Origin of the sequence: Streptomyces sp. NPDC005808, assembly GCF_042871385.1 — a bacterium.
Taxonomy (GTDB): Bacteria; Actinomycetota; Actinomycetes; order Streptomycetales; family Streptomycetaceae; genus Streptomyces.
Genome location: NZ_JBIAIK010000014.1, coordinates 1 through 57069, shown reverse-complemented (window position 1 = coordinate 57069; position 57069 = coordinate 1). Strand labels below are relative to the sequence as shown.

48 protein-coding genes and 2 pseudogenes (1 of these 50 only partly in view) are annotated in these 57069 nt (G+C 69.7%); 26 read left to right on the top strand and 24 right to left on the bottom strand.

What is annotated here, in order from left to right; all coding sequences use genetic code 11:
• The 5 genes from ACFYPC_RS27570 to ACFYPC_RS27550 all read right to left on the bottom strand — a co-directional run.
• Positions 1–2531: the 5' portion of a glycoside hydrolase family 2 TIM barrel-domain containing protein gene (locus ACFYPC_RS27570; RefSeq protein ID WP_388681385.1), read on the bottom strand. 457 nt of this gene lie to the left of the window's left edge; only the first 2531 of its 2988 coding nucleotides appear in the window; it begins with the start codon at positions 2529–2531; its stop codon lies beyond the left edge, outside the window.
• 151 nt (positions 2532–2682) lie between these two features.
• Positions 2683–5520, bottom strand: coding sequence for a glycosyl hydrolase-related protein (locus ACFYPC_RS27565; RefSeq protein ID WP_388681384.1), 2838 nt, complete (start codon positions 5518–5520; stop codon positions 2683–2685).
• A 42-nt stretch (positions 5521–5562) separates the two neighbouring features.
• Positions 5563–6369, bottom strand: a complete 807-nt coding sequence (locus tag ACFYPC_RS27560) for a carbohydrate ABC transporter permease (RefSeq protein ID WP_388681762.1) — start codon at positions 6367–6369, stop codon at positions 5563–5565.
• Between the two features lie 47 nt (positions 6370–6416).
• Positions 6417–7373 (bottom strand): carbohydrate ABC transporter permease, encoded by a 957-nt coding sequence (locus ACFYPC_RS27555; RefSeq protein WP_388681381.1) that lies wholly within the window; start codon positions 7371–7373, stop codon positions 6417–6419.
• Positions 7374–7380: 7 nt separating this feature from the next.
• Positions 7381–8718 carry an ABC transporter substrate-binding protein gene (locus ACFYPC_RS27550; protein WP_388681378.1) on the bottom strand — a complete coding sequence of 446 codons (1338 nt, stop codon included), beginning with the start codon at positions 8716–8718 and terminating at the stop codon, positions 7381–7383.
• A 318-nt stretch (positions 8719–9036) separates the two neighbouring features.
• Here ACFYPC_RS27550 and ACFYPC_RS27545 point away from each other — a divergent pair, with 318 nt between their 5' ends.
• Entirely contained in the window at positions 9037–10038 is a 1002-nt protein-coding gene (locus ACFYPC_RS27545) for a LacI family DNA-binding transcriptional regulator (RefSeq protein WP_388681376.1), read from the top strand.
• A gap of 397 nt (positions 10039–10435) precedes the next feature.
• A complete protein-coding gene (locus ACFYPC_RS27540) occupies positions 10436–11803 on the top strand; it encodes a hypothetical protein (protein WP_388681373.1) in 1368 nt (455 codons plus the stop codon).
• Between the two features lie 395 nt (positions 11804–12198).
• Here ACFYPC_RS27540 and ACFYPC_RS27535 read toward each other — a convergent pair whose 3' ends face one another.
• Complete coding sequence (locus tag ACFYPC_RS27535) at positions 12199–13209, bottom strand: SDR family NAD(P)-dependent oxidoreductase (protein ID WP_388681370.1); 1011 nt, start codon at positions 13207–13209, stop codon at positions 12199–12201.
• A gap of 605 nt (positions 13210–13814) precedes the next feature.
• Here ACFYPC_RS27535 and ACFYPC_RS27530 point away from each other — a divergent pair.
• The 3 genes from ACFYPC_RS27530 (at position 13815) to ACFYPC_RS27520 (ending at position 20098) form a co-directional block, all read left to right on the top strand.
• Complete coding sequence (locus tag ACFYPC_RS27530; protein WP_388681367.1) at positions 13815–14660, top strand: SigB/SigF/SigG family RNA polymerase sigma factor; 846 nt, start codon at positions 13815–13817, stop codon at positions 14658–14660.
• Between the two features lie 287 nt (positions 14661–14947).
• Positions 14948–15547, top strand: coding sequence for a hypothetical protein (locus ACFYPC_RS27525; protein ID WP_388681365.1), 600 nt, complete (start codon positions 14948–14950; stop codon positions 15545–15547).
• A 9-nt stretch (positions 15548–15556) separates the two neighbouring features.
• Positions 15557–20098, top strand: a complete 4542-nt coding sequence (locus tag ACFYPC_RS27520; protein WP_388681363.1) for an HAD-IC family P-type ATPase — start codon at positions 15557–15559, stop codon at positions 20096–20098.
• A 149-nt stretch (positions 20099–20247) separates the two neighbouring features.
• Here the strand turns inward: ACFYPC_RS27520 and ACFYPC_RS27515 are convergent, their stop codons facing one another.
• The 5 genes from ACFYPC_RS27515 to ACFYPC_RS27495 form a co-directional block, all read right to left on the bottom strand.
• Positions 20248–20514 carry a DUF4235 domain-containing protein gene (locus ACFYPC_RS27515; RefSeq protein ID WP_388681360.1) on the bottom strand — a complete coding sequence of 89 codons (267 nt, stop codon included), beginning with the start codon at positions 20512–20514 and terminating at the stop codon, positions 20248–20250.
• A gap of 183 nt (positions 20515–20697) precedes the next feature.
• Positions 20698–21882 carry a zinc-dependent alcohol dehydrogenase gene (locus tag ACFYPC_RS27510; protein ID WP_388681358.1) on the bottom strand — a complete coding sequence of 395 codons (1185 nt, stop codon included), beginning with the start codon at positions 21880–21882 and terminating at the stop codon, positions 20698–20700.
• Between the two features lie 300 nt (positions 21883–22182).
• Entirely contained in the window at positions 22183–23205 is a 1023-nt protein-coding gene (ligD, locus tag ACFYPC_RS27505) for a non-homologous end-joining DNA ligase (RefSeq protein ID WP_388681355.1), read from the bottom strand.
• Positions 23202–23870, bottom strand: coding sequence for a DNA polymerase ligase N-terminal domain-containing protein (locus ACFYPC_RS27500; protein ID WP_388681353.1), 669 nt, complete (start codon positions 23868–23870; stop codon positions 23202–23204). The genes ligD and ACFYPC_RS27500 overlap by 4 nt, the downstream gene beginning before the upstream one ends.
• 307 nt (positions 23871–24177) lie before the next feature.
• Positions 24178–25149 carry an SDR family NAD(P)-dependent oxidoreductase gene (locus ACFYPC_RS27495; RefSeq protein WP_388681352.1) on the bottom strand — a complete coding sequence of 324 codons (972 nt, stop codon included), beginning with the start codon at positions 25147–25149 and terminating at the stop codon, positions 24178–24180.
• Between the two features lie 54 nt (positions 25150–25203).
• Between ACFYPC_RS27495 and ACFYPC_RS27490 the strand changes: the two genes are divergently transcribed.
• From ACFYPC_RS27490 to ACFYPC_RS27440, 11 genes are all read left to right on the top strand, one after another.
• The gene (locus ACFYPC_RS27490; RefSeq protein WP_388681350.1) at positions 25204–25680 is read left to right on the top strand and encodes a MerR family transcriptional regulator; all 477 of its coding nucleotides are present in this window, start codon (positions 25204–25206) and stop codon (positions 25678–25680) included.
• A gap of 227 nt (positions 25681–25907) precedes the next feature.
• Positions 25908–26273: a hypothetical protein gene (locus ACFYPC_RS27485; RefSeq protein WP_388681348.1), complete on the top strand. Its 366-nt coding sequence runs from the start codon at positions 25908–25910 to the stop codon at positions 26271–26273.
• A gap of 316 nt (positions 26274–26589) precedes the next feature.
• Positions 26590–28491 carry a molecular chaperone DnaK gene (gene dnaK, locus ACFYPC_RS27480; protein ID WP_388681346.1) on the top strand — a complete coding sequence of 634 codons (1902 nt, stop codon included), beginning with the start codon at positions 26590–26592 and terminating at the stop codon, positions 28489–28491.
• Between the two features lie 9 nt (positions 28492–28500).
• Positions 28501–29034: a nucleotide exchange factor GrpE gene (locus tag ACFYPC_RS27475; protein ID WP_388681343.1), complete on the top strand. Its 534-nt coding sequence runs from the start codon at positions 28501–28503 to the stop codon at positions 29032–29034.
• Positions 29035–29040: 6 nt separating this feature from the next.
• The gene (locus ACFYPC_RS27470; RefSeq protein WP_388681341.1) at positions 29041–29994 is read left to right on the top strand and encodes a DnaJ C-terminal domain-containing protein; all 954 of its coding nucleotides are present in this window, start codon (positions 29041–29043) and stop codon (positions 29992–29994) included.
• On the top strand, positions 29991–30407 hold the full coding sequence (locus ACFYPC_RS27465; protein ID WP_388681338.1) for a chaperone modulator CbpM: 417 nt from the start codon (positions 29991–29993) through the stop codon (positions 30405–30407). Before ACFYPC_RS27470 ends, ACFYPC_RS27465 begins: the two co-directional genes overlap by 4 nt.
• Positions 30398–33040 carry an ATP-dependent chaperone ClpB gene (clpB, locus tag ACFYPC_RS27460; protein WP_388681335.1) on the top strand — a complete coding sequence of 881 codons (2643 nt, stop codon included), beginning with the start codon at positions 30398–30400 and terminating at the stop codon, positions 33038–33040. Before ACFYPC_RS27465 ends, clpB begins: the two co-directional genes overlap by 10 nt.
• Positions 33041–33045: 5 nt before the next feature.
• Positions 33046–33489, top strand: coding sequence for a thioredoxin (gene trxA, locus ACFYPC_RS27455; RefSeq protein ID WP_388681333.1), 444 nt, complete (start codon positions 33046–33048; stop codon positions 33487–33489).
• 31 nt (positions 33490–33520) lie between these two features.
• A complete protein-coding gene (locus ACFYPC_RS27450; protein WP_388681330.1) occupies positions 33521–33781 on the top strand; it encodes a UBP-type zinc finger domain-containing protein in 261 nt (86 codons plus the stop codon).
• Positions 33781–35565: an FAD-dependent oxidoreductase gene (locus ACFYPC_RS27445; protein WP_388681327.1), complete on the top strand. Its 1785-nt coding sequence runs from the start codon at positions 33781–33783 to the stop codon at positions 35563–35565. Before ACFYPC_RS27450 ends, ACFYPC_RS27445 begins: the two co-directional genes overlap by 1 nt.
• Positions 35566–35674: 109 nt before the next feature.
• Entirely contained in the window at positions 35675–36226 is a 552-nt protein-coding gene (locus ACFYPC_RS27440; RefSeq protein ID WP_388681324.1) for a YciI family protein, read from the top strand.
• A gap of 171 nt (positions 36227–36397) precedes the next feature.
• Here ACFYPC_RS27440 and ACFYPC_RS27435 read toward each other — a convergent pair whose 3' ends face one another.
• From ACFYPC_RS27435 to ACFYPC_RS27425, 3 genes are all read right to left on the bottom strand, one after another.
• Entirely contained in the window at positions 36398–37246 is an 849-nt protein-coding gene (locus ACFYPC_RS27435; protein ID WP_388681322.1) for a helix-turn-helix transcriptional regulator, read from the bottom strand.
• 170 nt (positions 37247–37416) lie between these two features.
• On the bottom strand, positions 37417–38538 hold the full coding sequence (locus tag ACFYPC_RS27430; protein ID WP_388681320.1) for a hypothetical protein: 1122 nt from the start codon (positions 38536–38538) through the stop codon (positions 37417–37419).
• Between the two features lie 295 nt (positions 38539–38833).
• Entirely contained in the window at positions 38834–40054 is a 1221-nt protein-coding gene (locus ACFYPC_RS27425; protein ID WP_388681317.1) for a metallophosphoesterase, read from the bottom strand.
• A 191-nt stretch (positions 40055–40245) separates the two neighbouring features.
• Here ACFYPC_RS27425 and ACFYPC_RS27420 point away from each other — a divergent pair, with 191 nt between their 5' ends.
• The 3 genes from ACFYPC_RS27420 to ACFYPC_RS27410 all read left to right on the top strand — a co-directional run bounded on the left by ACFYPC_RS27420 (position 40246) and on the right by ACFYPC_RS27410 (position 43031).
• A complete protein-coding gene (locus ACFYPC_RS27420; RefSeq protein ID WP_388681314.1) occupies positions 40246–41319 on the top strand; it encodes a MerR family transcriptional regulator in 1074 nt (357 codons plus the stop codon).
• Between the two features lie 41 nt (positions 41320–41360).
• Positions 41361–42002, top strand: a complete 642-nt coding sequence (locus ACFYPC_RS27415; protein WP_388681312.1) for a hypothetical protein — start codon at positions 41361–41363, stop codon at positions 42000–42002.
• A gap of 132 nt (positions 42003–42134) precedes the next feature.
• The gene (locus ACFYPC_RS27410; protein ID WP_388681309.1) at positions 42135–43031 is read left to right on the top strand and encodes an aminoglycoside phosphotransferase family protein; all 897 of its coding nucleotides are present in this window, start codon (positions 42135–42137) and stop codon (positions 43029–43031) included.
• 117 nt (positions 43032–43148) lie between these two features.
• Here ACFYPC_RS27410 and ACFYPC_RS27405 read toward each other — a convergent pair whose 3' ends face one another.
• Positions 43149–43436 (bottom strand): hypothetical protein, encoded by a 288-nt coding sequence (locus tag ACFYPC_RS27405; protein WP_388681306.1) that lies wholly within the window; start codon positions 43434–43436, stop codon positions 43149–43151.
• A gap of 687 nt (positions 43437–44123) precedes the next feature.
• Between ACFYPC_RS27405 and ACFYPC_RS27400 the strand changes: the two genes are divergently transcribed.
• A complete protein-coding gene (locus ACFYPC_RS27400) occupies positions 44124–45137 on the top strand; it encodes a hypothetical protein (RefSeq protein ID WP_388681304.1) in 1014 nt (337 codons plus the stop codon).
• 479 nt (positions 45138–45616) lie between these two features.
• On the opposite strand, the pseudogene ACFYPC_RS27395 reads toward ACFYPC_RS27400, so the two are convergent.
• Positions 45617–46201 (bottom strand): annotated as a pseudogene (locus ACFYPC_RS27395) (leucine zipper domain-containing protein); the annotation flags it as partial.
• A gap of 218 nt (positions 46202–46419) precedes the next feature.
• Here ACFYPC_RS27395 and ACFYPC_RS27390 point away from each other — a divergent pair.
• Complete coding sequence (locus ACFYPC_RS27390; RefSeq protein WP_388681301.1) at positions 46420–46920, top strand: hypothetical protein; 501 nt, start codon at positions 46420–46422, stop codon at positions 46918–46920.
• A gap of 433 nt (positions 46921–47353) precedes the next feature.
• Here ACFYPC_RS27390 and ACFYPC_RS27385 read toward each other — a convergent pair whose 3' ends face one another.
• Positions 47354–47629 carry a hypothetical protein gene (locus tag ACFYPC_RS27385; protein ID WP_388681298.1) on the bottom strand — a complete coding sequence of 92 codons (276 nt, stop codon included), beginning with the start codon at positions 47627–47629 and terminating at the stop codon, positions 47354–47356.
• A 422-nt stretch (positions 47630–48051) separates the two neighbouring features.
• Between ACFYPC_RS27385 and ACFYPC_RS27380 the strand changes: the two genes are divergently transcribed.
• Complete coding sequence (locus tag ACFYPC_RS27380) at positions 48052–48246, top strand: DUF6243 family protein (RefSeq protein WP_388681295.1); 195 nt, start codon at positions 48052–48054, stop codon at positions 48244–48246.
• A 196-nt stretch (positions 48247–48442) separates the two neighbouring features.
• Here ACFYPC_RS27380 and ACFYPC_RS27375 read toward each other — a convergent pair whose 3' ends face one another.
• The 4 genes from ACFYPC_RS27375 to ACFYPC_RS27360 all read right to left on the bottom strand — a co-directional run bounded on the left by ACFYPC_RS27375 (position 48443) and on the right by ACFYPC_RS27360 (position 50798).
• Positions 48443–48700: a DUF6221 family protein gene (locus ACFYPC_RS27375; RefSeq protein ID WP_388681292.1), complete on the bottom strand. Its 258-nt coding sequence runs from the start codon at positions 48698–48700 to the stop codon at positions 48443–48445.
• A 58-nt stretch (positions 48701–48758) separates the two neighbouring features.
• A protein-coding gene (locus tag ACFYPC_RS27370; protein ID WP_388681289.1) for an IS5 family transposase occupies positions 48759–49642 on the bottom strand; the annotation gives its coding sequence in 2 pieces (ribosomal slippage) (positions 48759–49270 and positions 49270–49642; 885 coding nt in all).
• A 131-nt stretch (positions 49643–49773) separates the two neighbouring features.
• On the bottom strand, positions 49774–50574 hold the full coding sequence (locus ACFYPC_RS27365) for an aminoglycoside phosphotransferase (RefSeq protein WP_388681286.1): 801 nt from the start codon (positions 50572–50574) through the stop codon (positions 49774–49776).
• Between the two features lie 95 nt (positions 50575–50669).
• Complete coding sequence (locus ACFYPC_RS27360; protein WP_388681283.1) at positions 50670–50798, bottom strand: hypothetical protein; 129 nt, start codon at positions 50796–50798, stop codon at positions 50670–50672.
• A gap of 19 nt (positions 50799–50817) precedes the next feature.
• Between ACFYPC_RS27360 and ACFYPC_RS27355 the strand changes: the two genes are divergently transcribed.
• Positions 50818–51135: a hypothetical protein gene (locus ACFYPC_RS27355; RefSeq protein ID WP_388681281.1), complete on the top strand. Its 318-nt coding sequence runs from the start codon at positions 50818–50820 to the stop codon at positions 51133–51135.
• A 230-nt stretch (positions 51136–51365) separates the two neighbouring features.
• Here ACFYPC_RS27355 and ACFYPC_RS27350 read toward each other — a convergent pair whose 3' ends face one another.
• Positions 51366–51608: a hypothetical protein gene (locus ACFYPC_RS27350; RefSeq protein WP_388681279.1), complete on the bottom strand. Its 243-nt coding sequence runs from the start codon at positions 51606–51608 to the stop codon at positions 51366–51368.
• A gap of 314 nt (positions 51609–51922) precedes the next feature.
• Positions 51923–54610 carry a hypothetical protein gene (locus tag ACFYPC_RS27345; RefSeq protein WP_388681276.1) on the bottom strand — a complete coding sequence of 896 codons (2688 nt, stop codon included), beginning with the start codon at positions 54608–54610 and terminating at the stop codon, positions 51923–51925.
• Positions 54611–54893: 283 nt separating this feature from the next.
• Between ACFYPC_RS27345 and ACFYPC_RS27340 the strand changes: the two are divergent.
• Together ACFYPC_RS27340 and ACFYPC_RS27335 are read left to right on the top strand one after the other, a co-directional pair.
• A pseudogene (locus ACFYPC_RS27340) lies at positions 54894–55226 on the top strand (transposase); the annotation flags it as partial.
• Positions 55227–55472: 246 nt separating this feature from the next.
• Positions 55473–56051, top strand: a complete 579-nt coding sequence (locus ACFYPC_RS27335) for a hypothetical protein (RefSeq protein ID WP_388681273.1) — start codon at positions 55473–55475, stop codon at positions 56049–56051.
• A 251-nt stretch (positions 56052–56302) separates the two neighbouring features.
• Here the strand turns inward: ACFYPC_RS27335 and ACFYPC_RS27330 are convergent, their stop codons facing one another.
• Positions 56303–56425 carry a hypothetical protein gene (locus ACFYPC_RS27330; RefSeq protein WP_388681270.1) on the bottom strand — a complete coding sequence of 41 codons (123 nt, stop codon included), beginning with the start codon at positions 56423–56425 and terminating at the stop codon, positions 56303–56305.
• Positions 56426–56761: 336 nt separating this feature from the next.
• On the opposite strand from ACFYPC_RS27330, the gene ACFYPC_RS27325 reads away from it, so the two are divergent.
• Positions 56762–57058, top strand: coding sequence for a hypothetical protein (locus tag ACFYPC_RS27325; protein WP_388681267.1), 297 nt, complete (start codon positions 56762–56764; stop codon positions 57056–57058).
• Positions 57059–57069: the final 11 nt, after the last annotated feature.

The following is a 57069-nucleotide window of genomic DNA, read 5'->3' as shown; positions in this document are numbered from 1 at the left end:
TCGGGCAGGCCGAAGTGCACACCGATCCTCGGCCAGACCGTCCGCCAGCCGCGCGACGGTTCGATCTCGACGCGTAGTTCGAGTTCGTCCTCCTCTACCGACCAGATGGTCTCCACCGTCACGTACTGGGCGGAGTGCGCGGCGGAGACCTTGGTGACCGTGCGCAGGGCGTGCGCCGCGTGCTCGACGGTGACCTGGCGCGTGGTGAGCCGGTCCAGGCCGTCGCGGCGCCACAGGTCGGCATTGGACACCCCGGCGACACTGTCGTCGCTGCCTTCGAGGCGGTCTCCCGGGGCCTCGTCGTTGTCGGTCGGGGCGCGGAAGAGTTCCAGGCGCGGTCCGGTCACGGCGCGGCCGGCGAGACGGGTGAGTGACCCGCCGGTGAACTCGGCGATGCCGAGGGTGAGGGTGCCGTCGCCGGGCCGCCAGTCGGCGCGCGGACGGGCGCGGGGGACCGGGCGGCGGACGGAGTGGTCGTGCTGCGCGGTCGCGACGACATGCCCCTGAGCGGCCCATGCGGTGCCGGTCGCCAGCACCGCGTCGATCGTGAGCCAGGTCTCGGCGTCCGGGGACACCGTGACCCGAGGCAGCGTCACCCGGGCCGACTCGCCTGCCGCGACCACGGGGACGTCAAGCTCGCCCGAGTCCACGGACACGCCGTCGTGCTCGACCCGCCAGCAGAACCGCAGATCCGACGTGTCGGCCGAGTGCCGCAGGTTCGTGATCGCGGCCTTCTCGCCGTCGAAGACGAAGCGGAGCGGCTGCACGACCGCTTTGAACTCGTGGAGGCTGGGCGTGGGGACGTCGTTGCTCAACAGCATGCCGTCCATCACGAAGTTGCTGTCGTGCACGACTTCGCCGAAGTCGCCGCCATAGGCGTAGTACGGCGTGCCGTCCGGGGCCGTCGCCAGAATGCCGTGATCCCGCCACTCCCAGACGAAGCCGCCGTGCAGCCGCGGATACTCATGCACGAGCGCCTCGTACTGGTCGAACGCGCCCGGCCCGTTGCCCATCGCATGGGCGTACTCGCACAGCAGGAACGGTTTGCCGCGCTGGCGGGCGCTCTGGGCGGGGGTGCAGTCCAGGAGGGTGGACGAGGCGTCGTCGGTGCCGACCCGCTCGGTCTCCGGGATCGTCGGGTACATGAGCGAGTAGATGTCGGTGTAGTCGCCCGTGTGGTCGCCCTCGTAGTGCACCGGCCGTTCGGCGTCCCGGGTGTGGACCCATGCCGACATCGCGGCGAGGTTGGCGCCGGTGCCGGCCTCGTTACCGAGCGACCAGATGACGACGCTGGGATGGTTCTTGTCCCGTTCGACGGTCCGCTGGATGCGGTCGAGGTAGGCCGGGCGCCACGCCGGGTCGTCGCTCGGGTTGCCGACCCAGCCGATCTTGTCGAAGCCGTGGGTCTCCAGGTCGCACTCCAGGACGACCCAGAACCCGAGTTCGTCGGCGAGGTCGAGGAGGCGCGGGTGAGGTGGGTAGTGGCTGGTGCGGATGGCGTTCACGTTGAACCGCTTCATCCGGGCGAGGTCTTCGCGCGCATGCTGCTCGTCAAAGACCCGGCCGCGCCGGGGGTGCGCCTCGTGACGGTTGACTCCGTGGAAGACCACCCGGCGGCCGTTGACCAGGAACTGGTCGCCGCGGATCTCGACCGTGCGGAAACCCACCCGCATGGTGATGCTCTCCGCCGCCGAGGAGACCGTGGCCTCGTACAGGCGTGGCGCCTCCGCCGACCAGGGCTCCACCCCGGCCACGTCCAGCGGGGCAACCTCGGCCGCCGTCGCCCAGACCTGCTCGACGCCGAGCTCGGGGATCCGCAGGGTGACGGGAAAGGCCGACGCGTCGGCGGTGACCTCCGGGTCGATCCGGCCCTGCCCGGCGGCGTAACCGGTCCTGAGCCAGACGTCCTCGATGCCGCCGGCCGGGCGGGCGAGAAGGGTGACGTCGCGGAAGATTCCCGGCAGCCACCACTGGTCCTGGTCCTCGACATAGCTGGCCGCGGACCACTGGTGCACCCGCACCGCGACTACGTTGTCACCCGGACGCACCGCGTCCGTCACATCGAACTCGTGGGCGAGCCGGCTACCGCTGGCGCCGCCGGTCTCCACGCCGTTGACCCACACCGTGAAGAGTGACTCGACCCCGTCGAACCGCAGCACAATCCGTTCGGCGTCCGACCAGCCGTCGGGAAGGTCGAAGTGGCGGCGGTAGTCGCCCGTGGGGTTCTCGTCGGGGACATGGGGCGGATCGATCGGGAACGGGAACTGGATGTTCGTGTAGATGGGCCTGCCGTAGGCGCCGTCCCCCTCCAGCACCCAGTGCGCGGGCACCGCCAGGGTCCCCCAGCCGTCGTCGGAGAAGTCGTCCGCTACGAAGTCCGCTGCGACCGACGCCGTGGGGGACAGCCGGAAGCGCCAAGGCCCGTTGAGGGAGAGGGACGGGGCGTCGGTGTGCAGCCACGAGCGCGCCGGGCGCAGTGCGCCGCGCGCAGGTGCCGGGTCCGAAACATACGCGGAGAGCTCGGAGAGCAAGAGGTCACGTCTTTCTTCGTGGGGGCTCGGTGGACGTCGCCCCTGCGGTGGCGGGCGTGGAGGTCGGTGACGGCCCGTTCGTACGGCTGGTGGCGGGCGTGGGGGTCGGTGACGGCCGGTTCGTACGGCCGGTGGCGGGCGTGGGTGTCGGTCACGGTCGGTTCGTGGGGGCCGTGGGGTGCTGCCTCAGCACGACCGTGCGGATCTCCCAGGGCGAGAGGGCGAGTTCGAGGCTGTCCTGCGCCGGTGTGGTGGAGAGCGGCCGGCCGAGCAGGTCGACCGTGGTGGCCTCCGTGAAGTCACCCGTCAGACGGGCGGTCGATCCGGTGTCGCTCAGCGCGACAAGCCGGACCTCGATGCCGTCCCCGGCACCGTGCCCGTCCCCGGCACCGTGCCCGTCCCCGGCACCGTGCCCGTTCCCGGCTCCGTGCGCGTCCCCGTCGGCGGGGACCCGGCGGATGCTGGACACGGACACGTCCTTGCCGTCGACCCGGACGCCGCTCACGTCGGCCGGCAGGGTGCCCCCGGCGGGTGCGGTACCCCGCGTGACGAGTACGTCGCCCCGGAACTCCTCGGCGAGGGCGACCGCGTCCGCTCCCTGCCAGCCGGTGGCCGAGGGCAGGACGGCGAGCCGGTTCTCGATGCGCATGCCGAGGTCCTGTGCGCCCGGGGCGGGGATCTCGCTCGCCGCGGGCTCGTCGCGCAAGGGGTGGATGTTGACGCTGATCGAGCCGATCGCGCGCAGCAGCGTGAGGGCCAGCGCCGAGCCGTCGTCGACGAGTTCGTACTCGCTGGAGTGGTCGAGGAGGACGGTGGCCGGCCCTGCCGACACGAAGGTGCTCGCCGGGAAGGTGGGGAGCGGGTACTCGCCCCAGCCGCCCTCCGCCGTGAGTCCACGTTCGGTGACGGCGAACTGTCCGGCGGAGGCGGACAGGGTGACGGGCCGGGGCAGCGGCACGTGGAAGCGCAGCCGGTGGTCGGCGGACCGGTTGAGGAAGGCGGTGGAGATCCGTACGAACGGCTCACCCGTGCGCAGCTCCACCAGCATCTCCACCGGCGTCGGGACGGTGGTACGGCCGCGCGCGTCACGGTCGGCGGCGAGCGCGTCGGGCCACTCGTAGACGCGGGTGACGCGCAGCCGGGCACGCAGCGGCCCGCTCTCGACGAGTTCGACGGTGACCTGGGCCGGCTCCGACACCAGCGTGTCCCGGGCCGGGGGAGCGTAGTTGTAGCTGTCGCCGCGGTCACCGCCGTCGACCAGGCGGCCCACCCCCGACAGGACTGTGCCGTCCGCGCCGGTCACGACCAGCGTGCCGTCGTCGGCCACCACCACCTCGACCAAACCGTTCGACAGTGCGTCCGCCGACGGAGACACGGTGGCCGTGGCCGGTGTGAGCCGTGGCGCCGGGGTGGTGTTCCGGTCGGCCGTCGTGACCCGGAGAGCGGTCAGCCCGGAGGCGGGCACGTGCACCGGCACCAGCGCGGTCGCCCGCGCCTCGGCCAGCGTCCGCACCTGCCACTCGCCCGGATGCGCGGCAGCCGCGGCGGCGACCTCGCGACGCAGGATCAGCAGGTCGAACGGCCCGCCGGCCGGCACCTCGGCGAGATGGAACACCAGTGAGCCCGGCGTCAGTTCGTAGCGGTCGATGAGCAGTCCGAACAGCTCCCGACGGTGGATACGGCGTAGTACGCGTTCGAGCTGCGAGGCGTCCATGCGCTCGTCGCTGAGCACGGTCGGGTCCTCGGAGATCAGCTGCACGGGATGCGCCGACCCGTCGGCGCCGGTGGCGACGAGCGCGGTCCCGGCAGCCGGGGCCAGGACATCGACCTCGACCAGCGCCGTTCGCGGCGACGGCAGCGGGTTGGCCACCAGGTAGGCGTCGCTCGGCACCCGTGCGGCGGGCTCGGCGAGCGCCGCGTCCCGCACGGCACGGGCGGTCTGCGCCGCCTCGGCGAGCCGCGCCGCGACCTGGTCGCAGGTCTCGTCGGTGCCCGAACCGACCACCGAGTCGTGCGCGGTGGACTCGATGATCTTGTGCCAGGCGAGGGAGAGGAAGGCCGAGTCGTCGCGTCGCGACCACAGCGCGTTCACTCGCTCGGCGTGGTCGACGGTGCGCTCCGCGACGGCCATCCGCTGCTTGAGCCCGAGCCGCACGGACAGCACGCCCGGCAGGATGTTGCCCCGCACATGGCTGCGCAGCTCACCGGTGACGACGGAGGTCACCTCGTCGCGTACATGCCCCCGGATGTACTCGTCGAGCGTCGCGACGCTGATCGGCAGCTCCACACCGGACGCCTTGCGCAGCCAGGCCGCCAGCTGCGGGTCGGGCGCGTTGTGGTCAGTGCCCGCCATGGCCAGCACCGGATCGCCGCCCCACCGCTCGGCTGTCATCTCCGCGTACTCACCGAGCGCGCGGCCGATCTGGTCCGGCACCAGGAGGACGTCCAGGCCATTGTCGTAGCCGTCGAAGAGGAACTCGGTGCGCACCTCGGAGCCGTCCGGTGCGCGCCAGCGGAAGGCGTGCCCCTCGACCGAGCCGGGCACCCCGCGCCACAGCGCCGCGTGCTCGATCCCGGCGCGTGCCAGGATCTGCGGCATCTGCGCGACGTGGCCGAACATGTCCGGCAGATAGCCGATGGTCATGGAGCCGCCGAGCCGCTCCGCCGCCGCCCACCCCATCTGGAGATTGCGCACGATGGTCTCGCCGGAGCACAGGAACTCGTCGAGCAGGATCAGCCACGGTCCGATCGCGAGCCGGCCCTCGCGGACCAGGGCCACGACCCGCTCGCGGTTCTCCGGACGCATCTCCAGGTAGTCCTCGACCGCGGCCATCTGACCGTCGACGGTGAACCGGAAGTCCGGGTTCGCCTCAAGCGTCTCCAGCACGGTGTCGAGGGCGGTCACGAGCCGGTGCCGGAAGACCTGGAAGGGCTCGTACCACTCCCGGTCCCAGTGGAAGTGGGGGACGAATACAGCGGAGTTGGGCATGGCGGGGGCGGACCTTCTGTACGGAGTGGGGGGCGGGAGCGGTCACTTCAGGGAGCCGGCGGCGAGCCCGGTGCGCCAGAACCGCTGGAGAACGATGAACAGGATGATCACGGGCACGATCGACACCAGTGAGCCCATGATCACGGACTCCTGGAGGAGCGGGGTGCGGGCGGTCTGCCCGTTCCAGGTGAAGAGACCGAGCGTGATCGGGAAGAGCTCCTCCTTCTGGAGCATCACCATCGGGAGGAAGAAGTTGTTCCAGATGCCGACGAACTGGAACAGGAAGATGGTCACCAGCGCCGGGGACATCAGCCTGAACGAGACCGAGAAGAACGTGCGGAACTCGCCGGCACCGTCGAGGCGCGCGGACTCGATGAGTTCCTGTGGCACGGCGGCGTTCGCGAAGATCCTCGCGAGATAGACGCCGAACGGGCTGACGATACTGGGCAGGAAGACCGCCCAGTAGGTGTTGACGAGTCCGACTTCGGAGAACAGCAGGAACAGCGGCAGCGCCAGCGCGGTGCTGGGAACCAGCACACCGCCGAGAATCACCGAGAACAGGAACTCCCGGCCGCGGAAGCGGAACTTGGCGAGCGCGTAGCCGCACAGCGCCGAGATCAGGGTGCCCACGGCCGCGCCCAGCACCGCGTAGACGACCGTGTTGAGGATCCATCGGGCGAAGATGCCGTCGTTGAAGGTGAACAGGGTGTGCAGGTTCTCGAACAGCTGGAAGTTCGAGAACGTCAGCCCGCTGGTGGAGGCGAGATCGCCCTGTGGTTTGGTCGCCGCGACGATCAGGAAGTACAGCGGCAGCATGAAGTAGATCGCCAGCACGAGCATCAGAGCCATGACGGCCGTACGGCTCACGCGGCTTTCCTGGACACGGGGTTGCTTGTTCACAGTCCCGCCCTCTTGGAGGTCAGTCGCATGAACCCGAAGCTCAAGACGAACGTGATGACGGCGACGACCACCGAAATGGCGGCGGCCTGCTGGTAGTTGTTCCCGACGGCCACGGTGTACGCCAGCATGTTCGGGGTGAACGTGCTGGAGATGTTCGAGGAGATCTGGCGCAGCACGGCCGGCTCGGAGTACAGCTGGAGTGTGCCGATGATCGAGAACACCGTGGTCATGACGATGGACGGGGCGATGATCGGGACCTTGATGCGCCAGGCGATGGCCCAGTTGGTGGCCCCGTCGATCCTCGCGGCCTCGTAGAGTTCCTGCGGGATGGACTGCAGCGCCGAGAACATGATCAGCATGTTGTAGCCGGTCCACAGCCAGGTCGAGATGTTCGCCGCCGACCACAGCACGGCACCCGGGCCGAGGAAGTCCGGCTTCAGACCGATGTCGTTCAACAGGTCGACGATCGGGCTGAGTTGCGGCGAGTAGAGATACGACCACATGATCGCGGCGATGACGCCGGGCACCGCGTACGGCATGAACGCGGCGGTGCGGAAGAACCCCTTGAGCTTCAGCAGGTGGGTGTCGAGGAGCAGGGCCATGACCAGCGCGGTGAACAGCATGATGGGCACCTGCACGATGCCGAACAGGCCGATACGGCCGATGCTGGCCCAGAACTCGTGGTTCTGGAACACCTCGACGTACTGCTCGAAGCCGCCGAACGTCGTGTACGAGGTGCCGTACTGCCCGCCGGAGCGGCGCACCACCCGGAAGCTCTGCCACAGCGCGTAGCCGATGGGCACCAGGTAGAAGAGGACGAACGGCAGGAAGAAGGGCGTCAGGAACGCGACGATGGTGCCGGCCCGGGGGCCGCCGACGTCCAGACGCGGACGGCGGCGGCCCCGGGGCGGTGGTGACACCGCGTCGGTGGGGCGGGTGGCGATGTCGGTCATTCCTCGGTCACTTACCCGCCGTGGCGGGGATCGCCAGGTCGTCCATCGACTTCAGCGCGGAGGCCTGGGCGGCCGCGAGCGCGTCGGTCAACTTGCCGTCACCGGCCACCGCCTTGGACATCGCGTCCTGCAGTGCCAGGTTCACCGTCTTCTGGGTGGGACCCCAGCTGAAGTCGGTGTCGACCTTCTTGGACGACTCGGCGAAGACGTCGAAGATCTTCTCGTTGTTGTAGTACGGCACGCCCTTGGACAGCGCCGGCAGGTTCAGACCGTCGGTGGACGCCGGGTACAGGCCGCCCAGCTCGTTCGCCATCGCGAGCGCCTCGGGGTCGGTGTTCAGCCACGTGTTGAACTCGGCCGCCTCGTAGAGGTGCTTGCCGCCCTTCATGAACGCGACGGTCGAGCCGCCCCAGTCACCGGAGTTGCCGTCCGCACCCCAGGTCGGCATCGGGACGATCGACCACTTGCCGGCCTGGTCGGGCAGGTTGTCGCGCATCCCCGTGTAGCCCCAGGCCGCCCCGATCTGCGTGGCCATCTGGTCGTTCTGGTAGGCGGCGAACATCTGCGTCGACCCGTTGGCGAGGTCGGTGCGCACGAGCTTGTCGTCGATCAGCTTCTGCCAGTAGTCGGCGACCTGCTTGCTCTTGTCCGACTCCACGGTGACGTGCCACTTGTCGCCGGAGTAGCTGTACATGTTCGCGTTGTTCTGCCAGAGGAGCCCGTTGAACCATTCGGCGTTGTTCGGGTCGAAGAACGTCATGGTGAGCTTCGGGTCCGCCTTGTGCAGCTTCTCCGCGGCGGTGGTGTACTCGTCCCAGGTCGTCGGAATCGGGACGTTGTACTTCTTGAAGATGTCGGTGCGTACGTACATGGCCATCGGGCCCGTGTCCTGCGGAAGGGCGAACACCCCTTCGCCGCCGAAGCTGGCCTGCGACCAGGTCCACGGCACGAACTTCGACTCGGCGTCGGCGGCCGTCTTGCAGGCCGAGGCGTCCACGAAGGCGTCCTGGGAGCGCAGGGTGGGCAGCTGGTCGTAGCCGACCTGGGCGAGGTCCGGCGCCGTACCTGCCTTGAGGGCGTTGCCGATCGCGCCGTACTGGTCGTTGGAGATGTTCTTCGACTCGACCTGGATGTCGGGGTGTTCCTTGTTCCACAGGTCGACGACTTTGTCCATGCCGTTGACGGTGTTCCAGTACTGCAGGGTGACCTTGCCCTTGGAGGGCTCACAGGAGGTGGCGGACGCGTTGTCGGACGACGAGTCGGACGACGAGCACCCTGCGAGGACGACCACGCCGGCGGCCGCGGCTGCGATGACGAGGCGAGTGCGAGTGACTGTGCTGCTCATATCTTCCGTTCCAGAGAACGACTAGCGACGGTGCTAGGCGGGGTCGACGTTGACACCTGGAGGCGGATGCCTTCTGGTTGGAATGTGATTCCGTGAGCGGTACCGTGAGCGCTCACGGGAGCGATCACGGGAGCGGTAACGGAGGGCTTGTCGTGAAGTGATTGGGATTTTGCGCTTCGGTTGTGCCGAGTGTCAAGGCTCTGGAGTCACGGGAGCACCAGCAACCATTCGCACACGTGGTCGCACCACAATGTGGGCCGGGGGCATACTCAGTGTCCCTTGCGACGCGCGCGCGTCGACAACAGGCGGAGGTGAACGATGGCGTCGTCGGGGACCGGACCCCGCCGGGTGACGATCGACGATGTGGCGCGGAGCGCCGGGGTGTCCCGCCAGACGGTGTCCCGGGCGCTCAACGACAAGGACGAGATCGGCGTCGCCACCAAGCAGCGCGTCCTCGATGCCGCCCTCGCGCTGGGATACCGGCCGAGCCGGTTCGCCCGCGGGCTGGTCCGCCAGGACACGATCAGCGTCGGCCTCGTGATCCCCGATCTGCTCAACCCCTTCTTCACCGAGGTCGCCGCCTCCTCTCTGGACGCGGCGCGGGCCCGCGGCTGGCATGTCGTCGTGTGCGACACCGGTGATCGCGTCGAGGAGGAGCGGGGCACCCTGGAGGCGATCGCCTCGCAGGTGGATGCTGTCGTGGGGTACATGAGCCTGACCGAGGAGGAGATCGACCGGCTGACCCGGGGGATGCCGGTCGTGCTCATCGACCGGGAGCACAGCTCCGGGCGGTTCAGCACGATCCGGATCGACGGAGAGCAGGGCGTCGCCTCCGCGATCCGTCACCTGGCCGAGTCGGGACACCGTCGGATCGGCATGCTCGATCACGCGGGCAGGTCCGAGCCGAGCAACCGCCACGACTGGTTCGCCGCCGCGATGGACGCCTGCGGACTCGACTCCGCCGCGGTGTGCCGCGCCGACCAGAGTGTGGAGGGCGGGGAGGGCGCGCTGAAGGACCTGCTCGCCCAGCACCCCGACCTCACCGCCGTGTTCACGTTCAACGACATCATCGCCATCGGCGCACTGCGTGCCGCCCGTCGGCTCGGACGCCGGGTCCCCCACGACCTTGCCGTGATCGGCTTCGACGGCCTTCAGCTCGGGTCCCTGGTCGAACCGCCGCTGTCCACCGTCGCCCTCGACACCCGGGAGCTCGGCGCGCTCGCCGTCGAACAGGCGGCGCGGCTGCTGACCCGCAGTGGCGGGCTCAGCCGGGACGAGATGGTGGTCCACGGAAAGCTGCGGTTGCGGGAGTCGGCGTAGGGCCGGCCGGCCGCGACAGCGGCAGCTTCCGTCCGCCGCTGGACCCGGTCGCAGCGGTGGACGTGGGCGCCGCCGGCCACGGGCGCCGCGTCGGCGGAGCTGAGCTTGCCTTCTGCGGTCTGAGTCGGTTTCGTCCGGTGATGCTCGCGGGCCGTTTCACGGGGTTGGTCCTGCCGTGGCGAACTGGCAGCGATCTCTCGGCAAGGCGTTCTGGGCTGTGGATGGGGCCTTGGGTGGGCAGCGGCGTCCGACTCGGACACAGAAACGGGCGGCCGCCGGGTGCTTCCCGGCGAGGTCGAAAACTGGGGCGCGGTGGTCTCTCCTGCCGTGTGATGATCCTTTCGGCGCGCCGGGCATGCCGGCGCTTCAGTCGATCACCACACCCTGGGGGGTAGCAATGAGAGTGTTCTCTGCTGGACGTCCGGTACGTCTCAGATCCGGCGCCGCGGTGGCGGTGGCGGCCGGTTTACTGGCTGCCGGCCTTGCCGCGCCCGCGCTCGCCGACGAGGAGCCGCAGACTGACCAGTTGTGGATCAACGAGCCGTACGAGCAGACGCTGCCGCTCGGCTACGACGGCGGTGAACCGCAGTCACGCACGCTCGGCGTCGGCCTCTACCACGACAACCAGAATTTCACGGTGACCGACGGCAGGCTCACCGTCGACGTCTCCGATCTCGCCGACCTCGCCGAGGTGACCTGGCCCGACAACTGCACGCCGAGCGGGATGAGCGCGGTGTGCGACATCCCCGTGGTCACCGCGATCGGGGGTGACTATGAGGACCAGGTGTTCCTGACGGTGCGCGCGGCCGACGGTGCCGAAGTCGGCGCGCAGGGCAGGATCAGCTACGAGGCGACGGCCACCGGCGGCCCCGACGGCACCCTCACCGCACCGCACGAGAGCTTCGAGACCACGCTCACCGTCGGCTCCGGGCCCGACCTTGCCATCGCCCCCGTCGCCGGCATCGAGGACGGTCAGCCCGGCGATGTGCGGACGATCCCGTTCAAGATCACCAACACGGGCAACGAGAGCGCGAACGGGTTCACGGTCAAACTGTACGCGTCGTACGGTCTGACGGATCTGACCCGGTACGACGCCTGCACCTACACCACGACGGACGGCAGCGACTACGCACCGTCGAACACGGCGGTCTGCACGTTCGACCAGGTGCTGGCGCCGGGCGACTCCTTCGAGCTGCCCGAGCCGTTGACCGTGCGACTCGCCCCGCAGGCGCTGACCGAGCGTCTCGACATCGATGTCGAACCGGGCGACGGCGCCCAGGACCTCGATTCCGAGAACGACTACAGGATCCTCCAGATCGGTGCGGACAACACTGCGGACTTCTCCGTGACCGGTGACACGATCTCAGCCGCGGCGGGCGAGACGGCCACGGCCGAGCTCACCTTCAAGAACAACGGACCGGCCTGGTTGGGCAACCTCGGCTCCGGCGACCCGGTCGCCGAGGTCCGGTTGATCGTGCCCGCCGGTACCGAGGTCACCGGCGTGCCGTCCGGCTGCTCCCCGCGCACCCTCGCGGGCGGCTACTACGAGAACAAGACAGGCGCCCCGCGCTACGACTGCTCCCTGCGGTACTGGGTGCTGGAGGACACCCAGCGGACGTTCGTGTTCTCCGTGCGCGTCGACACCGTGGTGCCCGGCGCGACCGGCGCCGTGAGCATCCACCCCCCGTTCGGCGAGTTCGGACAGTACCCGTTCGAATTCGACCCGGACCTCACGAACAACACGGCGGTCCTGGCCGTCAACTGACCGGCCCGGGTTCGCAGGGGCCTTGCGCCGTGGACCACAGCGCAAGGCCCGGCGTCGGATGAAAAGGCGGACGGGCGGCCGGCGTCGGGCCCTGCGCGTCACGTGACAGGTGGCGGGACCTGCCGCTGCACCGCGCTCTGCCGGCCGTTGCGATCTCGTGGCCGACGTCGACGGCAAGCCCAGTGACCGGGGCACAACACGGTGCCGCCCCGAGCGGTGCCACGGGGCATCCCTGACTGCTCGGTGCGTGCCGATCAGCCCCCCCCGGAGCGACGCCGCCGGGCCCCGGGGCGGGCGAACGCTCAGCGGGAAGAGTTCGCCGAAGACCGGATTCACGGCTCCCGAACCCTTCCAGGGCATTCGGCTTGACGACCGCCTCGCCCGGCTCGGGTGGTTCAGGCGCTGGTGGGTGGCCCCGGTCGCTGTTGGTTGTAGCGCTGGGCGGCCCGGTCGTTGAGGGAACTGCCGGCCCGGCGCAGGGCCTGCCTCCAACGGGGTTGCGAGAGATCCCCGAGGAAATGCCCCTGTTTCATTGTGCCCGCGCCGGCCGGGTCCGCCTCCGGCGCGGTGGGCAGGGCCCGCGCCGCCAGTCCGCTGACCCGCGTGACCAGGGCCGGTGCCACACCGTGAGCGAGCGACGCCGCGTGCGCGGCGGGGGTGAGAACCACCCGGGTACGACGGCGCTCCACCGCCCGGACGATTTTCTCGGCGGCCCGTTCGGCGTCCATGGACACCAGGGGCGTCCCGGCCAGCGCGGAGAACCAGGCGAACTCCGCGTCGGCGCGGCCCCCGAACTCGGCCTGGAGATGGGACCCGGTGCGCATCAGGCCGGGATGCACGGTGGTCACGCTCACCGCGCTGCCCGCCGTCTCCTCCTGGAGACCCTCGCCCAGCGCCCTGACAGCGGCCTTGGCGCAGGAATAGGGGACAAGGTGAGGCACGGCCAGTAGCGCGCCGACGGAGCCGACCAGTCCCAGCCGGCCTCCCGCTGGACTGCGCCGCAACAGGGGAAGAGCGGCGAGCGAGGTGTGCAGGGTGCCCTCGAAGATGGTCGCCATCGCATCCCGGAACGCCGCCGTACCGCCGACCTCGGCCGGTGCCACCTGGATGATGCCGGCGTTGGCGATCACCACGTCCAGGCCGTCGGCGACCTCCGCCGTGTCGCGCACCGCGGAGGTGACAGCCGCCTCGTCCCGGACGTCGCAGACCACGGTACGCACGTTCCGCCCGGTCCTGTCGTGGATCCAGGCCGTGGCCCGGTCGAGTTCGTCGGCGTCGCGGGCCAGCAGAGTCACCCGGCATCCGCGGGCCGCCAGACGAGCACCGGTCAGCAGTCCCAGTCCCCGCGAGCCGCCGGTCACAAGGGCGCAGAGCCCGTCCGGGAAAGAACGGTCGGTCGAGAACATGTCGATACCTCTCGCCGGGAACACATGGCGCGGACGCGCCCGCTGGGCACCGGGTACCCACACCGCGACCGCTTCACGGCCCACCGCTGTGCCGACGGCCGGAAGCCTCCTGACCAGGCCGGATTCCGGTACATCGGTGGCGAACGACCGCAACGCCGCACGCCGCCTGCCGGGGCAGCAGGCCACCCCCCTCCGGGAAAATGCGGCGGTCCAGTCCGCGCACCGCCCACCGCGCACCGCCCACCGCGCACCGCCCACCGCGCGCCGGCGGGCGCGCGGTGTCGCCGGCCGGCGAAAGACCTTGCCGGGGCCGGCGAACGTATTGCTGCAGGACATGACCGCCGCGCCGTACGGAACGCGGCCGGTCGGCGACCCGAGGGCGGGGCGTTGGCGCAAGGTGAGCAGGGCGTTTACGGTGGGAAAGGAGGGGCACACGGAAGGTCGTGCTTCGGACCGGAGGCGCGAGCGCAGAGGGAACACGCCGGCTGCTGGGGCCCCTTCGGCAGCATTCGTGCAGTTCCTGTGTGGAGCCCTTGGACCGTTTCGTCCGGGCCGTTCCCCCGCCGGGTCCGCGCCCGCCCTGAATCCTTCAGGAGCGAATACACATGCCGACCGACATGTCGACACCCCGCCCCGAAGCAGTCGACGACACCTCCACTCCGGTCTGCGCAAGGCGAACCCACGACGATGCCCCGGACACCGCCGCCCTCTTCACGAGGCTGGCCGCCCTTGAAGAGGGGCCAGAACGGGACATGATCCGCGAGGAACTCGTGGTCGCCTGGCTGCCGATGGCCCACCGGATCGCCGGCCGTTTCCGTGACCGCGGCGAGTCCGTCGAGGACCTGCGCCAGGTGGCCGCTCTGGCCCTGGTCAAGGCGATCGACCGCTTCGATCCTGCTCGCGGCGCCTTCGAGAGCTATGCCGTACCCACCATCAGCGGCGAAGTCAAACGGCACTTCCGGGACCGGACGTGGGCCCTTCACGTTCCGCGCCGGGTGCAGGACCTGCGCAACCGGGTGCGCGTGGCCCGCCGGGAACTCACCCAGGTCCCGGGCAGCCCCGAGCCCTCCACAGCCGACCTCGCCGTTTGCACCGGTCTCAGCGAGAAAGAGGTGGCTACGGGCCTGGAGGCACTGGACAGCTACCACGCCCTGTCTCTGGACGGTGAACCGACTGTTTCCTCCGAGGGCTACACCCTGGCCGACACCTTGGGGGAGGCGGACCCGTCGTACGACCTCGTCGTCGACCGGGAGGCGGCCAAGCGGGCGCTGCGCCGACTGCCGGAGCGGGCCATCCTCTACCTGCGTTTCTTCGAGGACATGACCCAGAGCCGAATCGCTTGCCGCTTCGGCATCTCCCAGATGCAGGTCTCCCGTCTCCTCAGCAGCAGCTGTGCGCGGGTACGCGACGAAGCCCTTGCAGAGCGGCCCACCCGCCGCTGCACGGCATGATGCCGTCGCGCGCCCACCAGGCAGTACCGGGAAAATCGATGCCGACCCATCCGCAGGCACCACGCCCTGGGCGTGGGCGGGCCATTGCCCGGACGGTTCCTGCCGGAGCCGCGGTTCGCCATCCAGACCCAGTACTGCAACGGTGCTTGTGCTGATTCAAGTGCAGGAGCGGACGGGCAGCGGCCGTGGTGCGGGGCCGATGTAGACCCTCGGGATTCAGCTGGATGACTCTTCGAAGTGCGGGAACTCGGGTGCCGGAAAGGTCAGGTGTCGACCTGAGGAGAGTCATGGGCGAGCAGAAGTCGCAGGAGGGCCTCCCGCAGCCGCTGCGGGCAGCCGCCTCGGTGCTGAGCAAAGTGCCCGGCGCCGGGATGGTGGCCCGGGCGGGCGAGGACGTGTTGGACAAGGTCGGAGCCGTGTCGCCGCGTGGGAGGCGGATCGCGGTGTACACCGGTGCCGGGGTGCTCGGCGTCGCGGGCGTCGTGGAGTGGCCCGTCGCGGTCGCGGGAGCAGCGGTGGCGTGGCTGACGCAACCTCGGCGCGAGGAGCCGGCGGGGACTCGGAAGATCACAGAAACCCAGGAGAAGCACGAAAAGCACGAAAAGCAGGAGACCGAGGCGGGTGCCCAAGCCGTCGGTGAGACCGCGCGCAGCGGCGCAGCAGAGGGCGTGGGCCTGTCCGGTGCGGCCGAGAGCAGCGAGTCCCGCCCCGTGCCCACGCCGAAGGTCATGGCGTCGCCCGCCAAATCCTCCACGCCGGGTACGGCGGCCTCTGCCACGCCCTCCGACAGGTTGCCCGCGCACGGCGAGGCGCCACCCGCCACGTCCCCCGGAAACGGCGGACCCGGCGGCTCGACGACCGCCCGGCGTGCCGGTACGAGCGGCTGAGGGGGAGCGATGAAGGGAGGTCTTCTGACCCGTCCGACGGCGGCCGCGGCCGGCCTGGTCATGGTCGGACCGCGCCTGCTCGCCCGAGGCGCGGCTCCGGCAGTGGGCGCCGCCGCCGGAGCAGTGGCAGGGACGGCGCAGGCCGGTCTACGGGGTGCGGACTTCGCGCTGCGGCTGACCCGTGCGGCCCGCGCTGCCCTCCCCGGCGGCACCGGCGACTGGCGAGCGGGCACCCTGGCGCACCTGGCCCTGCGAGAGGCCGGCCCCCAGGACCTGCGGCAGGCGGACGGCGCCGAACGGGCCGGGCAGGCGGCGAGCGGGCCGGACGACGCTGAGCGCACGGCACAGCCGACAGCCGGGCGCGGGAGTGCGGAGCCGTGGGCCGCAAGTGAGGCCCTCCCTGCGCAGGGACCGGCCGCCGGTGCCGGGCCCACGGCATGGCGGACGGCCGGGGAGGAGCACCCGGCGGAAGTGGCGGGCGGTGCCGGGCGCGGCGCGTCGTGGGCCCGCCGTACGGAAGACCTGGCGCGGCGCGTGGCCGTCGACCTCGCCGAGCATCCGGACGTGGCGCTCGCGTACTGGGACCGTGGGCTGGCACGGCTGGTCGTGGTGGCCACCGGGCACGCGGTCGGCGACCGCGTCATGGAGCGGGCGGTGGAGCTCGCCGAGCGGCACGGGCTCGTCCCGGACGACGACACCGTAGAGGTGCTCGCTCATCCTGGCGATCCGGCGCCCGTGCGCACCGCCGCAGCGGTGCTCGCTGCCGACGTCGCGGGCGTCGCAGCGGCCGTGGCGGGGTCCGCGCTGCGGCTGCCGTCCTCGCCCCGCCTGGTGACCGCGGCGATGACCCTGCTGCGTGAGAACCCGCGCTTCCGCTCCTGGCTGCGCGGTCGGCTCGGCAGTACCCGCATGGACATAGCACTGGCCGTGGCGAACTCGGCCGTCCACGGCGCGGGGCAGTCCCCGACCTCGCTGCTCCTCGACGGCGCACTGCGCACCTGCCAGCTGGCGGAGGCACTGGTGCGCACGGCCGCCTTCGAGACCCTGCACGATCAGCTGTGCCGACCGGAGCGGGACAGTGTGCCCGCGGACGCGTCCCTGCGCCCGCCGCTCAGCACCTCCCCGGCCCAGGAGTACGCCGCTCATGCCTCGGCCGGCAGCGTCCTGGGCGCGGCGGCGACGTTGCTCGTCAAGCACGACGTCAGCGAGGCGGCGGAGGCAGTCCTGGCCGGCTCGCCCAAGGCGGCGCGCTACGGGCCCGCCGCCTTCCACGCCGTGCTGAGCGGCGCGCTGTGCCGCGCGGGCGTACTGGTGCGTGACCCGGACCGGCTGCGGCAACTGGAGATGGCCGCCACCGTCGTCCTGCACCCGAGCGCGTTGCGCATGCCGGGCGCCGGAGCGGACCCGTGGACCGAGCCCGTACTGGACGCGGCTCGCCGGGCCGGTCTGCGGGTCGTCGTGGTGGACGATCCTGCGCTGGCCGACTTCACCGGGCTCGCCGACCAGGTCGTGAGCGCCGAAAGGCCGTTGAGCGACGTGGTGGACGAACTGCGCGAGGACGGCGTCGTTCTCACCGTCGCCCGGCCCCGCCCGGGCGAGGACGCGGATGTGACTCGCGGCCTGCTCCACGGCGACGTGGCCGTCGCTCTCACCGACGGCAACGGTCAGGTCGTGTGGGGCGCGGACGTCCTCGCCCCGCATGGTCTCGCCGACGTCTGGCGGATGGTCAGCGCCGTATCGGCGGCGCGCGCGGTCGGCGGCCGGTCCCAGACCCTGGCCCGCTCCGGCGCCGCGCTGTCCGGGCTGCTCGTGGCCGTCGGCAAGCCCCGCCGGGCAACCTCCACGCCGCTGCCCGGCCTGCGGCACGCGCCGGTCGACGCGGCCGCGGCGGCGGCCCTGTTCACCGGTGTGCGCGCCGCCCTCGGCGTGGCAGCGGCCCGCGCGCCGCACCCCCGGCCCAGGGTGGCCTGGCACGCGCTGGACCCCGAGGACGTACGCGAACGGCTGGCGCACGAAGGGCCCCCGAAGCCGGCCGCCGCCGAGCAGGCGGCCGCCCGGGTGCGCGCGCTGGCGGGCCCTGTCGTACGACTGCCCGTGCTGGCCCCGGCCCGCTGGACGCTGCAACTGGCCCGGGCCGTACGCAGCGAACTGGACGACCCCCTCACCCCCGTCCTGGCGGTCGGTTCGGCCGCTTCGGCGATTCTCGGCTCCGCGATGGACGCCCTGCTGGTCCTCGGCGCCCTCGACCTGAACGCCCTGGTCGGCGGCGTACAACGGCTGCGGGCCGAACGGGCCCTGTCCGCGCTGTTCGCGCAGCAGAAGCAGAAGGCGCGGGTCGCCGACGAAAAGCCCTCGTCCAAACCTCACGTGGTGGACGCGGCCAGGCTCAGCCCCGGCGACGTCATCGACCTCAAGGCCGACGACGTCGTACCGGCCGACGCCCGCCTGCTGTGGGAGGACGGACTGGAGGTCGACGAGTCGGCGCTGACCGGTGAGTCACTCCCGGCGGGCAAGTCCACGGACTCTGCCCCCCGCGCCCCCGTGGCCGAACGGCACTGCATGGTTTTCGAAGGGACGACCGTGGTGGCCGGCAGCGCCCGGGCCGTCGTCGTGGACACCGGCGACCGCACCGAGGCCGCCCGGGCCGTCGCCCTCGCCGCCCGGATCCCGCCGGCAGCCGGAGTCCAGGCCCGGATCCAGGAACTCACCCGCAAAGCCATGCCGCTGACGATGGCGGGCGGCGCCGCGGTGACCGGCCTGTCCCTGCTGCGCGGAACCCCCATCCGGCGGGCGGTCAGTGGCGGCGTGGCCGTGGCCGTGGCCGCCGTCCCCGAAGGGCTGCCGCTGGTGGCCACCGTGGCGCAACTGGCCGCCGCCCGCCGCCTCAGCCGTCGTGGCCTCCTCGTCCGCACCCCGCGCACCCTGGAGGCGCTCGGCCGCATGGACACCGTCTGCTTCGACAAGACCGGCACCCTCACCGAGAATCGGCTGCGCCTGGTACGGGTGGCCGGCGCGGACGGCGCGGTTCACACCCTCGACCAGCCGGACGCCGCCGGCCCGCTGCGGGTCGCCGCCCGCGCCTGCCCCCGGCTGAACGGCGACTCGCACCGCCCGGCCCACGCCACCGACGAGGCCGTCCTGGACGCCGCCGGACCCGACCCGCAGTGGACACAGACCGAGGCACTGCCCTTCGAGGCAGCCCGCGGATACGCAGCTGCCGTCGGCCGCACTGAGGACGGCGGCCCCTTGGTGCTCGTCGTCAAGGGCGCCCCGGAAACCGTCCTGCCGGCCTGCCCCGACCTCCCTTCCGAAGCCTCCGAGCGGGCCCATGCGCTCGCCGGTGACGGGCTGCGCGTCCTGGCGGTGGCCCGGCGCCCGCTCAGGGACGACGAGGAGGCGAAGGACGCACTCGAAGTACCCTTGGGTGACCTGGAGTTCACCGGGCTGCTGGCACTCGCCGACGTGCCCCGCGAGACATCCCCGGCCCTGGTGCGCGCCCTGCGCGAGGCGGGCGTACGACCGGTCGTACTGACCGGCGACCATCCGCAGACCGCCCGTGCCATCGCCGCAGACCTGGGCTGGCCGGACGACGCCCGCGTGGTCACAGGTGACGAAGTGGCCGCAGCGGACCGCTCGGCCCGCGCCCGCATTCTGCGCGACGCAGACATCGTGGCCCGGGTCGCCCCCGAGCAAAAGCTCCAGGTCGTCGAAGCCCTCCGGGACGCAGGCCGGGTGGTCGGCATGGTCGGCGACGGCGCGAACGACGCCGCGGCCATCCGCGCCGCCGACATCGGCGTCGGCATCAACGCCCGCGGCTCGGCCGCCGCCCGCAACGCCGCCGACCTCGTCATCACCGGCGACGACCTGTCGGTACTCGTCGAGGCGGTCCGCGAAGGCCGCGCCCTGTGGCACAGCGTCGCCGACGCCCTCGCCATCCTCATCGGCGGCAACGCGGGCGAGGTCGGCTTCGGCATCCTCGGCACGCTCCTGTCCGGTGCGGCCCCCCTGTCCACCCGGCAGATGCTGCTGGTAAACCTCTTCACCGACCTGTTCCCGGCGATGGCGGTAGCTGTGACACCAAAGAGGACACAGCAGGGGGACACGGCCGGCGCAGACGAAGACGCGGATGCGCCTCTCGGTACCACCCTTCTCGGCGCCCCCCTCATCCGCCAGATCCGCCACCGCGCCCTGACGACGTGTCTCGGGGCAACCGTGGCCTGGCTGTTCGGCCGCTTCACCCCCGGCACCGCCCGCCGTTCGACGACCATGGCCCTGTGCGCGGTAGTCGGTACGCAACTGGCCCAGACGCTGACCGACCGGCGGGACAGCCCGCTCGTGCGTGCCACGTCGCTGGGTTCCGCCGTCGCACTTGTCGCGCTGGTCCAGACCCCCGGCGCCAGCCAGCTCTTCGGCTGCACTCCACTCGGACCGCTCGCCTGGGCGGCCGTGGCGGCGGCCATCGCCCTGGCGGTGGCGGGGCAGCGCGCCGTGCCGAAGGTGGAGGAGGCGATCACCAAGCGTTGGCCGACCCTGGCAGCGCAACTGGGCTGACGGGAAAACAGCACCTGGACAGCCACCGCTCACAGGGCAGCCGGGCCGGCGACGTCACCGGTCGAGGGTCAGGTGGCCGACCCGGCCGCGAGCCGGGCCGGCCACCGTGGCTACGTAACCTCGTAGACCTTTCCCGCCGCCCATTGGCGTCAGCCGGGCCAGGTTCCGGTCAGTCGGCGGATGAGGGTGGCGCCGCCGCGGTCCATGGATGCTTTGACCGCGGCGAAGATCGCGCCCTGCAACGTCGCGGCGAGCAGCACCTCGCGCCAGGAGCGTTCCTCGTCGGTGGCGTCCGGGGCGTTCTCATCGTGACCGAGCAGTTTCCAAGTCTGTTTGAACATCGCTCCAGCGGCCATGCCGCTGGCGGCGCCGAGGACCAGGCCGACCGGTTTGTAGGCGATCTTCGATGCCTTCACGGGCTCACCTCCTCCAGTGGTAGGACAGCCGCCGCGACGAACGGCCGCTGCCAGCCGTGTGGTGCGATTGTCCCCCGCGGGCCGCGCTCTTCGGGTTGTACCGGCTCGGATCCTTCCACTTGGCGAGGCGCAAGCCCTCGGACCTACGTACCGTGCGGACTTCCATGTGCCGACCGTCGGTGTTCAGGGACGAAGCAGGGTTTTGATCATGCCGTCCTGTTTGGCCTGGAAGGCCGCGTACGCCTGCGGCGCCTCCTCCAGCGGCAAGTGGTGGGTGGCGAAGCCCTCCACGCCGAAGGTGTCCGCGTCGGTGAGCAACGGCAGGATCTCCGGGACCCACCGCCACACGTTCGCCTGCCCCATCCGAAACTGGAGCTGCTTGTCGAACATGCGTAGCAGCGGCATGGGGTCCATGGCCCCGCCGTACACCCCGGAGAGCGAGACGGTACCGCCACGCCGTACGAGATCGATCGCGGCGTAGAGCGCGCCGAGCCGATCCACGCCCGCCTTCTCCATGAACGGCTGGGCCAGCGCGTCGGGCAGCAGCGCGGTCGCCCACTGGGCGGCCTTGATCACCGGGCTGCCGTGCGCCTCCATGCCGACCGCGTCGATCACCGCGTCGGTGCCGCGCCCGCCGGTCAGTTCGCGCACCGCGTCCCCGAGGTCCTTCTCGTGACGGCGCAGGTCCAGGCAGGTCACCCCGTGCGCGGAGGCCCGGTCGAGGCGTTCGTCCACGAGGTCGACGCCGATGACCAGCTCCGTGCCCCGCTGCTGGGCGATGCGGGTGGCCATGTCGCCGATCGGGCCGAGCCCGAGCACGGTGAGCGAGCCGCCGGACGGCACCGCCGCGTACTCGACGGCCTGCCAGGCGGTCGGCAGGACGTCGGAAAGGTAGACGAAACGATCGTCGGGCGGTCCCTCGGGCACCTTGATCGGCAGGGCGTTGCCGAACGGCACCCGCAGGTACTCGGCCTGCCCGCCCGGCACCTGCCCGTAGAGCTTGGTGTAGCCGAAGAGAGAGGCGCCGGAGCCGTACGTATGCACCTGTGTCGTCTCGCACTGCGAATGAAGTCCCTGGGAGCACATGGAGCAAGTGCCGCAGGAGACGTTGAACGGGATGACGACCCGGTCGCCGGGGGCGAGGGTGCGCACTTCGGGGCCGACCGCCTCAACGACGCCCATGGATTCGTGGCCCAGGATGTCGCCCGGGTCCAGGAACGGCCCGAGGACTTCGTACAAGTGCAGATCGGAGCCGCAGATACCGGTGGAGGTGATGCGCACGATCACGTCGTCGGGCTGTTCGATCACCGGATCGGGGACCGTCTCCACTCGGACGTCCCGCCGACCCTGCCAGGTCAGAGCACGCATACTGTCCGCCTCCTCGCTTGTCTCTGCTTGTCTGTCCTTGCTTGTCCTTGCTTGTCCTTTGACCAGTGACGTACGTGGCCGGGTATCCGTGGAGGGCACGCTCAACCGCTCACGGCACCGGGACGCGGGGCCGAGCCGAAGAGGGCGCCACGTACGACCGGCCGGGCCGGTAGCCCCACCGGTGGTTCACCCCTCCAGCAGTGCGCCAGGATGCCCCAGCGATCCGAAGCGGCCGCCGGTGGCGGGCAGCGAAGCAAGTGGCTCTGGGCGGTGCCGGGTCCACGCCTCTGCCGCGCTGCTTCAGCCGACCACGAGGGAGGCGGGTATCTCACGGACGACGTCTTTGGCCGGCTTGTCGTCGCGCAGGCCGAGGAAGCGCGGGTGCCGCAGCATGCCGTCGCGGGTCCACTCGGTGAACGCGATCTGCGCGACCAGCTCCGGCTCGGCCCAGTGAGCGCCCGCTTCCCGCACCCGGTCGCTGAACGGCGAAACCGGGGCCCGCAGTTCGTCGAGCCTCTCGCGCAGCGCGAGAAGGGTACGGCGGTCGAAGCCTGTGCCCACCTTGCCCGCGTACCGGAGCCTGTCACCCTCGTGGTACCCGACCAGCAGGGCCCCCAGTCCCACACGGCTGCCGGCCGGCTCGGTGAAACCGCCGATGACGAACTCCTGTTCCTTGGAACACTTCAGCTTGAGCCAGTCCGTGGAGCGGCCGGGCTGATAGCGACTGTTCGCGCGTTTGGCGATCAGTCCCTCCCAGCCGCGGGCGCAGGCCTCGACGAGCAACTTGGCACCGCCCGCGTTGCGATGGGTTGCCATGCGCAGCGGCGCGCGGTAGGTCACAGCGCGGCGCAGCAACGACTTCCGCGCGCGCAGCGGCAGCCGGGTCGTGTCCACACCCTCCAGCCTGAGCAGGTCGAAGACGTAGTACGTCACCGCTACTGCGCTGGCCTCGACGTCCCGGCGCCGGGTCAGGCCCATCCGCTGCTGGAGCCGGCTGAAGTCGGTGCGGCCGTGCGAGAACGCGACGATCTCCCCGTCGACGGTGAAATCCGTGCACTCCTGCGCGGACAGTGCCTCGACGATCTCCGGGTAGGTGTCGTTGAGGTGTCTGCCGGAGCGGGAGAGCAGCAGGACCCGGTCGCTCTCGCGGACTGCCAGCACGCGGATGCCGTCCAGTTTTCGCTCGAAGATCCAGTCCCCGGAGAATTCACGCTGGTCGCTGAGGGTGGCGAGCATCGGGTGGGACGCCAGCTCCGGGCCTGGGCGGGCGTCCTGCAGCAGCCCGCGCTGCTCGGCGGGCAGTGCGCTCAGGAGATCCGTCATCGCTGCCCGCTCTCCCGGGCGTCCGCGGCGACCTGGTGGAGAGTACGTCCACTGCGCGCCGAGCGAGCTCTGCGGGGGTCCGGCGTCACGTGGGCGCTGTTCCGCGCCCGTTCGTCCTTGGCCTTCACCAGCAGCCAGGCCTCGCCCTTGCCTTCTCCCGTGCCTTCACGGATGCGCGTCAGGGCGTAGGCGCCGCGCAGTTTCGCACCGTCCAGTCGAAATGTGGCATGACCGCGCCGCAGGGACTCGTCGAAGGGGACGGGCCGGCCCCGCCGGTCATGGCTCAGCGGACGGTAGGTGCCGTGGTCCCAGATGATGACGGTGCCACCGCCGTACTGGCCACCTGGGATCACCCCCTCGAAGTTCTCGTACTCGAGGGGATGGTCCTCGGTGGGCACGGCGAGCCGTTTGTCCCCGGGGTCGGTGGACGGCCCCTTCGGGACGGACCACGACTTCAGCACGTCACCGACCTGGAGCCGGAAGTCGAAGTGCATCGCGCTCGCGTCGTGGATCTGGACGACGAAGCGGGGCTCGTCTCCCGGTGCGGTATCCGGGGGCTCGGCTCTGTGGGACGCCTTCGGGCCGCCAGGCTCCGTCGTACGCTCGAAGTCGCGTTTGCCGCGGTAGGTCCCCAGCGAGTCGCTTCGCGAATCACTCTCACCCACCGTCGCCTCCTTCCCTCGGTGACGCGGGCCGACAGCACGGCGCCGCTGACCGTGACATGCGGTGCCGAAGCGTCCCGCGCGTCCCGGGTACCCGCGCGCTCCGCCGCTCACGCGCGTGCGGGGTCCAGGAGCACCAGGTGGGCTCGGCGAGAACACCGGTCAGCCGAGGGACGACGGCGTCGGCGAGGGCCTCGACGGCCCCGAGCCTGCCGGTCAGATCGCCGGAGAGAGACGGTGGTCGCTCCCCTTGAGTGGCGATAGCGGGGGTGGTGCCGCCCGCTCGCTGTTCGCGGAGCAGGGCACCGGGTCATCGGGTGATGGGGGTGGCGCCGGTCGCTGCGATGGACAGATCCCAGAGCCGTGCGGCCGCACCGGCGTCGATGGCGTATGTGCGGACGCCGCCGTCGTCCATGGACTGGTCGGGGGCGGAGACTCGTGCGACGTCGCAGTCTTCGAGGTAGAGCCCGCCGCGGCCGTCGAGGAGCGGAGACGTAGCTGCCCACAGACCGGTGGCGGCACCCTGGGACGGTGTTTTGAAGCCGGTGCCGATCACGTTGCCGTGCTCGTCCACCCATCCGCGGTCGATCTGCTCCCGGAGTGGCATCTCTCGCTGGAGACCAGTAATGATCTTGCCCGGGTGGAGAGCGAATGCCCGAACGCCGTCGTTGCGCCCCAGGGCGTCAAGCTGTACGGCGAACAGGACGTTGGCCGTCTTGGCCTGACCGTAGGCCAGCCACTTGTCGTAGCCGGTCCGGAAGTGCGGGTCGTCCCAACGGATGTCGGTCAGGACGTGTCCGGCGGAGCTGTTGACGACGACGCGCGCACCGTCCGCTGCGGCCAGGAGTGGGTAGAGCTCGCAGGCGAGGGTGAAGTGTCCGAGGTGGTTGGCGGCGAGCTGGCTCTCCCAGCCGGGTCCGACGCGGCGCTCCGGGGTGGCCATGACGCCCGCGACAGCCATCAGGAGGTCGAGCCGGTCGGTGGAGTCGTTGATCCGTGCGGCAGCGGCGCGCACACTGCCGGGATCGACCAGGTCCATGGGGATGACCTCGCAGCCTTCCACCTCCGCGAGCGCAGTCCGGGCGATGTCGGGCCGGCGTGCCGGAACGATGACGCGGGCCCCGGCGGTTGCCAGGCTCCGGGTTGTTGCCAGACCGAGTCCGGAGTAGCCCCCGGTCACGACGGCGGTCGCCCCAGAGAGGTCGAGGCCGGTCATGACGTCCTCGGCGGTGCTGGCCGCGGAGTAGGGCGTGCCGAGCGGTTGCTGATCAGTGATGGTCATGTGCTGACGCTACGATCTAGAGCGAGGTCTAGATCAAGTCGTAGGCTGGGCGGCATGACGACTACCGAGGCGCGTGAGGACCCCCTGAGCATCGGTGAAGTGGCCGAGCAGACCGGGCTCAGCGTGCACGCCCTGCGCTTCTACGAGCGTGAGGGCCTGCAGGTCGGGCCGGTCCGACGCACCGCGGGAGGGCGGCGGCGCTACAGCACTTTTGACGTCGATTGGCTGTTGATCTGCGTCAAGCTCCGGGAATCCGGTATGCCGCTGGCTGACCTCAAGCGGTTCGCAGAGCTGGTGCGACACGGCGGGGGCAACGAGGCGGAGCGCCTGCAGCTCCTGGACGCCCACCGGCGGCGCGTCGATGCGCAGATCGAGGCGCTGGAGGAGTGCCGCTCCGTCATCACCTGGAAGGTCGGCGTCTACGCCGAGCACCTCGCCCGCGGGGAGGCCGGCGGGCTCTGGGACCCGACGGCAGACCATGATCGGCCAATCTCGATGTCCGACAGTGCGAGTCATCTCGGTGAGGCGTAAACCATTTGTCAGGGCGCTCCCCGCCCCTGTTCGTTTACGGCTTGGACCGGGCGGCAGCGCGGCTCAGTCGGCTCAGTCGGCTCAGTCGGTAAATTCGTCGACGCCGAGGGCGAAGTCTCGGTGACCCACTCCGTGACCGGCGAGGCCTACCGTGACCAGGCCCGCTCCTTCCAGCCGATGAGCCGTCTTCAGGTCGCCGACGTCCAGCGGGCGCAGCCAACCTGACGGTGCTCCAGGACACCTCCGCCTCCGAGGCGGCCTCCGTCGCACTCGCGGACCTGCTCGACGACTGGATGGTCGCGCGGCCGGCCGAGCGGGCCCGCGTTCGAGCCGCCGAAGGTGGGCTGAAGTTGCTCGGGGACGGTGGGCTGCCGCAGTCGATCATCGAGCCGGTCATCGGGGGGACGGGCGAATCCCGCGTGCCTGCGGCGCAGACCGGCCGCCCCGGGGACAAACGCCGCGCCTGCGGCAAGAGGCGCCCCTGGTCGACTGCGCGCACATCGCCGTTGACGGCGCAGCCCTACGTCAAGCGTCCGGCACCCAACCGGGCCGACACTGCCCGACAGGCCGACACCTCGTCGCGCCCTCCCTGACGCATGAAGGGTGCCCGGCCCGCCTGTTCGGTCGCACATACGTGCCCCTGTGCTCCCAGGTGAAGAAACAAGCGGAATTTCGCCCCGCCGGGCGCAGGCATCTCGGGGGCATGGCGTAACACCCTGGCTGAGACGAAGCGTGAATACGCGTTCGCGTCTGCCGATTCGCCCATGGCGCCCGGCAGCCGGGCTTCGTCGCCCGTCGGAGGCCTCGGGCAGGCCGCCCGCCGAACGCGACCGGGCCTCGCGGCCCGTCCGAACACGACCCACGCCACCGGATGCGGGCGCGCGCCGGGGGTGGGCGAAGGAGTTCCTCATGGGCAAGGCAGTCGGGATCGACCTGGGCACCACCAACTCGGTGATCGCCGTGTGGGAGGGCGGTGAACCGACCGTCGTGCCGAACGCCGAGGGCACGCGCACGACGCCCTCCATCGTCGCCTTCGCGGAAGGGGGCGAACGTCTGGTGGGACAGCTGGCCCGGCGCCAGGCGATCCTCAATCCCAAGGGCACCATCTATTCGGCCAAGCGATTCATCGGCCGGCACTACGACGAGATATCCGACGAGGCGAAGGCAGTCGCCTACGACGTGGTCGAGGGCGAGAACGGCGTCGCGCGCTTCAAGGTCCGCGACAAGCTGTACTCGCCGGAGGAGATCAGCGCCCAGGTGCTGCGCAAGCTCGCCGACGACGCGGGCAAGCAGTTGGGTGAGCGGGTCACCGAGGCCGTGATCACCGTACCGGCGTACTTCAACGACTCCCAGCGCCAGGCCACCAAGGACGCCGGCCGCATCGCGGGACTCGAGGTACTGCGGATCATCAATGAGCCGACGGCGGCGGCGCTGGCGTACGGCATGGACAAGAAGCAGCACGAGACCGTGCTCGTCTTCGACCTCGGGGGCGGCACCTTCGACGTGAGCATCCTGGACGTCGGTGACGGCGTGGTGGAGGTCCGCTCGACCGCGGGGGACAGCCACCTGGGCGGCGACGACTTCGACCGCAGGCTCGTCGACCGGCTGGCCGACACCTTCCAGCAGCAGAACGGTATTGACCTGCGCCAGGACCCGCAGGCGCTGCAGCGGCTGTTCGAGGCCGCGGAGAAGGCCAAGACGGAGCTCAGCTCGGTCACACAGACGCAGGTCAGCCTGCCGTTCATCACCGCGGACGCGTCGGGGCCCAAGCACCTGACCGAGACGGTCATGCGGTCCACGTTCGAACAGATCACCGCGGACCTGGTCGAGCGGACCATGGAGCCGGTCAAGCAGGCGATGGCCGACGCGAAGGTCAGTGAGAACGACATCGACGAGGTCATCCTCGTGGGTGGCTCCACGCGCATACCGGCCGTGCAGAGCCTGGTGCGACGGCTGACGGGTGGCAAGGACCCGAACATGAGCGTGAATCCGGACGAGGTCGTGGCTCTCGGTGCCGCGATCCAGGCCGGTGTGCTCAAGGGCGAGGTCAAGGATGTCCTGCTGCTCGACGTGACCCCCCTGTCGCTGGGCGTGGAGACCCGCGGCGGAGTGATGACCAAGATCATCGAGCGGAACACCACCATCCCGGTCCGCCGCACGGAGACGTTCTCCACCGCCGACGACAACCAGGAGGCCGTCGACATCGTCGTCCTGCAGGGAGAACGCGAACTCGCGGCCGACAACCGGGTCCTCGGCAGGTTCCAGCTCAAGGACATCCGCCCGGCACCGCGCGGCGAGCCGCAGATCGAGGTGATCTTCGACATCGACGCCAACGGCATCCTGAACGTCACAGCCCGCGACAAGGACACCGGCAAGGAACAGAGCATCACCATCAGCGAGGGGTCCAACCTCGACCAGGGCGAGGTCGAGCGGATGATCCAGGAGGCCGAGCAGCACCGCGGCGAGGACCAGGCACTGCGCGAGGCAGTCGATGCCCGCAACGAACTGGACGCCGCGGCCTACCAGGTCGAGCGTCGGCTCGGGGAGCTGGGCGACGCCGCGCCGTCGCACGAGAGGGCACGGGCCGAGATGCTCGTCGCCGACGCGCGGGAGGCGGTCAAGCAGGAGGCGCCGGCGGACCGTGCCAGGTCGCTGTCCTCCGAGCTCCAGCAGGTGTTGGCCTCACTGGCCTCGCACCAGGCGGGTCCCGGTCCGGCCACCGCGCAGGACCAGGCCGGTGCGGAGGGCCCCGCGAGCGGGGGCGGAGGGTCCGACGACGACGTGATCGACGCGGAATTCGACAAGAGCTGAGGAGCGGTCATGGCCACCGGACAGGAGCCGATGACGCCTCCGCAGCAGCCGGGGGAGGCGCCGCCGTCCCCTGAGCAGCCCCAGCAGCCGCAGGTTAAGGCGGCCGCGCAAGCCGCTGCTCTGGACGAGCTGCAGGACCGCTGGCGGCGCGCGCTCGCCGACCTGGACAACCTGCGCAAGCGCCACGCGAAGGAGCTCGAGCGCGAGCGCGGTGAGGAGCGCGCCCGCACGGCAGCGGCCTGGCTGCCCGTCCTGGACAACCTGGAACGGGCTCTCGCCCACGCCGAGTCCGACCCGTCCTCCGTGCTGAAAGGTGTCGAAGCCGTACGCGACCAGGCCGTCGAAGTACTGCGCGGCCTGGGCTATCCCCGCTACGAGGAGACCGGAGTGCCCTTCGACCCGACCCGGCACGAGGTCGTCGGCGTCATCGACGATCCCGGCGCGGAGTCGAACACGGTGGCCCAGATCGTCAGCCCGGGCTATGGCGCGGACGGCAAGCAGCTGCGCCCCGCGTACGTCGTGGTCAGCAAGCGGCAGGAGTGACGCCCCATGGCACGCGACTACTACGAGGTGCTCGGGGTGCCGCGCGACGCGAGCTCCGAGGACATCCAGCAGGCGTTCCGCAAACTGGCGCGCAAGCATCACCCCGACATCAACAAGGACCCCCGGGCGGAGGAACGCTTCAAGGAGATCAACGACGCCTACAGCGTCCTGTCCGACCCCAAGACGCGACGGCGCTACGACCGGTTCGGTGAGAACTTCCGGCAGATCCCGGAGGACTATGACGAACGGGTGGCCGCGGGGGCCGGCGCCCGCGGTGGACGCTCCGGCTGGGGCGGTGCGGGCGGCGGTTCCGGAGTCCGCTTCCACACCGGCGGCGGAGACGACTTCGACGGCTCCGGCATCGATTTCGATGATCTCTTCGGCGGGATCTTCGGACGCGGCGGCGGAGGCCGGGTCCCGGTTCCCGGCGCCGACCAGGAGGCCGAGATCCAGCTCGGCGTCGAGGAGGCCTACCGGGGCGGCAAGCGCAGCATCACCCTGAGCGGGCCTGCCGGCGAGCGGACCTACGACGTCACCATCCCTCGCGGCGTGGTCGACGGGCAGCGCATCCGGCTGGCCGGTGAGGGCGGCCGAAGCAGCGGCGACGCCCCAGCAGGTGATCTGTACCTGCGCGTCCGCATCAAGCCGGACGCGCGGTTCCGACTGGAGGGCCGGGACGTCCATGTCGCGGTCCCGGTGACACCGTGGGAGGCGGCGCTCGGCGCGACCGTGCCGGTGCCCACCCCCGGCGGTACGGCGAAGGTCACGGTGCCCGCGGGCTCGTCCAGCGGCCGCCGGCTGCGGCTGCGCGGCGAGGGCATGCCCAACCCGCGCGGCACCGACGGCGACCTGTACGCGGAGATCCGCATCATGGTGCCTCCGGAGCCCACCCCCCGTGAGCGTGAGCTCTTCGAGGAGCTTGCGGCCGTATCCACCTTCGACCCGAGGAGGCCACGATGACCGGCGCTCCGCGACCTGCCCCGGCGCCCGGCCGCCCCGAAGGCGAGAACCGCTCCGCGGCCGCCCCGGCCCTTCGGCCTGGTCTGAACGTCGTCGTCCGCACCCACGCCATCGTGCCGGTGCGCCGGCTCGGCCTCGACGCCGTCGCCGGGCGTACCGGACTTCACCCGGATCTGATCCGGCGGTTCGTCGTCCTCGGTCTCCTCGACGCCACCCGGGACGCCACCGGACGGCTGTGGTTCGAGCCGTCCGCTCCCGCCACCCTCGCCCGCATCCAACGTCTACGGGCCGCGCTTCCCCTCAACTACGCCTCCCTGGGTCTGGTGCTCGATCTGCTCGACCGGATCAGCGAGTTGGAGGCCGAGCTGAGGCGCAGCAACGCCGGCTCCAGGAGTGATGAATCGTGGATATGAACCGGCTCACCCAGAAGTCCCAGGAAGCGCTTCAGGAAGCACAGACCATCGCCGGCCGGCTGAACCAGACCGAGGTCGACGGCGAACACCTGCTGCTCGCCCTCCTCGACCAACCGGACGGGCTGGTGCCACGGCTCGTCGAGCAGACGGGCGCCGACCCGCAGGCGCTGCGCTCGGCCCTGTCGACCGAGCTGGCGCGTCGGCCGAAGGTGACCGGTCCCGGCGCGACTCCCGGACAGGTGTACGTCACCCAGCGACTGGCCCGGGTACTGGACACCGCCGAACAGGAGGCCAAGCGGCTCAAGGACGAGTACGTGTCGGTCGAGCATCTCGTGCTGGCGCTGGCCGACGAGGGCTCGCAGACCGCGGCGGGCCGCCTGCTCAAGGAGAACGGCGTCACCAAGGACGCGTTCCTGTCCGCGCTCACCCGGATCCGCGGCAACCAGCGAGTCACCTCGGCGACACCCGAGGGCTCGTACGAGGCACTGGAGAAGTACGGCCGTGATCTCGTCGCCGAGGCACGCGGCGGCAGGATGGACCCGGTGATCGGCCGGGACGCGGAGATCCGCCGTGTCATCCAGATCCTGAGCCGCAAGACGAAGAACAACCCCGTGCTGATCGGCGACCCCGGCGTCGGCAAGACCGCCATCGTCGAGGGCCTCGCGCAGCGCATCGTCCGGGGCGACGTGCCGGACGGGCTGCGCGACCGGACCATCTTCTCGCTGGACATGAGTTCCCTGGTCGCGGGCGCCAAGTACCGCGGTGAGTTCGAGGAACGTCTGCAGGCCGTGCTGAGCGAGGTCAAGGCGGGTGAGGGCCGCATCCTGCTGTTCGTCGACGAGCTGCACACGGTCGTCGGCGCCGGCGGGGGCGCCGAAGGGGCGATGGACGCGGGGAACATGCTCAAGCCCATGCTGGCCCGCGGGGAACTGCACATGATCGGCGCGACCACACTGGAGGAGTACCGCAAGTACGTCGAGTCCGACGCCGCGCTCGAACGCCGCTTCCAGCAGGTCGTGGTCGACGAGCCGAGCGTGGAGGACACCGTGTCCATTCTGCGCGGGCTGCGCGAGCGCCTGGAGGTCTTCCACGGTGTGAAGATCCAGGACACCGCGCTGGTCTCCGCGGCGACCCTCAGCCACCGCTACATCTCCGACCGGTTCCTGCCCGACAAGGCGATCGACCTGGTCGACGAGGCCTGTGCGCGGCTGCGCACCGAGATCGACTCCATGCCCGCCGAACTCGACGAGATCACCCGCCGGGTGACCCGGCTGGAGATCGAGGAGGCGGCGCTCGCGAAGGAGACCGACGCCGCGAGCCAGAAGCGTCTGGACGAACTGCGCCGTGAACTGTCCGACCTGCGCTCCGAGGCCGACGCCATGCAGGCGCAGTGGGAGGCCGAACGCCAGGCCATCCGCCGCGTGCAGGAACTGCGCCAGGAGCTGGAGCAGGTCCGGCAGGAGGCGGAGGAGGCCGAACGCGCCTACGACCTCAACCGTGCCGCCGAGCTGCGCTACGGCCGACTCACCGAACTCGAACGCCGCCTGGCCGCGGAGGAGGAGGGCCTCGCCGCGAAGCAGGGCGAGAACCGGCTGCTGCGCGAGGTCGTCACCGAGGACGAGATCGCCGAGATCGTCGCGGCCTGGACCGGCATCCCCGTCACGCGTCTCCAGGAAGGCGAGCGCGAGAAGCTGCTGCGGCTGGACGAGATTCTCACCGAACGGGTGATCGGTCAGGACGAGGCCGTGAAGCTGGTGACCGACGCCATCATCCGGGCCCGTTCCGGTATCCGCGACCCGCGCCGGCCGATCGGCTCGTTCATCTTCCTCGGCCCGACCGGCGTCGGGAAGACGGAGCTGGCCAAGGCACTGGCCGCAGCGCTGTTCGACTCCGAGGAGAGCATGATCCGACTGGACATGAGCGAGTACCAGGAGCGGCACACCGTCAGCAGGCTGGTGGGCGCGCCGCCCGGGTACGTCGGCTACGAGGAGGGCGGTCAGCTCACCGAGGCGGTGCGCCGCAAGCCGTACTCCGTGGTGCTGTTCGACGAGGTCGAGAAGGCCCACACCGATGTGTTCAACACCCTGCTCCAGGTGCTCGACGACGGCCGCATCACCGACGCCCAGGGCCGGACCGTCGACTTCCGCAACACCGTCGTGATCATGACGTCCAACATCGGCTCGGCCCACCTGCTGGACGGCGTCACCGCAGACGGCGAGATCAAGCCCGACGCGCGGGCGCTGGTGATGGGCGAGCTGCAGAGCCACTTCCGCCCCGAGTTCCTCAACCGGGTAGACGACGTGGTGCTGTTCAGGCCGCTCGGTCTGTCCCAGATCGAGCGCATCGTCGACCTGCAGTTCGACGACCTGCGCAGGCGGCTGGCAGAGCGGCAGATCACCGTCGACCTCACCGAAGCGGCCACGGAGCTCATCGCCCGGCAGGGCTTCGACCCCGTGTACGGAGCACGTCCGCTGCGCCGTTACATCTCGCACGAGGTGGAGACACTCGTGGGGCGGGCGCTGATCCGCGGTGATGTGCACGACGGCTCGACGATCCGGGTGGACGCCCAGAACGGCGAACTGGTCGTCACCTACGGCGAACCCACCGAACCCGAGACCCGGAAGGCCGCGTGAGCCCCATGGCCACGAGCCGGAGCAGGACGGTCGTCTGCGACCAGTGCGGCCGCACCAACCGGGTGCCGGCGGCGGCCGAGGGCAGTCCCCGCTGTGGCAACTGCCAGGCCCCGCTGGCCTGGATCGCGGACGCCGGCGACCAGGACTTCGCACAGATCGTGGAGCAGGCGAAGCCGGTCGTACTCGTCGACCTGTGGGCCACCTGGTGCGGGCCCTGCCGCATGGTCAGTCCCGCCCTCGAACAGGTCGCCCACGAGCTGGCCGGACAGGTCAAGTTGGTGAAGGTCGACATCGATCAGTCGCCCGCACTCGCCCAGCGCTTCCAGGTGCAGGCCGTACCCACCCTGCTGCTGCTCGACAAGGGAGAGCTGGTCGCCCGGCAGGCAGGCGCCGCCCCCGCCCCCGCCCTGCGCAAGTGGGTCGAGGAATCCATCTCCGGGCGCCGTTGAGGGCGTCCGGAGCGGAAGAAGGAGGCTTCCCATGCTTCAGCCCGACCCGCACCTCTCTCTCGTACGCCCGGTCACACCGCGCACGCCACAGGGCTGCGAGGAGTGCCTGCGTCTCGGTTCCCCGTGGCTGCACCTGAGGCTGTGTCTGACCTGCGGGCACGTCGGATGCTGCGACTCCTCGCCGCTCAAGCACGCCAGGGGGCACGCCGCCCACATCGGCCATCCCATCGTGCAGTCCTTCGAGCCGGGGGAGGACTGGCGCTGGTGTTACGTCGACGAGGCCGTGGTCTGATGTCCGACACCGCCGAGCGGCCCGGGCCGGTGCGCGAGACACCCGACCGGTACGGGGCCTACCCACGGCTGACGCCGGAGCAGATCGGGGTGCTGGCCCGGAACGGTGAGCAACGGCCCACCAGGGAAGGGGAGGTGCTGTTCCGGGAGGGCGAGCCGTTCGAGGAGTTCCTCGTCGTCCTGAGCGGGATCGTCGAGGTCGTCCATGACCACGGCGGCCCCGAGGAGAGCTCGGTCGCGGTGCACGGGCCGGGCAGGTTCCTCGGTGAACTCGGCCTGCTGGAAGGGCAGGCGGCGTTCAACACCGCCATCGTCCGCGAGGCAGGCGAGGTTCTCGCCGTCCCCGTGGAGCGCCAACGGGCCCTGGTGGCCCAGGATCCGGTGCTCGGCGACCTGGTGCTGCGCGCCTATCTGGGACGCAGGTCTCTGCTCATCGGCCTCGGCGCCGGTTTTCGGATCCTCGGCTCGTGCTACTCGCCGGACACCCTGCGCCTGCGCGAGTTCGCCGCGCGCAACCGCCTTCCGCACCGCTGGGTCGACCTGGAGCGGGACCGGGAGGCCGAGGCGCTGCTGCGTCGCTTCGGCCTCCGTCCCGAGGAGACACCGGTCGTCATCTGGAAGGGGCAGCACGTCCTGCGCAATCCCAGTAACGCGGACCTGGCCCGTCTGATCGGGCTGCCGGCGCCGACGCCCGGGCTCACCTCCTGCGACCTGCTGGTGATCGGCGCGGGCCCGGCGGGACTCGCCGCCGCCGTCTACGGCGCCTCCGACGGTCTCAGCACCGTCACCGTCGACGCCATGGCCGCGGGCGGACAGGCGGGAACGTCATCGCGCATCGAGAACTACCTGGGGTTCCCCTCGGGGCTGTCCGGAGCCGAACTCGTCGAGCGATCGGTCCTCCAGGCCCATAAGTTCGGAGCCCGGATCACCGTGCCTGCCGAGGCGACCGCGCTCACGTCGCGCGACGGCCACTACGCCGTCACCTTCGCGGACGGCACGGAGATGGAGGCCGAGGCCGTCGTCCTGGCCTCCGGAGCGCTCTACCGCCGCCTCGACGTGCCCGGCATCGACCGGCTGGAGGGCACCAGCGTGTACTACGCCGCCACGCTTCACGAGGCCAACCTGTGCCGGATGGACCCGGTCGCCGTGGTCGGCGGCGGCAACTCGGCCGGACAGGGCGCGCTCTTCCTCGCCGGCCACTCGCCCCAGGTGTATCTGATCGTCCGTGCCGGTGACCTCGGCAAGGACATGTCGCGCTATCTGGTGGATCAGATCGAACGCCATCCGAGGGTGGAGGTGCTGCTCGACACCGAAGTCCGTCAGGTCGAGGGCGAAGGCGTCGTCCTGAGTGCCCTGGTGGTACGGAACAACATCACCGGCGACAGTCGGCGAGTGGAGGCCCGCGCCCTGTTCGTGTTCATCGGAGCCCGGCCGCATTCCGAGTGGCTGGGGAACGCGGTGGCCCTCGACGCACGCGGGTTCGTCCTCACGGGGGGCGACGCCCGAACCGCGGCGGACGGGGAGCGCTGGGCCTCGCTCGGCCGTGGGCCTCTGTTGCTGGAGACCACTCTGCCGGGTGTCTTCGCTGTGGGCGACGTAAGGAGTGGCTCGGTCAAGCGGGTTGCCTCCGCCGTGGGTGAGGGCGCCATCGCTGTCCGGCTCGTCCACGAACACCGGGCGCAGGAGGGGAACTTGGCCCGCGCGCCGGACGTCGAGGGCGCCGGGCCGCCGTCCCCGGCGTCGGCCGGCTCACCCGCTCCTCGTACCGGCCACGGCCGAGGGTGACTTGGCGGGTGGAGCCTCCGTCAACTGTTCGCTCCGCGGCCAGGAAACTCACACTCATCACAGTGAAACCCACTCGCCCTGGTCACCTCCTTGGAGAGACGCTAGGGGCATGGAGTTCTTCTGCTACCACCGCGACCGGCCCGGCTCCGCAGCGCTGCGCGACGAGCTGCTGGAAGAGCACTGGTCCTACATGGACCAGTACGCGAAGGAGATGATCGCCCGGGGCCCGACCCTCGCCGACGACGGAGCCACACCCACCGGCAGTGTGCACATCGTCGACCTGCCCGATCCGGCCGCCGCCCGCACGTTCGCCTTCGACGAGCCGAACTACCAGACCGGCGTGTACCGGGACGTGCTGCTGCGACGGTGGCACAACAGGCTGGGGCGCACCATGTGGGACTTCCCCGGGGGCCGGACCGGCGGCAACCGGTACCTCGTGCTCGGCCTCGGTTCGGGCCAGCCCGCCGACCTCACCGTGCCGCCCGAACGGGACGAACTGATCGCCTACGGGCCGCTCCTGTCCGACAACGGCGCCACCTGGCTGGGCACGGCGGCGTTGGTCCGGGCGCCGGACCCGGACAGCGCACGCGCCATCCTGACCCCGGGCCGGTACGCCGACATCGAGGTGCACAACTGGCAGTTCGGCGGACGGGAGTCATAACTTGACGCACACAGGTGAGCCCGCGGGTGCACACTGACGAACCTTCAGTGTTCGTGACAGCACGTCGATCTCGGGGTGTCGGTAAGAAGTGCGTCACCAGCCGCACAGCAGCCGGAGACCGGAAAGCCGTCGGTGTCGAGGCGTTCCCGGTGGTGGGTGGGCCTCGTCGAGTTACTCGCGGACCTGGGCGTTCACTGCGGGATGCGCGTCAGCGCTGTCCGCGCCCAGTCCCGCGAGCAGCCGCAGGCCGTCCTCGGCGGGGCTGCCGGGTGCCGCGGACAGCACCAGCAGCTCCATGTCCGAGTCATCCGGGAGCGCGAAGTTCTCCTGGTGCAGTTCCAGCAGGCCGACCAGCGGATGCCGGTACGCCTTGCGTCCGTGCGTGCGGGCGCGCACGTCCGCGCGCGCCCAGAGTCGCCGGAAACGCTCACTGCGCATCGCCAGCTCGCCGATGAGCGAGGCCAGACGGGGGTCCTCGGGGTATTTGCCCGCGGCCAGGCGCAGGTGCCCGACCACGTCGAGGGTGCATGCCTCCCAGTCCGCGTAGAGGCCGCGCTCGGCCTCATCGAGGAAGATGTGCCGGGCGGTGTTCAGGCCCGGTATCGGCCGACCGTAGAGGAGCCGGCCGAGGCGATTCACGGCGAGCACGTCCAGGCGGTGGTCCATGATCAGCGCGGGTGCGTCGGTGACCAGGTCGAGGACGCGCAGCAGTTCCGGCCGGACCCGCCCGCTCGGTGCCTTCGAGGGGCGGCGGCGCTGCTGGGTGAGCCGGCAGAGGTGTGCGCGTTCGGTCTCGTCGAGGCCGAGGACGCGGGCGAGCGCGTCGAGGACCTGCTCGGAGGGCTGGGTCGCGCGGCCCTGCTCCAGGCGTACGTAGTAGTCGACGCTGACTCCGGACAGGTGCGCGACCTCTTCGCGGCGCAGTCCTTCGACCCGGCGGCGGCTGTCGGTGGGGATGCCGACGGCCGCCGGGTCGACCCGGGAGCGGCGGGTACGCAGGAAGCCCGCGAGATCGTCCATGCGTCCAGTATGGCCTCGGTGGCGCCCGTGAAGGTGGCCCTGCCCTTACCAGGAAGTCCCGTCCTCCGGAAAGTCCCCTCCTACGGAAGAGGCGCCCTGAACGCTGGGCGCCGCGGCGCCCAGAATCGAAGGCACCCGATCACCGTGCTGCGGGCCTTCGCGGTGGGGCGTCAGTGTGAGTTCTCGTCCTTGCCCTGAGCTTCCTCCAGTTGCTGCTGACGTTCGCGGTGCCGTTGGCCGTAGGCCGCGTTGCGTACGGCCGTGCTTTCCTCGAGACCGGTGCCGAAGGCACCGCCGACGAGGGACAGCGATGTGATGAACCACGCCAGGTAGAGGTAGTCGCCGGTATGGGTGGCGCGTCCGATCGTCTTGCCGAAGACGGCGGGGTCCAGGACGAGGAAGGAGAGCGCGACCAGCGTTGCCAGCAGTACGGCGTACAGGGACAGCACGCCGAGGGCGATAGTGATCAGGGTGACGAGATTGTAGGGGTAAAGAGCGTTGTGACGACCGGGGAGTTGGTCTCCTTCGCGTTCCCACAAATGGTGGTCGATGATGATCCACGAGGTGAGGGCGAGGGCGGACAGGGCGGTGACCAGGGCTTGTTGCCAAGCGGTGAGCGCGGGGGCGACATCCCAGGTGGCGCTGTTGAAGAAGAGGACGGCAGCGGTGGCGAAGACTCCGGCCAGGGCGCGGGAGAGGCTGGTGAACAGACGCCAGGGGCGGTTGGCTCTGACCATGCCGGCGATCATGCGTGCGTGGCCGCGCAGGCCCGGTACGACGTAGCGCTTGGCGGCGGGGCCGGGGGCGACGTCGGGGCTGGTTTCACGGGCCGGCCGCCCCAGTACGTGGGGCTGTGCGGTGCGGCCGTGCGGAGTCAACTGGCTGACGATGCCCAGGACGGCCTGTTCCACCCGGGAATGAAGGTTCCGGGAGCCGAGGGCCGGCAGGGAGATCAGCGCCATGTGGCGGTCTGTGTTGATCTCGGCGCTGACTGGGTGGAGCTGGGCTCGGCGTGGGAGGTCGGTGAGGAAGATCCCGATGTCCCAGTTCTGGTCCTCCAGGTGCGTGCCCACGGCCTCAGCCATGTCGGAGAGGTCCACCTGCTCGTCAGCCACCAAGGGGGCCGTAATGGCGTCCACCTGCCATCGGATGCCTGCTCCGAGGCGGCGCTGTAGGCATTCGGGCAGATCCTGGGCAAGGTCCTTGGCGATCTCTGAGGGCAGGCCGGGATCGGCGACCAGGACAAGGCGCCGGTTCTCGGGGGACGGCGCGGGTGCCGGGTCGTTGGTCATGTGCGCCTCGATTGCGGGGCCGTGGGGTCCTGTCGAACACCGCAGGAGTGGGCCGATGCATCCATGGCCAGCTCAACGACGGGCGTGCCAAGGGGTGCTGCAGCAGACCGGTCCGGCGCGGAATGCGGTACGGCGGACGAGGGGGCGACGGTTCACGGCCTCGCCCTCCGACGTGTGACGACGAGTCATGCTCCGGATCCTGTCCTCAGTGAGACGGGACTGGTGATCGGTCTCGACGCCGCACCGCCCGGCTCGTGGACTGCTCCACGGGGACGACGCGTTGGCCCGTCCGGTGCTACGGCGAGGTCGGCAGGTGCGGGGAGCGGAGCACGAGCAGGGTGATCTCGCTGGGGGCGAAGACGCGGAACGGCGGGCCCCAGAAGCCGGTGCCGCGGCTGGTGTAGAGAAGGGTGCGGGCGCCGTGGTGGCTGAGACCGGCGAGGGCAGGCTGGTCGATGCGGACCAGGTGGTGGAAGGGCCATATCTGGCCACCGTGGGTGTGGCCGGAGAGTTGGAGATCGATGCCGTCGGCTGCCGCCCGGTCGACGAACTTGGGCTGGTGTGCCAGGAGCAGGACGGGTAGGTCGGGGTCGGCGCCGTTCAAGGCTCCGGCGAGGTGGGCGCGGTGGCCTGCCAGGCCGGAGGACTCTGCGGTGACGTCATCCACGCCGGCGACCACGAGGGTGTCGCCTCCGCGTTCAAGCAGCAGATGGCGGTTGCGCAGCGGCTCCCAGCCCAGCTCGCCCATCAGGTCGACCCAGCCCTGGGCCTCGCTGTAGTACTCGTGGTTGCCGGTGACGTACACACGGGCCCGGGTGGCCCGCACGGTAGCGAGTGGGGCGGCCTGCGCGCGGCGGCGTTGGGCCGTGCCGTCTGCGATGTCGCCGGTGTGGCAGACCAGGTCGGCTTCCAACGTGTTCACCGTCTCGCACACCCGTGCCGACCAGCGTGCGCGATCGAGTGGGCCGTAGTGGGTATCGGTGATAAGGACGACGCGGGTGCCGTCCAACCCGGCACCCAGCCGCGGGAGTTGTACGTCGAGGCGGCGCACCCGTGGCACGCGGCGGGCCTCGGCGTACCCCCACGCGAGCAGTACGGCGGTGATGCCGAGGACGGCCCAAGTGACGATTCGGGCCCGGGTCTGACTGTCACCGACGTCGGCCATGGTCAGGGCGAACCGCAAGAGGACGCCGAGCAGAACGGACCAGGTGAACAGAACCCAACTGGCACCCAGCAGGGTGTCACCGACGATCGCCGCCCGGTCCTGCTGGCGCCGGCCGTGGCCGCGCCCCATCGCGAGCGGCATACCAACGAGGCCGAGGGCGAACAGGGCGGTGCCGACCAGCGTGACGGGCAGCGGCCAGTGCTGGCCGGCGTGCAGGAGCACCCAGCAGGGCACGGCCCACAGCAGGACGGGGGCGATCAGGGGGATGTAGCGCATCAGGCGGTGCAGTCGGCTCTGCCGCGGAGCTTGCACCTCGCTGCCGGCGGATCGGGTGTCGCTGGTGTCGGTCACGCTTCCCCTCTCTGACCGGGCTGCCGTCTCGCGTACTGTATCCAACCGTCCTGGGGCTGGCCGAACGGGCGTTCATGGGTGCGGCCTCATGGGGCGAGAGGGTTCTCAGCGGGATGGCAGGACTGGTGGCGCGGAACCCGGCCGAAGAGCGAGTTGACCTTCAAGTTGGATGAAGGTCAACAATCGGGTTCATGGACGGCAGCACGGAACTACTGAGCATCAGCGCCTTCGCGCGGCGAGTCGGCCTCGCTCCGAGCGCCCTGCGTTTCTACGACGACAGCCGCGTTCTGCGGCCGGCGAGGGTCGATGCGGTGACCGGATACCGCTTTTACAGCCCTGAGCAGGAGGCCCGTGCCGTTCTCCTGCGCGGTCTGCGCGAAGCGGGGCTGCCGCTGGCCGAAGTCTCCGTGGTGCTCGACGGGCCCGAACACGTGGGCCGAGAGGTGCTGGAACGGTACTTGGAGAGAATGCGGGCCCAGACGCAGACCGCCAAGGCAGCCCTCGCGGTGGCTCTGCGATCCCTCTCGACTGCAAGTAGTACGACGGAGGTGCGAATTGACGGCGTAGAGCTCGCCAGTGCTGTGCGCCAGGTGGTCCCGGCCGCAGCTTCCGACGGGGAGCATCCTGCGCTTGACTGCGTCCTCATCGAGATCGATGACGGCGAGGTTCGTCTGATAGCCACCGATCGCTATCGCCTGTCGATGCGCGTCCTGAAGCCGGCGGCGCTCGATGGAGGACCCTGCCACCTGCTGATGCACACGGCTGACCTGATCGAGCTCGGACAATGGGCGGCCCGAGTCCACCAAGTCACCCTCCAGGTCGGGCCGGACGGCGCTCGAGCACGTAGTGCGACACAGTCCTGCGTCCTGGCGACGGTCGACGCCGAGTTCCCTTCCTACCGTGAGATGCTCTCGGCTCTGCCCCCGACCGAATACCGTGTGATCGTGGATCGCCTGGCCCTTCGCGACGCGGTCAACAGCCGGGGCGACTCTGCACCCATCGCCGTGAGCTTCGCCGACGATGAGCTGGTCCTCTCTTGGGCCGATCATTCCCAGACCGCCGCCTTGCCCGCGATCTGCCACGAAGACCTGCCCCAACTGATCGGTTTCGACCCTGCCGTCCTGGCTCCCGCGCTGGAAGCCGGCGTCGGGCCCGACGTCCTGCTGGAGATCTCCGCAGCGGACCGTCCTGTTGTGGTGCGTTCCGCGGACCAGGGCACCTTCACCACCCTGGTCATGCCGGTGGCCCTCGACACCTCCACCTGACTCCGTCGCAACACCGCACCCCCATCACCTCTAGGAGAGCCGTGACCGACCCCCAGAACGTCGTCGTGCGGCTGTGCGTGCAGGGCATGCAGGCCGAGACCGAAGGACGAGACGCCCAAGCACGGGCCCTGTTCCTCCAAGCATGGGACGCAGCCGAGGACGAGTACGACGCCTGCGTCGCCGCGCACTACCTCGCCCGGCACCAGCCGACCCCGCAGGAGACCCTGCACTGGAACCAGGAATGCCTGAACCGGGCCGACAAGGTCGGCGACGACCGTGTCCGCGGCTTCTACGCCTCACTCCACGGCAACATGGCCAGAGCCCACCGGGACCTGGGCCAGATCGACAAGGCCCGCGAGCACTTCGAGGCCGCGGCCAAGCACCTCGACGCGGTCCCGGCCGGCCCCCACAACCAATGGCTCCGCTACCGCATCGCCGCAGGACTGCGCGCCACCGACCTGTCCGCACCCCTGCAGCACGAGAACCCGGTCGGCGAACTCCTCGCCCGGCTCTGCGCACGCACGGACCTCGAAGCCCTGAGTCTGCTGCTGCCTCCGTACATGGGCAGCCTCGGCACACCCGAGGACGACGAACGCATCACCACCGCCCTGCGCATGCTCCACGCCGAGCGTCGGCTTCCCGACGCTGAGCAGTCCCTCCTCCGCCACGCGATCGAACTGTGAATTTCGGCCAGTTCCGTCCTGGAGCCTCTGATCTGCAGCTCTGAACCGAATTGGTGATGCGAGAGGAATCACAGCGAGATGCTCCGGAGAGCGAGAGTTGCTCCACCTGCCGCCTCGGTACTGTGACTGCGCATGACCGACACCGAGATTGCGATCAGCGCAGAGCTGGTCCGTGAGCTGCTCCAGGAGCAACATCCAGACCTTGCGGGGCTGGCCATCCGTGAGGTGGCGGGCGGCTGGGGCAACCAAATGTGGCGCCTCGGGGACGAGTTGGCCGTGCGCATGCAGCGCATGGACCCCACCCCCGAGCTCCAGCTCAAGGAGCGGCGGTGGCTACCCGTGCTGGCCCCGCGCCTGCCGCTTCCGGTGCCGACCCCGGTGCGGTTTGGCGAACCGTCCGAGCGTTTCCCCAAGCACTGGACGGTGATGACCTGGGTTTCCGGCGAGCCGCTGGACCACGGCTCGATCAGCCGCGGCGCCCACGCGGCCGTCACGTTGGCGGACTTCCTTCGGGCGCTCCATGTGGAGGCGCCCGCCGAAGCACCGACAGCTACGGACCGCGGTGCCCATCCCAGGAACTGCACAGACGGCTTCGAGAACTTCTTCCAGGCCGTTGCCCCCGACGACATCGCTGCCGACGTCCGGGCCGTCTGGGACGACGCCGTTGCGGCCCATGCGTGGGAGGGTCCGCCGGTGTGGGTGCACGGTGACCTCCATCCCGCCAACGTCGTCCTCTCGGACGGAACGCTCTCGGGCATCGTCGACTTCGGTGACATGTTCGCCGGCGATCCGGCGTGGGACCTCGCCGCCGCATGGGTGCTGCTGCCCGCGGGCACGGCCTCACGGTTCTTCGACGTGTACGCGCATGCAGACGAGGCAGCGATCCAGCGCGCCCGCGGGCTGGCCGCTATGAAGAGTCTCTTTCTGATGCTCATGGGGCAGAACGGAGATCGGGGCCTTCCCGGCGGCAAGCCGCACTGGGGACCGGCAGGCAGGGCAGCACTTGATCGCGTCCTGAAGGGCGACTGACGAGCTCGTGCATGGTTGGCGGTGATACGTCGAGGACTGCGGTGGTGCCCGGGGCCACGTCTGCTGTACGGATTTTCCGGTCCGTGACTTGTTGGTGGGACAGCAGGAACTGGACACCTAATCGTCGCAGTTGACCCGGCCGCCCCCGGAATACCTGGTGCCGTTGACCTCCACCCAGCCAGTGATCTCGGCGCAGTAGATGTTGGCGCCTGAGACGTAGATGCTTCCGGCGTAGGTCGAGTAGGAACCCCTGTCGTACCAAGAGGTCTGCCAGACGTAGCGGCGGACGCGAACTTCCATGTTGTGCGAGCCGGTCCGGTTGTCGAAGGTCATCGCGCAGTAGGTGCCACTCCCCGTCTCGTCCCGCCAGACCTGGATGTATCCCACGTTGTCCGACAGGGGCATGCGGGGAAGCGCGTAGCCGTTGCACGACGAGAACGGCCCCGCGTAACCGGGCGGGGCGTCGGCCGGGTCGGTTGCCGACGCGGGGCCCGACCCGCCCAACACAACACCCGCCACGAGTCCACAGACCGCCGCGACGGATAGGCCACACCTTCTGATCCTGTCGATCCTGCTCACCACAAGCCCCCTGAGCCTCATGTGTCTGGCGGTCGACAGCCCCGCACAGACCGGAAGCGAACGGCACTTCCCGCCCGGATGAGGACCCCGATCCCGTACGTGACCGACTCACGGTAGCGAACGGTCCGCCACCCGGGAAGTGACCGATTGAGCCACTGGGCCCTCACCGCTGGACCCTGGAGCGCACCGTGACTTGGCAGTCCCATCGCCGTGATGAACATCGCGATGGCCACGGCCGAGCCGATCGCCATGCCCAAGCCGATGCGGTGGAGCACCGACTTGGGCCCTGTCCGGGCGAGTTGACTACTGTGGTCCATGAGGCTGTGAGCGGCCGGACGGGGGCAGGGAGTGTACGAAGCGTATGAGCATTGCTTGGAGCCGCTCAACGCGCTCCAGAGCCGCCCGAGTCCCGGATCGTGCCGGGCGCCAAGGTGCCGTATCGCCTGGCGGGTCGCGGCCGTGCTCAAGCCGCCGAGAACCTCCCACCGAGTATGCCAAGGAGATCATCACCGTATGTCCCGATTCACGACCCGCTTCATGCGGCTGCCGCGTTTTGACGTGGTGGCCCTCGGTGTCACTACGGCCGTTGCGCTGACCGCATGCGGCGCCGGCTCGGACACCGGGGAGGCTGCGCGCGCGAGCGCTACCCCGCAAGGTGTGGTCAGCCAGGCGACCGCCAAGAAGATCACCGACAACTACGAGAAGGTCAACAACCAGGCCAACGCGGGCCAGGACGAGAAGCTCCTGGCGACGGTCGAGGCCGGCCAGGTCTACGCGATGGACGAGGCGACGTACACCCTCTTCCCGACCTGGTCGGAGAGCGACAGGAAGGCCTACAGCAAGCCCTTCTACTACCAAGATCGCTCGTACGTGATCCCGGAGAAGGGCACAGCGACCTGGTTCGCCGTCCAGGCCACCGCCAATGAGGGTGATCACGACTCGGTGCTGCTGGTCTTCGACAAGGTGGACGGCACCTACAAGATGGTGCTGTCCCTGTGGGCCGACGACGGACAGCCTCTGCCGAAGCTCGCTGTCGATGAACACGGCCTCGCCGAGGCCGTCGATCCCGCCACCAAGGTGGGCCCGCTCGCTCCGGCTGAAGTCGGCGCGGCCTACGAGGACTTGTTCGCGACCGGAGGCACGAAGGACGGCAAGAGCCTCGCCTCCACGGAACTGGTCCAGCAGGCCGTCAAGACCTATCAGGACAGCAGCACGAAGGGCACGGCCGACGGCATCGCCACCAAGCGGTTTTTCGCGAAGACCCCGGCCGACACGAGCGTGTACGCGCTGCGGACCGCCGACGGCGGTGTTCTCGCCATGTTCCCGACCGCGCACAACCAGGAGTCGTTGGTGAAGGAGGCCTACCGCTCCAGCAGGTCGCTCGTGCCCAGCGACGGACAGTCCGCTCTCGGCGCCATCAGGGGCGATGTGATCACCGACGTGCTCGAGGGACAGGGCATGGCCGAACTGACGGCGACGGCCGCCCGGATCACGGCGATCGGCTGGCAGCAGGTCGACTCCCGATAGGCCCGCTGGGAGAGACGGGCTCGCAACCGTGCCAGCTCGGGCCTCGGCGCGCGGGCCGTGCGGAACGGCGCACACGCAGTCGGCCGGACGAGGCCGTACGTAGGGTAGGCAAACCCATAGGGCTCTGCCTACCCGACGGCGACGGGCCGGTTGTCCCACCAGCCATGAGTGGGCGGCGACGGAGTTCTCCGAGTGGGCGAATCAGTCACCGAGTTGGAACTGCTTGGCTGCCACCCCCTGCCGGCCGTCGGCCGCCTTTGTCCCTGGCTGGAATGCCTCGGGGATGTTGCGTTCGCTACGTCCATGGAGGCCTCGTCCGCCGGCGATGACTCGGCGGCCCCGTTACCGAGCAGGCTGCTGCGCGGACTTGGGTGCGCCTGGTCGCGGCACCGCCCTCCGTCCAGCGGTCCTACCTGCTGGCCTGGCCGTCACCTGGTCCCGAAGTCGGCGGCGCCTGGTGCGGTGCGTGTACCAAGGGGCTAGGAGTATTGACCCGCAGGGTTGTTCACACGGCTGATCGGTGGCTGGCCGCCGAGTGGGGTGTGGCAGCGGTGCGGAAGGCTGCGCGGGTGACGGCCTTCTCGTCAGCGTGGATCTGTAGGCCAGGCGGCTGTGGTCGTCGACGGCGGAGTGGACGTAGTCGAAGCCCATGCTCGCGCAGGTGGCGCGGCCGGCCCGGCGGCCCCAGGACCTTGTGGCCCCCGCCGTTGGGGATCCGGACGAGTTTCTTGACGTCCACATGGATCAGCTCGCCGGGCCGTTCGCGTTCGAAGCGGCGGATGACCTGTCCAGTGGGCCGTTCGAGGAGGGCCCGCCGGTTCAGGCCGTGCCGGGTGAGGATGCGGTGCACAGTCGATGCGGGCAGACCGAGGACCGGCCCGAGTCGTGCGGCCGGAGCTTGCGGCTCTGCCGCAGCCGGCAGATGCGGGCTTCGGTGGTGGCCGTGGTCCGGGTGGTGTCGTGTGTGGGCGGCTGGAGCGGTCGAAGAGCCCGCTGTCGCCCTCGGATCGCCGGCGCCGGATCCACTTGTGGGCGGTGGGACGGGAGATGCCAGTGACGTCGGCCCCTCTGCCAGGGAACGGAGGGGCCGCAGCGTCGGCGGACCCCGAATGCCAGACCCTGACATCTGTCAGGGTCGCGACGTTGCCGGCGTGGTCTACGGTTCGAGGCGCCGACTCGGGGGAGCTCTTGGCCGTTACGGCATCGGGAGCAGGAGATGTGAGTGGTCCGGTCGGGTAACAGCAGCAGCCGGGTGACGACATCTCGCCGTTGGAATGGCTGCATGGGTTACGAATACAGGGGAGATCAAATGAGATTGAGAAAGATCAGAACACGGGCGGCTGCAATGGTCGTGACGATGATCGCCGCAGTCCTTGTTCCGCTGGCGGCGCAGGCACCAGCACAGGCAGCACCGAACGTTGCGGCCGGAACGGCCGCGTGGACACCGCAGATCTACCCGCTGTTCTCAGGCGAGTGGGTAAAGCGGGATGTGTCGACTGACCAGCGGGAATCGGAGCTGATCTGGTGCTCCCTGGCATCTGGAATCGCCTGCGTGGCGGTTGGTCAGGGCGACGGCAAGCACAGCATCTTCCACCTGTTCAACTGCGATACGCGGTCGCTCTCGAACTTCGTGGACGCGCTCTCTGTTCGCAACAACCAGACTGGCGGAGCCCAGGTCCGTTTCTGGGGTCCCACGTACACGTACTACGCCCCCGCGGACGGCAACATCTACAACTTCCCGGACTACGCGACGTATGACTTCAATCGTCTCGATATCTGCTAAGGGCGCATCGACCCGGGCACGTTGATCATGGTGTCCGGGTCGGAAGCCTTTGCAGTGACGGCTGCGGAGTGACGACTGTCTGACGTACAGGTGGTCGATACCTGGTTGACCACGCTGCGCAGGGCGATGGTGAACAGCCAGGCCTCCTCCACGACCGTACCGCTACGAATGCCTCGTCACAGTTGGCGGCAACCCGGCGGTGGCTTCTCCAACCGATCGGACATACGGTCGTCGTTCGATTCGCAGGGACGTAGCCGCACCCCGACCTCGCACATGTCCCGTACCGGTCCGCCTGGCGCCGCCATCACTGACGCCCGTCAAGGGGTGAGAGGCAGGCATTCAGCTTGTTCTTGATCTTCGCGACTGTCCTGGGTCATCGACGGCTGAGCGGCGTGCCATCGGATCCTGGGCACGTGTGCTTCCTCGCGCCGCGCTACACCTGCCGGACGACCTGATAGATCGTCTGGGAGACGGGCGCCGGATGCGGGGCCTTGTTCCAGCCGATCTCTGCGGCGCGCTTCTCGATTGCCTGGTGCGCGGCGTGAGCTGCGGCTTCGTCCTCGAAGAAGGCGACAGACAGCCCGTTGCCAGTGGCAGGATCGACAAGGTGATACGCGCCATGGACGCCGGGCACGGCGGCTGCAGCATCCAGCACCCAGCCCCGGTCGTCAGTCGGCATCGGTTCCCACACGGCTACCCTCGCGATCATCGCTGCCTCCGTCTCGCTGGTCTGAGCCCCCAGAATGAAGCAACCGTCGTGAGAACGCTCAATAACTGTCACAGGACAGAGACAGAGACGCGTGGAGTTCGGTGAGGTTCTCGGCGCGTTTGACGGGTTTGCCGACGTCGTAACGGGGTGTCTGGTGCTTGTTCTTGGAGCCGGGCGTAGTACCGCAGGGCCATTCCCGGAAGGAAACGGCTCGGGCGCTCGCCGAAGGCCCGGCGGGCACTGGGGCGGCGAACACGTTGGTGTGCGGGGCCGACGGAACCGGGTAACGTCTTTGTCATGTTCTTCCAGACGCCGATTTACGAGTGAGAGCGTGATGGGCGCCTGCTGACGTCTTTCGACGTCGCCTCCCGTCCGCCACCGATGAGTCCGTAGATCACTTCGCATCCTTACCGGGAGAACCCGTGACCGTGAGCAAGAACATCAACAACCCCGTGGGTATGGGCGGCGGCCAGCGCAAGAAGCTGTCCCGCGCCGAACGGCAGAACCACGGTCCGCACCGCAACCTCGACCGCCAGGATGCCGCCGACAAGAAGGCGGAGCTGGTGCGCAAGATGCGCGAGAAGGCAGGCGCAGCTGAGGACGCCGGGCAGAGCTGACGCACCGCCGCCGCAATGCGGCACCGCACGGGGCAGGGTCCGGACCGCGACACGCGGTCCGGACCCTGCTGCCGCACCGGGCGCGGGTGGTCCCGCTCAGCTCTCTGCCGACCACCCGCGTCTCAGCTGACCCCCCGCACAGCCGCAGATGCGGTAGCGCGCCGCTGACGACTGGAGCCTGTCTCTTTGAAGACTCCTAGGACCGCCATTCGTGCTGGTAGGCGGGGTGCTCGGCATACGACTGGGCAAGGACACGAATCGCGTGGGTGAGACCCGCGTGACGCGGGTCTGTGGGGTCCATGGCCGTGTAGTCCCGTGCCAGCATGTCGATCAGATCGAGCATGGGCAGGTGACTGTCTAGCAGGGCTTCGCCGCCGAACGTCTGGGCGACGTAGGCGTAGGCGTGATTGTCCTCCTCGATGCGAGTGCGGAGGAACTTCAGGAGGTCGTCCATGCGCTTATATTCGCGCGCCGTCCTTCGCCTCGGGGGGCGTGCCTGTAGGTCTCTGTGGTCAGCCGCTGGTCCAGATGAGGATGGCGGCCAGGTGGAGTGCGGCCTGGTAGGCAAGGGCGAGTTTGTCGGTACGCATGGCCGGGCCCCGCCACTGTTTGAGTCGGGCGATGCAGCGTTCGACGCTGTTGCGCTCTTTGTATGTCTCGGCGTCGAAGCCGGGCGGGCGACCTCCAGCGCGCCCTCGCCGGAGGCGGTGACCGATCGGGTCGGCCGGCTGTGGGATGACGGCCCGGATACCGCGTCGACGGAGATGCGCGCGGATCGCGCGGGAGGACGGACGCCCGGTCCGCGAGGACGATGCTGGTCGAGTCCTTGGTCTCCCAAGTCCCTTTCGTGGAACTCGGATTCTGCCCATGACTGCCTCGAAGGCCAGGGCGTCACCGGCCTGGCCGGCGGTGACATGCAGAGCCAACGGTCGCGCCCGGCTGTCACTGGCCAGGTGGACTTTCGTGCTCAGACCACCGCGGGAGCGTCCGAGTGCGTGATCGCGAGGTTCTGAACGTTCGGCTGCCCCCGTTTCCTGGCTCCGGCAGCGCGCTGGGACTGCGAGTCGATCAGCCCGGCGCTCGGCTCCGCGTTACGGCCGTCAGCCTTACGGACCCGGCCTCGCAATGTGTCGTGGACCTGCTCGGCGGTGCCGTCGTCGTGCCACCAGGTGAAGTACCAGTACACAGTGGGCCAGGGCGGGAAGTCCTTCGGCAGTTGGCGCCAGGCGCACCCTGTCCGTACCACGTAGAAGATCGCGTCCACGATCCGCCGACGTGGGTGCTTCTCGCGCCGCCCGCCCTTCGGCCCGGACCTCGCCGCCGGCAGTAACGGCTCGACCAGAGCCCACTGCTCATCCGCCAAATCCGACGGATATCCGCCCCCAGAGCCACTCACGCGAGGCTCAACGACCCCTCTCGCCCCGGGACACGGCAGATCTCAAACGCGGTCTCAGGATTACGAGCGACGTGCCTGACGGTGCGCAGGTGACTGTGCCGTGTGGGCCCCGGATTCGGGGGGCCTTGGTGTTACTTCCGATATTCTGCCCATGTGGTAGCCGCGGCGCATAGGTTGTGTGTCCACTCGTTGTCTTCGTCGGCGTGGGCGATGGATTTCCACAGTCGGCGTTGGGCCCGGGCGAAGGCGTCGATGGATGACTTCGGGGTGGTCTTCCAGGCAGGGTGGCGCTCGGCCAGTTCCTGGGCTTCCTCTGCGGTGTGGCCGGCGGCGATCAGCCAGATCACCCATAGGGCGGGATCGATCCAGGCTGCACCACGCGATGCCCATGCCCAGTCCACGAGGCGGGCCCGGTTGTCGGTGATGAGGACGTTGTCGGGTTTCCAGTCCGTGTGTACGAGGTGAGGGCCGGCGAACTTCTGGAGGTCATCCGGGTTGGTGACGTAGGCGCTCATCCGTTGGGGCATGGTCTTCGTTTCGACCTGCGGCGGTACGGTCAGGGGGGCCATGTTCCACATGGCTGCGCTGACGCGTGCCAGGTCTCCGGAGCCTGGTGAGTAGTCCGCGTGCAGGTCCCCTAGATCTTCGAAGCTGAGGAGATCCCACCCGCCCTGCCTGATGTGCCAGCGCAGGTCGGGGGCGAGGCCTCCGGTATACGGGTTGATGTCGGCCTCGCGCTGCTGCGTCCACACTCTCGGGTGGTGCGCGCGCAGTCCCTTCACGAAGGCCGTGCTGCTGTCGGAGTAGATGCGAGCGGCGATTTCGGAGTTCAGGCCAGCCGACACCATGTCGACCCGGTGTACGGGGCCGTCGACACTTTCGATGATCTTCAGTACGTCGTTGGGGATGTCGGTCAGGCGGTGCGTTGGCACGGGATTGCTCCGGGTGAAACGGGGGTGGAGGGTGGATTGTTCACGAGTGCGGGCGGGGGCCGCACAGGGGTGGCCCCCGCCCGGGAGGATCAGTTTTAGGGGTTGTCGTCGTTGCAGCCCGGCAGCGTCTCGGCGATCAGCGTGGCGACGTTTGCGACGAGCACGACATCGTCCGCGGCGGGCGCAGCACCCGGGGGCGGCTGAGTCGCCAGAGTCTCGGCCACCCAAGCGGTCAACGACGTGATGCCCGCGCTCCACAAGTATCTGTCCGAACAGGGTCTGCATAGAGTCGAGTTCACCGTTCTGCACCCCGGCGGACCCCGGATCATCGAGGACGCCGAACGCGGACTCGGCCTGTACCCGGCTGCTGAGGGCCAGGCCAAGCCGACCCGCCACAGCTGGGCCACCCTGCACGAACACGCCAACCTCGGCGGCGTAGGCGTCCTGGCCGTACTCGCGCGCACCCACGACGATCCCCCCGCCGACGGTGCCCGCGGCCTACTGCTCGGCCTCGGCCCGGGATTCGCCGCCGCCGGCGCCACCGCCACCTGGCAGGCCTGAGACGTCCGCCACCCGGAGACGGGACCGTCAGAGCCGCCCCGTTCCCACACCGCCGTTCCCCTGGCAACCGGACCGGCACACACCAGGCTCCGGTCTCAGCGAAGGGGCCGAGCCACATGCTCCATGTGGCGACCGGCGTCAGGACACGCTCTTGGCCTTGTCCTCCGGATAGTCACGTGTCGCTGAGGCCATGTACGTGAGTGCCTGTGCGAGAACCTTCTAATCTGAGGTCAGCGGATGCCGTGGGCCACGCCGAGCACCAGCAGCGCCTCCAGCCCGAACCAGCCAGCGAATCCCAAGCCGACCATGACGAGTTCCAAGAGGCGTTCCCATGCGGGCGGGATGCTGGGGGTGCGGGGCCGATCGGTCCACCAGCCCACCCGCATGAGTACGGCCAGCGCGGCCGCGGAGCCGCCAGCGAGCGTGGCCCAGGGTGTGAACGGCTCGTCGGCCAGGCGCCGGGACCACAGCACGCCCGCGACCAGGGGCAGCAGGAGGAGGGGGTCTTCACGAGTGGCACCGACCAGGACTGTCAGACAGCCATCGAAGATCGCTTCCCGTTTGATCGGTGATCGTTTCCCACCGATGGGACGACCGTCTTTCCTGCGGAGACGGTGGTGATGATGCCTCCCTGGGCATGAGCTTGCCTGTTCCTGAAGCGTCCATTGCGGAACGCCAACCGGGGGCGTCGCATGAGGGGTGGACGACGCAGCGAACGAGGGCGAGGTGAACCGCTCCGGGGCTGATGGAGGCTCCGCCGATCCTGGAGCGGTTCACCTCAAGGTGCTCAGCCGCAGGGCGGCTGGTACTCCAGTCCTGGAAAGTATCGGGACCATTCGGTTCGGGTGATTGTGGGGTGGGCCTGGGCACAGGCCCGGTCGACGGTGGTCCGCGTGTCGGTGTCCCAGATCTGTGCGGTGTGGTCGGCGCCCGTGGTGATGATCTTGCCGCCGTCCGGGGTGAACGCCACGGACTGGACGGCGCCGAGGTGCCCGGTGAGGACGGCGAGGGAGGCGGGGCGGTCGGCGCGGGCCAAGTTCCATACGCGAACCGAGCGGTCGTAGCTGCTGGTGGCGAGGGCCCTGCCGTCCGGGCTGAACGCGATCCCGCTGACGACGTCGTCGTGGCCGCGCAGGACGTCGGAGGGGGATGGGTCGCGGAGGTCGGTGACGTTCCACAGCCGCACCGTCCGGTCGTCGCTGCCGGAGGCCAGGGTCCGGCCGTCCGGGCTGAACGCGAGGGCGTCGACGAAGTCCTTGTGGCCGGTGAGGACAGCGAATTGGGCGGGGTGCCGGGGGTCGGTGACGTCCCACAGCCGGACGGTCCGGTCGTCGCTGCCGGAGGCCAAGGTGCGGCCGTCGGGACTGAAGGCTACGGGTTTGACGTTGAGGGTGTGCCCGGTCAGTTCGGGCAGCCGGGCGGGCCGGGTTGCATCGGTGACGTCCCACAGTCGGATCGTGTGGTCGTAGCTGCCGCTGGCCAGGGTCTTGCCGTCGGGGCTGAAGGCCACTGAGAATACGGTGTCGGTGTGGCCGGTGAGGGGCGGGCCGTACGGGGACGGGTCGTGGAGGTCGGTGATGTTCCACAGTCGGATCGTGTGATCGCGGCCGCCGCTGGCCAGGGTGTGGCCGTCCGGGCTGAAGGCGACCATGGCGATGGTGTCGGCATGGCCGGTGAACGTGGCCAGCCCGACCGGGCGACGGGGGTCGGTGACGTTCCACAAGCGGATGGTGCGGTCGAAGCTGCTGGTGGCAAGCGTGCGGCCGTCCGGGCTGACCGCTGCCGAGCTGACGACCTGGGTGTGGCCGCTGATGGTGGTGGCCATGGTGCTGAGCAGGGCGTCCCGGGTTGAGTCCTCGGGCGCGAGCCGGTATGCGGCGAGGCTGAGCTGGGCGGCGAGTGAGGGCCTGAGCAGTCGGAGTCCCACCGCCTCCCCGGCGGCTCTCTGGGCGAGGGCTGTATTGCGCTGCTGGGCGACCTTGCCTTCGATGTGTATGGCGTACACGGTCGCTCCGCTCGCGGAGATGAACAGGACAGCCAGGAGCGCGACGAGTTGGCGAAGCCGGTGCACCCGACGGCGTCCGCGCGTCGCTTCGGCAGCCTCGGCGGCGGCGCTCGCGTCGAGGAACGCTCGTTCTCGCGGGGTCAGCCCCGTCAGGTCGCGGGCCAGGTCCAGCCGTGTGCCGCGGTATAGGGCGCCCGGGTCCCGATCCAGCGACTCCCACACGGCGGTCGCCTCGGTGAGGCGGCGGTGGACGCGCAGCGCCTCGCGGTCCCGCACGATCCAGCCGCGCAGCCTGGGCCAGGCCGTGATCAGGGCCTCGTGAGCTAGGTCGACGGTACCTTCAGAGAGGGTGAGCAACCGGGCACGTACCAGGCTCTCCAGGACTGCGGTGGTGTCCTGGGGGTCGTCGGCGAGGTCGAGTTCGGCGCGGTCGGCGGGGCGGCGGGTGTCGGGGGCGCCGTCACCGGGGCTGATCAGACGTAGCAGGACGCGGCGGGCCAGGACGGCCTGGGCATCGGTGAGCCGACGGTATACATCCTCGGCGGTACGGGAGATGGAGCCGTGCAGCCCGCCCGCTTCCTCGTAACTGGCCTCGGTCAGGGTACGGCCCCTGCGGTGGCGCCAGGTCTCCAGCAGTGCGTGCGACATCAGTGGCAAGGCACCGGGTTCCCCGTCGACCTCAGTGAGGATCCGAGCGGTCAGGGCCCGTTCCACGATCAGTCCGGCGGCCGCAGCCGGCTTCACTATCGCCGCCCGCAACTCCTCGGAGCTCATCGGGCCGGTTAGCAAGGTGGCGTCCTGCAACGCGGCGGTGAGCCCCGCGTGCTCGGCGCAGTGGCTGAGGAAGTCCGCCCGCACCGCAACGATCACCCTCAGTCCGCTGCCCGGTTTCCGCGCCGCTAGGAGCCTGTCGATGAAGGCAGTCCGCTCGGCCGGGTCGATACAGAGCGTGTACAGCTCCTCGAACTGGTCGACGATCAGCCAGGTGTCGCCGTCCTCGTGCGGTGCGGGGACAAGGCGCTCTCCGTGAGCCCTCATCGGCTGTTCACCAGGTGCGAGGATCCGTACGGCCGCCGGGCTCAGGCTGGACCGGTCCGCGTTCCGCAGCCGGGGGATCAGCCCAGCACGCAACAGCGACGACTTCCCGCTCCCCGAGGGCCCGAAGACGGCCGTGAACCGGTGCGCCGTGGCGAGGTCGACCAACCGGTCCACAAGGTGATCACGGCCGAAGAACAGCGCTGCGTCACCCAGTTCGAAGCGCGCCAGGCCCCGGTACGGCGGATCGGCATCGTCCTGCGCCAGCCGCTGCGCCGCCTCCTTCCCGGCCACCTCGTGCCAGCGCCGTTCCCACTCCGTCACGTCGCCACCACAGACCTGTGCGTAGGCGAGCGTGAGCGGCAGTGACGGCAACCGCTGCCCGGCAGCCGCCTGGGACAGGGCCGTCACCGAATACGCGGCCTGCCTCGCCATCGCTCGGTAGGTCGGCCCTCCGGCCTCCTGGCGCAACTTGCGTAACTCAGACGCGAACCGCTGTATCGGCCCGTCATCCGGATCCATCGGAGCCTCACTACGCCCCATGTACTCATCCCCGTTCCACGATCGGCCCCGGTCGTACGGCGTTTACGTACACCTCAGGCTTTCACCGGGCAGGCTGTCCGGCGGGTGGTCAAAAAAAACAGAAAGTGCCTCTTGACCTGCAACGACAGGACTTGCTGAGGGTCCTGTACGTGGCAGAGAAAGAGGCACTTCCCAGGTGAAGAAGCGTAGCGGCTCCTACCCACGTGTCCGCGTCCGGAGCGGTGGCTGCTCGGTGGTCTCGCGGGCCGGGACGGTGCTGCTGGTCGAGACGGTCTGTAAGTCCGGCCTGGACACTGCGATATCGGCGGCGCTGGCCCCATGGCGAAAGCCGCGGGCCGTGCACGATCCCGGGAAGAACCTGCTGGACCTCGCCCTCCCGACAGCCCTGGGCGGAGAATGCCTGGCCTACGTCCGCCTGCTGCGGGCAGAGCCGGACGTGTTCGGCCTGCTGGCATCCGATCCGACCGTCTCCCCCCTGGCCGACGGCCTTGCAGCGTCCGGACCGAAGGGCTACGCAGGCGAAACGGCGTCCACAAGCGGATCCACCACTTCCCAACAGGAGCGACGCGATTGTTCACAGCGACGGAAAGGGGCTGCTGAACAACCCAGCGTCCGCTGAAGCTGAACTGGACATTGCAAGGCCACGGAGAACACCACAGGTCCAGGTGGGCAGGAAGGTAAACGACGTGAGATTAAGACGGCTGCCGCTCTGATGACGGCCGCCGCTCTGCACGCACCAGAATGAGAGGTAACAATGCAAAGCGAATTACCAAGACTCAAGGCGATGTTCGCGGTTGCCGTGGCCGTTCTGGCTCTGGCCTTCAGCGCCGGCACCGCATCAGCCAGTACTGCAGACGCGACCAGTCCCTACGCTTCCCAAGCCAAGCAGGCAGGTCTCACCACCTCGCAGACGGCGGCGCTTCAGAAGGAAGTGAACCGGTACCTCGCCCAGACAGGCGGAAAGCAGGTGGCCGCCAACGTGATCGACCTGGGCGGTAAGAGCCTGATGTCCGTGGCTCTTCCTGGCGAGGCTCACCCCCGCGACATGACCGATGGGGTGCTTGTCAACGTCTGCGATGACTCATGGGCCGACTACGGATGGTTCTGCGCCTGGAGCGGCACGAGCTTCACCGGCAGTTCGATCGCCATGTACGGCTGCGCGGACTACGTCATCCCGTGGACGGCTAACGGGTCGTGGGAAAACAACCAGACCACTGGCACTGTCGCCCGCTTCAAAGACAACAGCGGCTTCATCGGCTGGGAGGACGAGGGTGCCTACGACAACGACTGGGACGCACCCTGGTACTGGGTCCACTGGGTCCGCAACTGCTGAGCGGCGGCAACAGCTCCGACCAGGGGCGGAACTGTACATCGGCCTTTGAACCCCTTTCACCCTGTGCTGTAGGGGTGAGGCAGGTCGGCCAAGAAAGGCTGTGACCCGACAGGGCTCCTCGTCGTCGGCGTGGTGATTCATTCAGCACGCCGACGATCAGAGGGGCCCTGTTGTTCTGTAGCTGGTCACTTTTTGAGTCGCCTCTTGGCCGCGACTGGGTCACGTGCCTGACTCATGGGCGTCGGAGCCGGTTACTGGTAGAGCGCGGCTCCGGGCTCGTCGATGGCCACGGTTCGCAAGGGCCGGTGGCCCTGCTCGTCGAGCTGGGCGAGCTCGTGTAGCCGCCGGGTACGTCCCACAGGCCGGGCAGCCACCGCAGCCAGTGGACCGCGGGGACGCGGTCCAGCCAGGCGCGGTCGACCGCTGTGACAACCTGGCAAGCGCTTTCGATCAGATCGGCGTTCATCTCATCCGCGGCGTCCGGGCCGGAACTCAGAAACGACAGAGCCCGCTCGGCGACGGCGCGCTGCTGTGCCGGGGCAAGAGCCGGCCAGCCGGGAACCGGCCCCGACCGGCCGACTACCTCCGTGCGATGCTGAAGGCCCCGCATCACCCCGGCGAACTGCGGCTCGTTCAGAACCTGTTCGGCGCTCCACGCCCCGCTGCCGTCCGCCGCCAGGTGAGCCCGGGCTGCGCGTTCGGCACGGGCGATGCATGACGGCGTTGGTCAACTGATCCCGGTTCAGATCCGCTCCCGTGACGCGCAGATGAACCGCCGCCAGGAGCTGATCGGTCGCGAGAGTCTCCACGGACGCCCTCTGCAGGAAGTTCTGAATCAGGTTGTCGGCGTCGGTGAGCGCCTCGGCTCCGAGGTGGAGGATGATCTTGGTGCTGACGCAGCGGCCGGAGCGACCGAGCTAGCGTGCGATGTGCCGGTGTGGTGTCAGTGGGTGGTGTCAGTGACGGCATGTCAGGTCATGGTGTTTTCGCTGTTGGTGGGGTGTTGAGCGTGGGGAGT

What these genes read in the sequence shown, in the direction of transcription:
- ACFYPC_RS27565 (WP_388681384.1), bottom strand. Translation starts at nt 5,520, where the DNA reads ATGCCCAACTCCGCTGTATTCGTCCCCCACTTCCACTGGGACCGGGAG.
- ACFYPC_RS27560 (WP_388681762.1), bottom strand. Translation starts at nt 6,369, where the DNA reads ATGGCTCTGATGCTCGTGCTGGCGATCTACTTCATGCTGCCGCTGTAC.
- ACFYPC_RS27555 (WP_388681381.1), bottom strand. Translation starts at nt 7,373, where the DNA reads ATGACCGACATCGCCACCCGCCCCACCGACGCGGTGTCACCACCGCCC.
- ACFYPC_RS27550 (WP_388681378.1), bottom strand. Translation starts at nt 8,718, where the DNA reads ATGAGCAGCACAGTCACTCGCACTCGCCTCGTCATCGCAGCCGCGGCC.
- ACFYPC_RS27545 (WP_388681376.1), top strand. Translation starts at nt 9,037, where the DNA reads ATGGCGTCGTCGGGGACCGGACCCCGCCGGGTGACGATCGACGATGTG.
- ACFYPC_RS27540 (WP_388681373.1), top strand. Translation starts at nt 10,436, where the DNA reads ATGAGAGTGTTCTCTGCTGGACGTCCGGTACGTCTCAGATCCGGCGCC.
- ACFYPC_RS27535 (WP_388681370.1), bottom strand. Translation starts at nt 13,209, where the DNA reads ATGTTCTCGACCGACCGTTCTTTCCCGGACGGGCTCTGCGCCCTTGTG.
- ACFYPC_RS27530 (WP_388681367.1), top strand. Translation starts at nt 13,815, where the DNA reads ATGCCGACCGACATGTCGACACCCCGCCCCGAAGCAGTCGACGACACC.
- ACFYPC_RS27525 (WP_388681365.1), top strand. Translation starts at nt 14,948, where the DNA reads ATGGGCGAGCAGAAGTCGCAGGAGGGCCTCCCGCAGCCGCTGCGGGCA.
- ACFYPC_RS27520 (WP_388681363.1), top strand. Translation starts at nt 15,557, where the DNA reads ATGAAGGGAGGTCTTCTGACCCGTCCGACGGCGGCCGCGGCCGGCCTG.
- ACFYPC_RS27510 (WP_388681358.1), bottom strand. Translation starts at nt 21,882, where the DNA reads ATGCGTGCTCTGACCTGGCAGGGTCGGCGGGACGTCCGAGTGGAGACG.
- ligD (WP_388681355.1), bottom strand. Translation starts at nt 23,205, where the DNA reads ATGACGGATCTCCTGAGCGCACTGCCCGCCGAGCAGCGCGGGCTGCTG.
- ACFYPC_RS27495 (WP_388681352.1), bottom strand. Translation starts at nt 25,149, where the DNA reads ATGACCATCACTGATCAGCAACCGCTCGGCACGCCCTACTCCGCGGCC.
- ACFYPC_RS27490 (WP_388681350.1), top strand. Translation starts at nt 25,204, where the DNA reads ATGACGACTACCGAGGCGCGTGAGGACCCCCTGAGCATCGGTGAAGTG.
- dnaK (WP_388681346.1), top strand. Translation starts at nt 26,590, where the DNA reads ATGGGCAAGGCAGTCGGGATCGACCTGGGCACCACCAACTCGGTGATC.
- ACFYPC_RS27475 (WP_388681343.1), top strand. Translation starts at nt 28,501, where the DNA reads ATGGCCACCGGACAGGAGCCGATGACGCCTCCGCAGCAGCCGGGGGAG.
- ACFYPC_RS27470 (WP_388681341.1), top strand. Translation starts at nt 29,041, where the DNA reads ATGGCACGCGACTACTACGAGGTGCTCGGGGTGCCGCGCGACGCGAGC.
- ACFYPC_RS27465 (WP_388681338.1), top strand. Translation starts at nt 29,991, where the DNA reads ATGACCGGCGCTCCGCGACCTGCCCCGGCGCCCGGCCGCCCCGAAGGC.
- trxA (WP_388681333.1), top strand. Translation starts at nt 33,046, where the DNA reads ATGGCCACGAGCCGGAGCAGGACGGTCGTCTGCGACCAGTGCGGCCGC.
- ACFYPC_RS27450 (WP_388681330.1), top strand. Translation starts at nt 33,521, where the DNA reads ATGCTTCAGCCCGACCCGCACCTCTCTCTCGTACGCCCGGTCACACCG.
- ACFYPC_RS27445 (WP_388681327.1), top strand. Translation starts at nt 33,781, where the DNA reads ATGTCCGACACCGCCGAGCGGCCCGGGCCGGTGCGCGAGACACCCGAC.
- ACFYPC_RS27440 (WP_388681324.1), top strand. Translation starts at nt 35,675, where the DNA reads ATGGAGTTCTTCTGCTACCACCGCGACCGGCCCGGCTCCGCAGCGCTG.
- ACFYPC_RS27435 (WP_388681322.1), bottom strand. Translation starts at nt 37,246, where the DNA reads ATGGACGATCTCGCGGGCTTCCTGCGTACCCGCCGCTCCCGGGTCGAC.
- ACFYPC_RS27430 (WP_388681320.1), bottom strand. Translation starts at nt 38,538, where the DNA reads ATGACCAACGACCCGGCACCCGCGCCGTCCCCCGAGAACCGGCGCCTT.
- ACFYPC_RS27420 (WP_388681314.1), top strand. Translation starts at nt 40,246, where the DNA reads ATGGACGGCAGCACGGAACTACTGAGCATCAGCGCCTTCGCGCGGCGA.
- ACFYPC_RS27410 (WP_388681309.1), top strand. Translation starts at nt 42,135, where the DNA reads ATGACCGACACCGAGATTGCGATCAGCGCAGAGCTGGTCCGTGAGCTG.
- ACFYPC_RS27405 (WP_388681306.1), bottom strand. Translation starts at nt 43,436, where the DNA reads ATGCCCCTGTCGGACAACGTGGGATACATCCAGGTCTGGCGGGACGAG.
- ACFYPC_RS27400 (WP_388681304.1), top strand. Translation starts at nt 44,124, where the DNA reads ATGTCCCGATTCACGACCCGCTTCATGCGGCTGCCGCGTTTTGACGTG.
- ACFYPC_RS27390 (WP_388681301.1), top strand. Translation starts at nt 46,420, where the DNA reads ATGGGTTACGAATACAGGGGAGATCAAATGAGATTGAGAAAGATCAGA.
- ACFYPC_RS27385 (WP_388681298.1), bottom strand. Translation starts at nt 47,629, where the DNA reads ATGATCGCGAGGGTAGCCGTGTGGGAACCGATGCCGACTGACGACCGG.
- ACFYPC_RS27375 (WP_388681292.1), bottom strand. Translation starts at nt 48,700, where the DNA reads ATGGACGACCTCCTGAAGTTCCTCCGCACTCGCATCGAGGAGGACAAT.
- ACFYPC_RS27355 (WP_388681281.1), top strand. Translation starts at nt 50,818, where the DNA reads ATGCCCGCGCTCCACAAGTATCTGTCCGAACAGGGTCTGCATAGAGTC.
- ACFYPC_RS27345 (WP_388681276.1), bottom strand. Translation starts at nt 54,610, where the DNA reads ATGGCGAGGCAGGCCGCGTATTCGGTGACGGCCCTGTCCCAGGCGGCT.
- ACFYPC_RS27335 (WP_388681273.1), top strand. Translation starts at nt 55,473, where the DNA reads ATGCAAAGCGAATTACCAAGACTCAAGGCGATGTTCGCGGTTGCCGTG.
- ACFYPC_RS27325 (WP_388681267.1), top strand. Translation starts at nt 56,762, where the DNA reads ATGCATGACGGCGTTGGTCAACTGATCCCGGTTCAGATCCGCTCCCGT.